Origin of the sequence: Brevundimonas sp. (assembly GCF_027484365.1) — a bacterium.
Classification (GTDB): domain Bacteria; phylum Pseudomonadota; class Alphaproteobacteria; order Caulobacterales; family Caulobacteraceae; genus Brevundimonas.
The window spans coordinates 1-54,224 of sequence record NZ_JAIXTC010000018.1 but is presented as its reverse complement, the minus strand read 5'-3'; the positions used below and the strand labels follow the sequence as shown (position 1 = coordinate 54,224).

Genomic DNA, 54,224 nt, shown 5'->3' with positions numbered 1-54,224 from the left:
GCGATCAGGACATCGACGCCCTTGTTCAGGGCCGCGACCTGGTCGCCCATGGAGACGCCGCCGATCAGTAGAACCCAGGAGAGTTTGGTGCCCTTGGCGTATTTCTCGAAACTCATCGCAACCTGGTCGGCCAGCTCGCGGGTCGGGGCCAGGACCAGGGCACGAGGCATGCGGGCCCGGGCGCGGCCCTTGGACAGGCGTTCAATGAGGGGGAGGGTGAAGGCGGCGGTCTTGCCCGTGCCGGTCTGGGCGATGCCGAGCACGTCGCGGCCGGCGAGGGCGACGGGAATGGCCTGGGCCTGGATCGGGGTGGCGGTCGTATAGCCGGTGTCGATCACGGCTTGCAGGGTCGTGGGCGAGAGGCCCAGCTGGGAGAATTCGGTCATGCGTCCTTAGGACTATGGCCCGGTCGCCAGGGGCGCCGGGTTGGGACTGTTCGACCGATGCGAGACGGATCGATCGAGGAGGGCCGCGCCATCGGTGGCGAGGCGGGGAATACGCGGAACCACCCTGTCTCTTGGGCGAGCGGGTGGCGCGGTAAGCCAGTCCTGTCCCGAACGTTGGCCGGATATAGAAGCCCCTTCACCAGAGTCAAGTATTCGCGGGCCGCGGCGGCGCTTGGCAATCCGTGAACGAACGTTAATATTGACCTCGGGGATTGGGATGCCGCGTGAGGTCAGGGCATGAGAAAATGGATCGGCGCGGTCGCGCTGGCGGCTGCCGTCGCGGCCCCGATGACGGCCTCGGCTGAAATCGACGAAACCTTCGGAAACACGGTTCTGTCCCGCTATCCGGACGGCGGCTGGGTCAAGCACTGGTTCGATCGCGACGGCAGCTATTCTGCTGAATTCTCCGATGGGAGGCGGCTGGCGGCCCGCTGGAGGGTGGAGGGGGAACGGGTCTGCCTGAACGGCATTCGCCCGGCCTTCATGATGATCTCGCGCTTCTGCTCGCCGATGATCCAGGCTGATGTGGGAGAGACCTGGGTGTCGCGCGATCCGCTGGGACGCCGGGTGACGAACGTCCTTCAGCGGGGCCGCTAGTTATCACCCGGGCGATATTGACGCGACAATAACATCCGGGTAAATCCGGGTCGTCGAGGCCGTGCCCGACAAGGTCGGGGACAAGAGACGATGCAACAGGATCTGACGCAGGGGTCGATCACCGGCAAGCTGGTGGGGATGGCGGGGTTCATCGGCATCGGACTGGTCTTCCAGACCCTGTATTTTATCGTCGACCTGTATTTCGTCGCCGGTCTCGGCGCGGCGGCGATCGCCGGCGTGGGACTGGCGGGGAACGCCTTCTTCCTTTCGCTGGCGCTCGCGCAGATGGTCGGGGTGGGCGCCCTGTCGCTGATCGCCCGGTCGATCGGCGCGAAGGATTTCGGGGCCGCCGAGGGCGTCTATCGCCAGGCCATGATCCTGTCGCTCGGGCTGGGCGCGATGACCCTGGTGGTCGGCTATCTGGCCGCCGAACCGGCCCTGTCCCTGATCGCGGCGGACGCGGAAACGACGGCGATGGGCAGGGCTTATCTGTTCGGTTTCCTGCCGGCCCTGGCCCTGAGCTTCCCGACCAACGCCATGGGCTCGGCGCTGCGGGCGGCGGGCGTGGCGCGGCCGACGATGCTGCTGCAGTCGGGCACGGTCGTGCTGAACGCCGTCCTCGCGCCGGTGCTGATCGCGGGCTGGGGCACGGGCCTTCCGCTGGGCGTGTTCGGCGCCGGCCTGGCCAGCTCCATCGCGGCGGGGGTCGGATTCCTCGGCATGCTGTTCGTGTTCGGCCGGTCCCAGACCCTGATCGCCCATCCGCTGAAACTGCCGAAGCCGGACTGGAGTGTCTGCCGCCGGATCGTGGGCATCGGCCTGCCGGCCGCGGGCGAGTTCCTGCTGATGTTCGTGATCACCGCCGTCGTCTATGGCGTCATCCGCCAGTTCGGCAGCGAGGCCCAGGCCGGTTACGGCGTCGGTGCGCGGGTCATGCAGTCGATCTTCCTGCCGGCCATGGCCGTGTCTTTCGCGGTCGCACCGGTGGCGGGCCAGAATTTCGGCGCCGGGCGAGCGGATCGGGTGCGGCGTACTGTAAGAGACGCGGCGATCCTGTCATCGGGGCTGATGCTGGTCCTGACTCTGCTGTGTCAGGTCTGGCCGCATGCGATGATCGCCGTCTTTGCCCGTGATCCGGCGGTGATCGAGGTCGGGGCGATGTTCCTCAGGATCGCCTCGATCAACTTCCTCGCCACCGGCCTGATATTCACGGCCTCCGGGACCTTCCAGGCCCTGGGCGACACACGACCCGCCCTGTGGGGCAGCGTCTCGCGGCTGGTGACCTTCGCGGTTCCGGCGATCTGGCTGTCCGGCCAGCCCTGGGCGCGGCTGGAGCACATCTGGTGGCTGTCCGCGACCTCCGTGGCGATCCACTGTCTAGTGGCGCTATGGTTCCTGCGTCAGCAACTGAGACTCAAACTGGCGGGGATGGTTCCGGCAGCCGCCTAGACGTCGAGGTCCGCCTGGGCGAACTGCGCATTGTCCTGGATGAAGCGGAAGCGGGCGTCGGCCTTCTTGCCCATCAGCCGTTCGACCAGGTCCTCGATGTCGTCCTCTGACCCAGGGACGGTGACACGGGCGAGGGTCCGCTTCTTCGGATCCATCGTGGTCTCCTTGAGCTGGGAGGCCATCATCTCGCCGAGACCCTTGAACCGGCCGATCTCGGTCTTCTTGCCCTTGAACACGGTGGCGATGAGCTCGTCGCGGTGGGCGTCGTCGCGGGCGTACTCCGACAGGGGCCCGGCGCTGATCCGGTACAGCGGGGGCAGGGCCATGAACAGCCGTCCCTGCCGGATCACCTCGGGCATGGAGCGATAGAAGAAGGTGATCAGGAGCGCCGCTATATGGGCGCCGTCGACGTCGGCGTCGGTCATGATCACGATCCGCTCGTAGCGGAGCGTGTCGATGTCGAAACGCGGCCCCGGGGTGACCCCGAGCGCCAGGGTCAGGTCCGAGAGCTCGATATTCTGGCGCAGCTTGTCGGCGGTAGCCGAGGCGACGTTCAGGATCTTGCCGCGCAGGGGCAGGATGGCCTGGGTCTGACGGTCGCGGGCCTGTTTGGCCGAGCCGCCGGCCGAGTCGCCCTCGACGATGAAAAGCTCGGTGCCGTTGGCGGACTGGCGGCTGCAGTCCGAGAGCTTGCCGGGCAGGCGCAGCTTGCGGGTGGCCTGGGCGCGCTGGACCTCCTTGTCCTTGCGGCGACGCAGCCGGTCCTCGGCGCGTTCGATGATGAAGCCGAGCAGGGTGTTGGCCTGACGCGGGTTTTCGGTCAGCCAGTGGTCGATCGGGTCGCGCAGCAGGGCCTCGACCAGCCGCTGGCCCTCGGGCGAGGACAGGCGGTCTTTGGTCTGGCCCTGGAATTCGGGATTACGGATGAAGACGCTGATCAGGGCGCCGGCGTTGGCGGTGACGTCCTCGGCCGTGATCTGGACCGCGCGCTTCTCGCTGGTCAGTTCGCCGTAGGCCTTGAGGCCCTTCACGAGCGCGGCGCGGAAGCCGGCCTCGTGGGTGCCGCCGTCGGGCGTCGAGACGGTGTTGCAATAGGACTGGACGAAGCCGTCAGCCTCTCCGAAGCCGATGGGGGACCATGTCACGGCCCATTCCACCGCCCCGGCCTCACCCTTGCGCTCGACACGGCCGGAGAAGGTCGGGGTCACGGTTTCCAGCTCGCCGATCCGTTCGGACAGGGCGTCGGCCAGGCCGTTGGGGAAGTGGAAGGTCGCCGTCTCCGGCGTGGCGTCGGTGATCCGCTCCGGAGAGCAGGTCCATTTGATTTCCACGCCGCGGAACAGATAGGCCTTGGACCGGGCCATGCGGAACAGGCGGGCGGGCTTGAACGCCGCCCCGACGCCGAAGATCTCCGCATCCGGATGGAAGCGGATCAGGGTGCCCTTCTTCTTCGACGGCTGGAGCTGCTGGATCGGGCCGAGCGGGACGCCGCGGCTGAAGGACTGTTTCCACTCGAAGCCGTCGCGCCAGACGGTGACGTCCAGAACGTCCGACAGGGCGTTGACGACCGAGACGCCGACGCCGTGCAAACCGCCTGACGTTTCATAGGCTTTCCCGGAGAACTTGCCGCCGGAGTGGAGGACGGTCATGACCACCTCCAGCGCCGACTTGCCCGGATGTTTGGGGTGCGGATCGACCGGGATGCCGCGGCCGTCGTCGCGAACCGACAGGATGCCGTCAGCGTCGAGGTCGACGGTGATCAGTTTCGCATGTTTGGCGACGGCCTCGTCCATCGCGTTGTCGAGGACTTCGGCGAACAGGTGGTGCAGGGCGCGCTCGTCGGTGCCGCCGATATACATGCCGGGGCGTTTGCGGACGGGCTCGAGGCCTTCCAGCACCTCGATCGACGAGGCGGAATAGCTGCCGGCAACATTTGGCTGGACCGACTGGGTGGGCGCGGCGGCCCGAGGTTTCAGGGCCGGCTCGGGCGCGGGTGTGGGTTCCGCGGCCGCCGGTTTCGGCGCCTCGGGTATGTCATCGAACAGGGATGGGGCGGTGGACGCGGGCATGGGCGGAGTGTGCGGCGATTCGGGGAGCCGTCTGGTAGGCCCCTGACCTCGGCGTAGCAAGCGGCGCGCGGACCGGATCGGGCTCGAAGGCCAGCGCCCGCGCCAGAATGGCCAGCAGCAGGGTCCAGGGCAGGTTGGCGTGGCTGAGGAGCACGCTCTCCGAGAGGCTCAGCAGGAGGAAGACCAGCAGGTAGCCCACGGCCCAGTAGCCCTCGCGCGCACCGGAGCCCGGGATGCGGAAGACCGTGACGACCGTGGCGAGGGCGACGGTGATCCCGACCGTGATCGCGCCGGGCCAGCCGAGCTGGATCAGAAGGTCGATCCAGCCGTTGTGGGCCGACGGCACAGGCCACTGGGTCTCGGCGCGGATGAAGGCGGCCGGGACCGAATCCTTGCCCCAGAAGGCCTGATAGCCGAAGCCGGTCCAGGGGCGTTCGGCGACCTCGCGCATCAGGGCCTCCCAGATGTCGGTCCGGCCGGTCAGGGACGGGTCCTTGCCGAGGGCCTTCAGCACCATGGCCGGGTCCGTGATGAAGACATAGGCCGCGCCCGCCGTGAGGACGACGCCGAACCACAGGGCGACGATGGAAAAGGCCGCTCCGCCGCGCTTCATGGCCCAGAGCCCCCCGACCGCGCCGACGCCGAGCATCAGGCAGAGGAGGGAGGTCTTGGACTGGGTGGCGAGCACCAGCACCGCGCAGACGGCCAGGGTGAGGGCGGGCAGCCGTCGTCGCCGGTCATCCGAGGCGAGACAGGCAGCGGCGGCCACGGCGCCGGCCGACATGACCAGGCCCATCTGGTTCTTCTCGTACCACAGGCCCCGCCACAGGCCCGCGTTCTCCAGCTGGTGCACGCCGATGGTCGGGTTGACGAAGACCATGACGAGACTGCCCAGCCCCATGATCAGCGAGGCCAGCATCAGCATGCGGGGCAGGTGGCGGCCGGTGAAGGCGACGCCGAGGTAGATCGCGAAGGCGCTGGAGATGGCCATGGCGATGACCCGCCTCTGGGTCACGCCGGGATCGATGGACCACCATTTCGAGGCGAAGGCCTGGAGCACCAGCACTGCGAGGATCAGCCAGGCCGGCCAGGCTCGGATCAGCACCGCCGGACGCAGGGCGATCAGGCCGGCGATGATCGCATAGACCGGCAGCCAGACCAGACGCAGGATCGGCGTCTCTTCCTGGGTCGGGGCGAATACCGGGCCGATGAAGGCCTGGGTCAGCATCATGATCACGACGATGGCCGCCGCCTGTTCCCACAGGGGCGGACCGGGATCGATCAGGTCAGGGGATTCGCCGGACGGTCGCACGACCCGCAGGGTCGGCGATCGCCGCTAACGAACCGTTAGCCTCACCAGCGTGCGAGCAGGGCGTCCAGCCGGGCGACGGCCGCCGGATCGCCGGCCCGCGTCCCGCGCAACTCCCGCGCCTCCGCCAGCAGTTCGTCGCCGCATTTCAGTTCGTCCATGCGGGCGTTGATCGCGCGATCCTGTTCGGAGTTGTCGCCGCCGAACTCGCCACCGAGGAAGTCACAGCGGACCCCGCGCCACAGGACGGCTTCGAGGGGGTCTGAGGGCTGGACGTTCACCGCGAGATACCGGTCCTGTTCGGCCGCCCAGGCCGATTCGGCAGCGGTCTGGACAGCCGGGGCCGGGGCGGCAGGCTCGGCGGGGGGCACCGGTTCGGCGACGGGTTTGCAGGCCGCGAGGGCGAGGGTGATCAGACCGGCGGCAAAAAGACGGGACATGGTTGAGCCCTCCCCAGGGTGTTGAAAATGCACTGTGATCGGAAAAACAGGGCCGCGAAAGGGGCGTGCTGGACGAAATCCGGCGGGCGCGGCAGGCTCGCGCTGAAACGGGAGGGATGCCGGATGACCAGCCTGACGCGCCGACGCGACGGACGCCCTGCCCGGGTCGGGTTCGTCGAGCTGTTTTTCGACCTGGTGTTCGTGTTCGCGGTCACCCAGATCTCCCACACCCTGCTGGCGCATCTGACGCCTCTGGGCGCGCTGCAGGCGGCGATGATGGCGGCGGCTGTGTGGTGGGCGTGGATCTACACCAGCTGGGTGACCAACTGGCTGGACCCGGAGCGCGCGGCGGTGCGGATCGCCCTGTTCGCCGTGATGGGGGCAGGGCTCCTGCTGTCGACGTCCCTGCCCGAAGCGTTCGGCGCCAAGGGGCTGTGGTTCGCCCTGGCCTTCGTCTCGATCCAGGTCGGACGCAGCCTGTTCATGCTATGGGCCGTGCGTAAAGACCCGGTGCTGAGCCGGAACTTCCTGCGCATCCTGTGCTGGTCGTCGCTGTCCGGCCTGTTCTGGATCGCGGGCGGGCTCGTGGAGGGACAGACGCGGCTCTGGCTCTGGCTGGCGGCCCTGGCCATCGAATATGTCTCGCCGGCCCTGTCGTTCCGCGTGCCCGGTCTCGGCAAGGCTGTCACTGCCGACTGGACGGTCGAGGGCGGCCATATCGCGGAACGGGTCGGGCTGTTCGTCATCATCTGTCTGGGCGAATCGATCCTCGTCACCGGTGCGACCTTCGCCGACCTGACCTGGACGTCCGAGGTGGTGGCCGCGGCTGTGGTCGCCTTTGTCGGCACCCTGGCGATGTGGTGGCTGTATTTCAGCGCCTCGCACGAGGCGGCGTCCGAGGTCATTGCGAACGCTGATGATCCCGGCAAGCTCGCCCGCCGCGCCTACACCTATTGCCCGATCCTGATCGTGGCCGGGATCATCGTCACCGCGGTCGGCGACGAGCTGGCCCTGATGCATCCGACCGGGCCTGTCGCGATCGAGACCGCCGCCGTGCTGATCGGCGGGCCGCTGCTGTTCATGATCGGCGGCCTGCTGGCCCAACTGGCGGTGTTCGAGCGCTGGGCCATGCCGAGGGTCATCGGTGTCGTGGCGCTGGCGGGGCTGTGGTTCGTCGTGCCGATGACGACGCCGCTGGGGCTGGCCGCACTGACGACCGCGGTGATGGTGGCGGTGGCAGCGTGGGAAACGCTGGTTGTCAGAACCAGGCCGATCGCTCACCCCTGAGCCTTATTCGTGCCGTGCGCGGTCCTGGGCACCGTGATAGATGCGGGTCACGTAGACGATCGCCTCAAGCCGCTCGTATTCAATCACATAGCCATAAAGGCCGAAGCGCACATATTGCTCTCTACGTTCACCCTCGACGGCTGGGCCAGCCTCCGGAAAAGCCCGCAATACATCGAGGGCCTCGATTATCGCCAGCGTTGCGCTTCGACCGGCGGCAGGGGATCGACGCTTCAACCAATCGATCTGGTCGAGAAAGTCTCGCTGCGCCTGACGCGTCAGCTTAACCCTCATTCGGGACCGAACGTCTTCTCTATAAGAGCCATGAACTCCGGACGGACCTCATCCCAGTCGCGTGCGCCTTCGAAGTCAGCGGGCGTCGTGCGCTCCCTTCTCGGATCACCATTTGTCCAGGTGAAGTCGTCGTGGTCGAAGAACTGCTGATCCAGCAGTGTGGTGGCCAACTCCTGCGGAGAAACGCCCAAGGCTTTGGCTTTCTCCACGATCTTCGCGGAGAGGTATTCATCGAACGTCAGGTTCAGAGCGCCATCAGCCATGCCACAAGATAACGCAGTTTCGCGCTGCTATCCATCGTGGCCAGATCGCCGCCACTGCCTCGGTTCGGGCCACAACGAACTCCGGTAGCGCCGGATCGCGCAGACCTTGTTGGTAACGATCATCATGGAGGCTGACCACCGTCACCGGTCGGTCGCCGAATTGGTCTGCCGTGATGTCCACGATCAGATCCTCGCACTGAACCCAGGCGTGGCTGCGCCAGATCTCTCCGTCGAAGAAGCCGACTGGATCGTCTGGGTGGTCGGGAGATGGAACGCCCGACACCCAGTCGGCGGCAAACCCCGCGTCGATCAGGGCGCGCTGAAGAAACAGGCTGGATCGACCACAGGTGTTCTCGGACGCGATGGACGGCATCTCGCCGCCCCGTACCAGATGCCACTCGCGCCAGACCGGTTCGAGGAAGGCGCGGACATCAGTGGCGATCGCGAGGATGGCCTCGCGGCTCACTCCGCCTTCTCCACGAAGGTGTCGATGACCTTCTTCTCGCCGGCCTTCTCGAACTCGACGGTCAGCTTGTTGCCCTCGATGACGCGGACGGAGCCGTAGCCAAATTTCTGGTGGAAGACGCGCTGGCCCTTCAAGAAGCCGGAGCCGGTCTTCGGGTCGGCGGTGGCGACGAGGCGGCCTTCGCCCTCGATGATCGTGTTGCGGGCAGGCCGGGCCCCGGGCGCTCGGGATGCCGTCACGGCCTGGGCGCGCTGCCAGCCGGGTGAGGTGTAGCCGGCGCCGAAGGTGGGCGCGTCGTCCCAGCGGGACCTGGCCTCCTTCATTCCGGCCGAGGCGCCGTAGTAGCCGGTGTCGCTCTCGGCCTCGACGTGAGCGATGGGCAGTTCGTCGACGAAGCGGCTGGGCAGTTGCGAGGTCCAGCGGCCATAGACCAGCCGGTTGGCGGCGAACGAGATGCGGGCGTCCTGTTTGGCGCGGGTGACGCCGACATAGGCGAGGCGGCGTTCCTCCTCGAGACCCTTCTCGCCCTTCTCGTCGATGCTGCGCTGGGACGGGAAGACGCCTTCCTCCCAGCCGGGCAGGAAGACCAGAGGGAACTCCAGCCCCTTGGCGCCGTGCAGGGTCATGATCTGGACGGCATCGGAGGAGGGGCCGCGATCCAGGTCCATGACCAGCGAGACGTGTTCGAGATAGGCGCCGAGCGTCTCGAACGACTGCATCGCCTGGGTCAGTTCCTTGAGGTTGTCGAGGCGGGTCGGGCCGGTGACGCGGTCGGCCTTCTGCATGTCGGTATAGCCGCTCTCCTCCAGCACGGTTTCGGTCAGCAGCCAGTGGCGGGTGTCGGACGCCAGCGCCCGCCAGCGGTCGAGATCGCGCACGAAGGTCGACAGGGCGGTGCGGGTCCGGGCCTGGAGCTCGTCCGAGCCGATCAGGTCGCGCACGGCGGTCATGGCCGAGACGCCGGTGTGGCGGGCGATCTGGAGGATCTTCTGGACCGAGGTTTCGCCGATTCCCCGCTTGGGCACATTGACGATCCGCTCGAAGGCCAGGTCGTCGTCCTCGGACTGGATCAGGCGCAGATAGGCATGGGCGTCGCGGATCTCGGCGCGCTCGAAGAAGCGCGGCCCGCCGATGACCGTGTAGGGGATGGCGAGGAGGACGAAACGCTCCTCGAAGGCCCGCATCTGAAACGACGCGCGAACAAGGACGGCCATATCCTTGTATTTTATACCACCTCGTTTCGCCGTCTCGATCTCGTCAGCGATCAACCGGCTTTCGGCCTCGCCGTCCCAGACCCCGCGCACGCGGACCTTGTCTCCGGTCTGGTCCTCGGTCCACAGGGTCTTGCCGAGCCGGTCGCGGTTGGCGGCGATCAGGCCCGAAGCCGCTCCGAGGATGTGGCTGGTCGAGCGGTAGTTGCGCTCCAGCTTGACGATCTTGGCGCCCGGAAAATCCTTTTCAAACCGAAGGATATTGTCGACTTCTGCACCGCGCCATCCATAGATGGACTGATCGTCGTCGCCGACGCAGCAGACGTTGCCGGTCGAGGACGTCAGCAGTCGCAGCCACAGGTACTGGGCGACATTCGTGTCCTGGTACTCGTCGACGAGAATGTATCGAAAACGTTTCCGATATTCCTCTGCGATATCAGTGTGTCTGGACAGGATTGTGAGGTTGTGCAGCAGCAGATCGCCGAAGTCGCAGGCGTTCAGCGTGGCCAGCCGCGACTGGTAGGCGGCGTACAGGCTCTGGCCCTTGCCGTTGGCGAAGTCCTCGCCGGGCGGCAGCTTCTCCGGCGTCCAGCCGCGGTTCTTCCAGTGGTCGATCAGACCGGCCAGCGACTTCGGCGTCCAGCGCTTGGTGTCGATGTTGGCGGCCTCGAGTAGCTGCTTCAGCAGCCGCTCCTGATCGTCGGTGTCGAGGATGGTGAAGGTCGACTTCAACCCCACCAGTTCGGCGTGGCGACGCAGGATCTGGGCGGCGACCGAGTGGAAGGTGCCGAGCCAGCGCAGTCCCTCGGCGGACGGGCCGATCAGATGGGTGATCCGCTCGCGCATCTCGCGCGCGGCCTTGTTGGTGAAGGTGACGACCAGCAGTTCCCACGGCCGCGCGCGCCCGGTGGCGAGGATATGGGCCAGCCGGGTGGTCAGGACGCGGGTCTTGCCCGTGCCTGCGCCGGCGAGGACCAGAACCGGGCCCTCAGTCGTTTCGACGGCCTCTCGCTGTTCGGGGTTCAGGCCGCCCAGATAGTCCGGCGTGTCATGCGCCACGCCCCCGGGACCGCGCGAACGGGCGAGATCGGAAATGCGGGGAGCAGGCACAGAGTCGGTCAAACGGGCAGTCTCGAAGGCGGGCGGGATTCGGAGAACATAATGAGCACATGAGGCAAAGTCAGTCCCCCGTCCGCGCCCCTGCCGCCCGTCGAGCCGCCGACCCTGCCGGCGCCGGGCCCGGCCCCTTCGAACTGACCATAGAAAACGCCCGCCGGATGGCTCTGGCGGGCGTTCTTCTTTTCGCGGTGTCCTAGCGCAGCTGGTAGGTCACCGTCGCCACGACGCGGACGCGCTTGTCCAGTGAGGTGGATTCGTTGTCGACATCCTCGCGGGCCAGGATCTCGAACGAGCCCTGGGTCGCCTGTTTGATCGGGCCCAGCGGCGCGCCGGAATCCTTGGCGAACTGTTCGGCGCCCGAGCGGGCCGAGGCGGTGGCCTCCGCGATCATTGCCGGCCGTACGTCGTTCAGCTTGGTGAAGACATAGGTCGGGGCCGTGAAGTCCAGCAGGACGCCCTGGCGAACCAGGTCGTTCAAGGCGCGCTCGGTCTGGGCGACGCGGGCCACGTCCGTGGTGCGGACGGTGACCGTCTGGGCGACAATGTAGCGGGGCGTGCCCGGCGACGGGGCGTAGCTCTGGGACTGGGTGTCGGTGACCTCGAGCCGGCCGATGGTGACGATGTCTTCGCCATAGCCCTGCGAGGTCAGGAAGGCGCGGACCTTTGTCAGGTCAGCGTCGATCTGGCCCTGGACGCCGGGCAGTTCCTCGCCGGCGACGGTGAAGCGCAGCGACAGGATGGCCAGGTCGGCGGTGACGTTGCGCTCCGCGACGCCGCGCACCGTCACCTGACGGTTGCCGGTGTTGGCATTGACCACGCCCCCGCCGACGGCGATCCCTGCCCCGATGAGGCCGATGGCGATGAGGCCGCCGATGATGGCGGGTGGAACGAGATTGCGGTCGATCTGCACGGCGGTTACCCCTTGATGAGGAGCCCACCCTGCGCCTGAATATCAGGGTTCGACAATGATCGTTTCTGACGCTGCGTAAGCCAGCGCCAGAAGGCGGCAGGCCGAGGCGAGCGGGCGGCGACCGCGCGTCTCGTCGACCCAGGTCAGGAAGCCGGCGTGGCTGAGCCCGCGCGAGTCCGCCATCCGGTCCAGCACGGCCCAGAACTCGGGCTCCAGCGCCACGGAGGTCGCGTGGCCTGCGAGGACGACGGAGCGTTTCTTCAGCACAGGATCTCCGGCGGAACGGCTTTAAGAGGATGGTCAGTTGCGATAGGATACCTGACTTCGCGAAGGATGTTTTCGATGACGATGGACGCCGCCGTCTACCCCGACGATTTCCAGATTCTGAAGCCGCAACGGATTCGGCCGCTCACAGCGTTTCGCGCCTTCCGCAAGCTGATCCGGAACAAGGAGGACACCGCCCAGGTGTTCGAGATCATGCGGGCCCTGGCCGGCCGGTCGGGCGCCCGGGGCTACAGCCGGCTGCTGAAGACGGTCGAGGGCGGGCGTCAGGCCTTCCTGCGCGACGAACTGGCGCTGAAACTGGATGATCCGGTCTGGCTGGCGCAGTTCGGGCCGGGCACGGTCGGTGCGGAGTACAGGGCGTTCCGCGAAGCGCGAGGCTTCACCGCCGACGGCCTCGCTGAGACTGCGCGCGAAGTGGCGCCCGAGATCGACGCCCCGCATCCGGTCGTCTGGTACTCGCGCCGTCTGCGCGACGTGCACGACATCTGGCATGTGCTGACGGGCTACGGCACCGACGCCCTGGGCGAAGCCTGCGTGGTCAGTTTCTCCTATGCCCAGACCCATAATCTCGGCTTCGGTTTCATCGGCTATGGCGCGGCGCGCGAGATCCAGCGCGAGAAGCGGTCGGTGCCCGCACGACGGGCTGTGCTGCAGGCCTGGGCGAACGGACGTCGGGCGAAATGGCTGCCGGGGCTGGATTATGAGGCCCTGTTCGCAGAGCCGCTGGAGACGGCGCGGGCGCGGCTGGGCATTCGACCGGCGACAGTCTACGCCGACGTGCCCGAGGCGGATCGGGCGGCGCTGAAGCTCCGCGCCTGATATAAGCGTCACTTGTCAGCAGTCTTCGGGATCGGTGTTGCGCCGGCCCCTAGGCTGGCGCATCCAGCGGCATCCCGACTCCCGCCTTCCGTGAGCCTGCCTTGACCTTTTCCGCGCTGCGCCGGCCCTCTGCCGGCGTTCTGGCCATCGCCGGCGTCGCGCTCTGCGCGATCATCTGGGGCACGACCTGGTACGCCATCACCTGGCAGCTGGGCACGGTCGATCCGGTCGCCTCCCTGACCTGGCGGTTCGGACTGGCGGCCCTGGTCCTGTTCGTGGGCTGCGCCGCGACCCGGCGCTCGCTCAGGCTCGATCGCGGCCAGCATCTGGCGGCCCTGGGGCAGGGGGCCTTCGTGTTCGCGATCAGCTACACCTTCACCTATGCCGCCGAGGGCCATGTGACCTCGGCCATCGTCGCCGTGGTGTTCGCCGGTCTGGCCTTCCTCAACCTTGTGCTGTTCCGCCTAGTGGTGGGTCAGAAGGCGTCGCGCGAGGCGTGGATCGGCGCGACGCTCGGCATCATCGGAGTCGCCGTGCTCTCGGGCGGAGAGGCCATGCGGGCCGGGTTCGATGCGCGCGCCCTGACCGGCATCGGACTGGCGATTCTGGCCGTGACCAGTTCGGCCGTCGGCAATTACTTCTCGTGGAAAGGGCAGGAGCTCGGCTCGGCGATCTTGCCGCAGACGGCCTGGGCCATGGGCTACGGGACGGTCATGCTGGTCCTGCACGGCCTGGTCACCCGTGCCGAGTTCACCATTGACCCGTCTCCCGGCTACCTGATCTCGCTGGTCTATCTCGCGGTCCTTGGATCGGTCGTGGCCTTCGTCGTCTATTTCGCCGTGGCGCGGGCGCGGGGCTATGCCCTGGCCAGCTATATCTCCGCCCTGACGCCGCCGATCGCGATGCTGGTGTCGGTCGTGTTCGAGGATGCGCGCTTCGGCTGGTCGGCCCTGGCGGGACTGCTGCTGGTGCTGGCCGGGCAGGCCCTGCTGATCCGGGCGCCGAAGGTCAGCTAGCGGAACCAGCCGCGCGTCTTCGGCTTCGCTTCGGTCATCGCGATCTTCTTCGTTGCGCGTTCCGCCTTGTCCCGCTCGCGGCGCTCGCGCATGGCCCGGGCCTGCAGGATTGCGATCAGGGCGATGAGACTGTGGCGGGGCCGGGATGATGGCGTCGGGGTGTCGGTCGCGCCCATGGTTCAGTCCTCGCGCTTCGTCTGATCCAGAAGCCGGGAGATCCGCTCCCGTTCCACTTTCGCCGTTTCGCGCTGGGCCTTGGTCAGGCCGTGAGTGATGCGATTGGCCGACGCCTCGGCTTTCGCGGCCGCCTTGTCGCGCGCTTTGCGGATGCGGTTCAGATTGACGATCTCGGCCATCGATTCCTCGCAACCGTCAGAAGCAGGCAGGGTTTCAGGGTCTCACCAATCGACAGGAGACCGCCCATGGTAGACCTCGCCCTCATCAAGGAACACCTCGAAGTCGTCGGCTCGGACGGCGGCCATATCGATGACGACAAGGTCCGCCTGACCCTGACCCAGGATCAGGCCAAGGCCCAGTAGACCGAGAAGAAGGCCCACCAGGCTTCGCCACACGGCTTACGACGAATTCACGAGGGTGCCGCTGATATCGCAGGGCCTTTCGACTATCTATGTCCGGTCGGCGGACCGCCGTCGGGGAGAAACGCCGTGATTCGACTGATCCTGAACATCCTGTGGTTCATCCTCGGCGGCTGGATTTCAGGCCTGTTGTGGCTGTTCGGCGGCGCGGTCCTGGCCCTGACCGTCGTGGGTCTGCCGTGGAGTTTCGCGGCCTGGCGGATCGCCAGCTATTCCTTCTGGCCGTTCGGTCGCGAGGTCGTCTGGGGCGGAGAGGCCGACGGCAAGGGCATCGGCTGTTTCGGCGTCGGCCTGAACATCATCTGGTTCGTGTTCGCGGGCTGGTATATCGCCCTGTCGCACGTGCTGATCGCCTTTGCCGAGGCCATCACCATCATCGGCATACCGTTCGCCCTGAAGGATCTCGAACTGGCCAAGCTGGCGCTCGCTCCTGTCGGTGCGACGATCCGCGACAAGCCCTGATCAGAACCCGGTGAACAGCCGATCGAAGTCACTGCCTGTCAGAAGGCCGGGCCTGACGACAGGCGCGACGACGACCTCGGTCAGCTCCTCGAAGAGATGCGCAGACAGAATGACCAGTTAGGGCACCGCATGGCGCATCTGCGAGGACGGGTTCTCGAAGAAATCAAACTGCTTCACAGCCACCAGTGGCGGAGGTCATCGGACAGCAGTCCGTGCTTCGCCACGAACGCGTTATGCTCGTTGATCGCCTCGGCGTTCTCCTCCGCCCAGCGTTTCGCACGGGCCTGGGCGCCGGCGGAATCGACCTTCTGCAGGTGAAGGCGCAGGGCGCGTTCGTCCATGCCGGCGATCGAGATGCCCAGCCTCTGCGCCTGTTCGATCAGCTCTGGATCGATGCCGATGTTCAGTTCGGCCTTGCCCATGGGGCGAAGGTCACCCCGAACTCGCGGGCAGCCAAACTCAGCCCGGCGAGATCATCTTCTCGGGCCGCACCGCCTCATCGAACTCGGCGTCGGTCAGATAGCCGCCGCCGACGGCCTCCTCGCGCAGGGTGGTGCCGTTCTTGTGGGCCGTCTTGGCGATCCTGGCGCAGGCGTCGTAGCCCAGCTTGCCGTTCAGGGCCGTGACCAGCATCAGCGAGTTGTTGAGGCCGCGCGCGATATTGTCCTCCCGCGCCTCGATGCCGACGACGCAGTTGTCGGTGAAGCTGACGGCGGCGTCGGCGACCAGACGCACCGACTGCAGGAAGTTGTAGGCCATCACCGGGTTGTAGACGTTCAGCTCGAAGTGGCCTTGCGAGCCCGCGAAGGTCAGGGCCGCGTTGTTGCCGAACACCTGGACGCAGACCTGGGTCAGGGCCTCGCACTGGGTCGGGTTGACCTTGCCGGGCATGATCGAGGAGCCGGGCTCGTTCTCCGGCAGGGCCAGTTCGCCGAGGCCCGACCGCGGGCCGGAGCCGAGGAAGCGGATGTCGTTGGCGATCTTGAACAGGGAGGCGGCCACCGTGTTGATGGCGCCGTGCGAGAAGACCATGGCGTCGTGGGCGGCCAGGGCCTCGAACTTGTTCGGGGCGGTCGTGAAGGGCAGGCCCGTGATTCCGGCGATCTGTTCAGCGACCTTCTCGGCGAAGCCGACGGGAGCGTTCAGGCCGGTGCCGACGGCGGTGCCGCCCTGGGCCAGTTCCATCAGGGCCGGCAGTGTCAGTTCAATCCGCCGGATTCCGTTCTCGACCTGCTGGGCATAGCCGCCGAACTCCTGGCCGAGGGTCAGGGGGGTGGCGTCCTGGGTGTGGGTGCGGCCGATCTTGATGATGTGGGCCCAGGCGTCCGACTTGGCCTTCAGCGCCGCATGCAGGTGGTTCAGGGCCGGGAGCAGGTCGTTGACCACCTGTTCGGCGCAGGCGACATGCATGGCCGTGGGATAGGTGTCGTTGGACGACTGGCTCATGTTGACGTGGTCGTTGGGGTGGACCGGCTTCTTGGAGCCCATCTCACCGCCCAGCATCTCGATCGCGCGGTTCGAGATCACCTCGTTGGCGTTCATGTTCGACTGGGTGCCCGATCCGGTCTGCCAGACGACCAGGGGGAAGTGGTCGTTGAGTTTACCCTCGATCACTTCGTTCGCGGCAGCGATGATGGCGTTCCCGATGGTCGGGTCCAGCTTGCCCAGGGCCATATTGGTCTCGGCCGCGGCCCGTTTGACGATCCCCAGGGCGCGGACGACGGGCAGGGGCTGTTTCTCCCAGCCGATCCTGAAGTTGCCGAGGCTGCGCTGCGCCTGGGCGCCCCAGTAGCGGTCGGCGGCGACCTCGATGGGGCCGAAGGTGTCGGTCTCGGTGCGGAAGGCGGTCATCGGCTGCGGCTCTTCAGGGCGTGGCGGGAGAATGCGCGGCGGTGTAGCACGGAGGAACGACCGGGCAAGCGGCCGGGACGACGGAGACTGTGAGCGTGATCAGGAAACCCGCGGCCGCCCTGGCGGCGATGATGCTCGCCACGGCCGGTGCGGCGTCCGCCCAGGCCGACCAGCCTCTGGTCATCCTGCATACGACGCAGGGCGACGTGATCCTTCGCCTCGACGCCGAGCATGCGCCGATCACGACCTGCAACTTCCTGCGCTACGTGCAGCAGGGTCGCTACGCCGGAGGCAGCTTCTTCCGGACCGTGGTGTCCGAAACCAACGACAATCCCAACCCCATCGACGTGATCCAGGCGGCGACGACGGCGGGCAGCGACGATCCAGGCCTCGGACCCATCCCGCTTGAGCGGACGATCGACACGGGCCTGCGTCATTCGGCGGGGGCGATTTCGATGGCGCGCGACGGGCCGGACACGGCGACCTCCAGCTTCTTCATCGTGACCCGGGACACGCCGGCGCTCGACTTCGCCGGCGGGCGCAATCCGGACGGTCAGGGCTTCGCGGCCTTCGGGTCTGTGGTCTCCGGCATGGAGATCATTCAGGCGATCCATTCGGCTCCGGCGAAGGACGAGCAACTGACCAGCCCGGTGCTCATCGGTGCGGCGACCCTCGCGAGCGAACTGCCGACGGTCTGCCGCTCGTGACCAACGACTGGATCGTCTCCGGCAAGGTCCGGGCGCGCGAGGAAGGGGAGGCGGTGGTCGTCATGATCGACGGCCTGACCACCCAGGCGAAGTACTACAAGCCTCTGGTCTACGAGTTCTTCCGCAAGGAATGGCGCGGCGCGCGGCCAGCCTACGGTGACTTCGTCGTCGAGATCACGATGGAACATGTCGGCGACCCGCCGTGGATGGACCTCGACAACCTGGCCAAGGCCCTGCTCGACGCGATCAAGGGCTATCTGTTCCACGACGACGCCCAGGTGGCCCGACTCCTGGTCGAGCGGCGCGAGGGCGAACGCGAGCGGATCACGATCCGGGCCTTTCCCCGCAAGGCCTAACCCGGCGGGCGGTTGAACCTCAGTGTGGGCAACAGCAGTTGCATGTTGGCCCCGATCGAGACCTGGGGCTCCGAGGCCGGTGAAAGGCCCTCGGCTTCCTCGCGGGCCTTCACACAGGCCCGGGTCGCATGGGCGAGGGCGATGAAGTCGCTCGCAGTCGGCAGGGTCGAGATTACACAGGCGTCGAAATAGGGATAGGTCGCATCCTCCGAACAGCCGAACGAGGACCGGTCGCGCCGGGCAGCGGTCATGATCATCCGGTTGGGCGCTGCGAGCGAGTCGACGAAGATGCCGGAATAGCAGGCCGAGATGACCACCACAGTTGGCCGGTCACTGCACCAGTCGCGGACGAGGGTGACGACGCTCGTCGGACTCAGGATTCTGTCGGGACCGAAGACCAGACCCTGGGGCCCGCCGTGGGAGGTGAAATAGAGGAAACAGCCCCGGGTCGCGCGCAAGGTCGCCGAACGCATGCCCTGGACGGCGTCTGCGGCGCTGACGACCGGCGTCACATCGGGCCGCAGGGTGGCGTCATACATGTCGGAGCGCGAGAAGCCGGCCGCGAGGAAGCCTGAGGTCAGGTCGCGGCGGGCGTTGTCAAAGGCCTGGATCGGATCGCCACGGCTGGTGCGCCAGTCGGCCGCGACGATGGCCGAGGCCCAGCCGTCGAAACGACTCGCGGGCGGCGTCTGGGCGCAGGCGACGCCGGCCCCGAGCCATATCAGGATGACGATGACGGCGGATCTCAGCACGCGGCCCCTCCATACGCAGAGGCAGCTTAGCGAGGCGCAGCGCCCTGAAAAGCCTACTTCTTCCGGAACTGGTCCAGCGAAACGACCTTGGGCCCGTCGTCGCCCGACGGCGGCGTCTCGGTCCGGGTCGGGGGAGGCAGTTCCGCGACGGGTTCCGGCACGGGCTCAGGAGCCTCGAACTGCAGCAGGAACTGGACGCTGGGGTCGTAGAAGCGGGTCACGGCCGTATAGGGCACGGTCAGCACCTTGGGCATGCCGCCGAACTTCAGCATGACCGAGAACAGGTCGTGCTCGACGGTCAGGTCCCAGTACTGGTGCTGCAGGACGACCGTCATCTCGTCGGGATATTTGGCGATCACGTCCGGCGGCACGGACACACCGGGGCCGCGCGTCTTGAAGGTGATGTAGAAATGGTGCGCTCCGGGAATGCCCGACGGACTGGCCGCGCGTTCGAGGGCCGAACGGATCACCCCGCGCAGGGCATCCTGCGCGAGCTTCTCGTACTGCATCTCGTCGATCGGCGGCGCTTCTTCAGCCATGGAAACCCTCACTGCGGCGCGACAGATAGCGGGAGCGTGCGCCGGGAGGAAGACAGGAATTCAAAGGAAAGTGCCGGAGGTTCTGTTGGCAGGCCCTCCGGCGGCCCCGCCTAAGGATCTGAACCCCTAGGACTTAAGATTCGAAATCAACCGAACCGCATTACGCGGCGAGGCGGACTTCTCCAGCGAAGTTATCGTTCGCAGTTAGAAAATGGCCCGATACGGTGGGCCAGGACGAGCGAAAGCAGTCTTCTTTACACGTCCGTCGATGCTAGTCGGCCCCATAAGCCTCCGCCGATAACGCGGGGAGAAATGGTGGAGCCGCCGGGAATCGCACCCGGGTCCGGTCCGCTTATTACAAGCGCGTTTATCGCCATATCCGGAGCAAGCCCCGGCAAGTTCAATATAGGGCCTCATGCCCTTGCATCCAAGTTACGAAGTGAAGTCTCTTTGCGGACAGGGGGATTGCTCATGGATGCGGACGGCAGGCTGGAGATCGCGGCGGGCTTCGCCACGGCGCTCGGGCCGCGCAAGGACAACCAGGATTTCGGCGCCGTCCATCTCGGCACGCCGTCGGAACAGGCCCTGCACGGCATGCTGGCGATCGTCGCCGACGGGGTCAGCGGCTCCCGGGCCGGGCGCGTCGCATCGGAGCTGGCGGGCCGGACCTTCATCGACGGCTATCTCGACCAGAGCCCGCTCAAGGGCGTCGCCGCCGCGGGTGTCGCGGCCCTGACCGGCTACAATCGTTGGCTCCACGCCAAGGGGCGGTCGGATCCGGAGATGACCGGAGCGGCGACGACCTTCACGGCCCTGGTCATGCGCGGGCGCGAGGCGACGGTTCTGCACGTGGGCGACAGCCGGGCCTGGCATTTCCGCGACGGCGTCCTCGCGCGGCTGACCGAGGATCACGTCCTGGCCCAGCCCGGATTGAGCCACGTCCTGTACCGCGCCATCGGCATCGAGCCGGATCTGAGGCTCGACGTGCGGGCGGTGACCCTCAAGCCGCATGACCGGTTGCTGCTGACCACCGACGGGGTGCACGGGGCGGTGTCGGAGGAGGACCTGACCCTGCTTCTGGCCCGCCGCGCCTCGCCCGAGGCCGACGCCCAGGCCATCGTCGACAGGGCCGGCGAGGAGGAAACGCGCGACAACGCCACCGCCATCGTCATCGATGTGATCCGCATCGGCGCGGTGGACCAGGACGCGATCGGCGCCGAGGCGGCCGGTCTGGCGATCGAGCCGCCGCCGAACGTCGGGGACAATGTCGACCGCTTCCGGCTCGAGCGGCTGCTGTCGGACGGCAAATACACCCGGGTGTTCGTGGCGAGGGACGAGGAGGGCGGGGGACTTGTGGTGCTGAAATTCCCCAAGCCCGCCCTGGTGTCCGAGAGCGGAGCGCGCGGCGCCTTCCTGAGGGAGAGCTTCATCGGGCGGCGGATCGACAGCCCCTACGTCGGCAAGACCCTGACGCTGGACGCCGGTCGCCAGAGCCGCCTCTATATCGCCCAGCCCCTCTATGTGGGGCGCACACTGCACGCGAGGATCGCGGAGCAACCGTTTGATATCCCCGAAGGCGTCGACCTCTCCATCCGTCTCGCGCGCGGGGTGGCGGCCCTGCATCGCCAGGGGATCACCCACCGGGACATCAAGCCTGACAATGTCATCCTTGAAAGCAACGGCGGCCTGAAGCTGATTGACCTCGGCGTCGCGCGCCTGCCCCGGATCGAGGAGTTCGCCGAGGCGGAAGCTCCCGGCACCACAGGCTACAAGGCGCCCGAGATGTTCGCCGGCAACAAGGGCGACGCCCTGACCGACCAGTATGCCCTCGGCGTGACCCTCTATCGGATCTTCACCAGCGACTATCCGAGCGGCCAGGAAGAGGACTTCAACCGCATGCGGTTCGAGAAGCCGACCCGCCCCTCGAAACACCGGCCCGACATGCCCGCCTGGCTGGAGGCCGCCATCCTGCGGGCCCTTGCGGTCGAGCCCGGCGACCGGTTCGCCGATGTCGAGGAACTGATCCACGTCCTCGAAAGCGGCAGCGCCGCCGCCGTCCCGCCGCGCCGTGACCTCTCCCTGATGGAGCGCGAGCCGGTGCGCTTCTGGCAGGCCGTCAGCGCGGTGTTGCTGGTGCTGTTGCTGGCGTCGTGGATGGTGAAATAGGGGCGCCGGGGCTTCGGTTGCGGGCCGAGGGCCGCGTCACATCACGCCACTGCCGTTCGCAGCACCCGACTTGGTCGCCAGACGGTCCAGGAACCGGTCGGGGTCAACAACGAACCGGGCGTGACGCCCCTCGGCAATCACTTCGACGCCATCGCGAACCTTGGCGGAAAACGTCAGCCTGCGGCCCTCGACGGCAATCAGCTCGACTTCGGCAGTGACGGCCATGCCGACGGGCGTTGCCGCGCTGTGGCTCAGATCGATATGGACCCCTACGGTTTTGAGCGGCGCATCCAGAACCGGACGCAGCGCCTCGACACAGGTCCACTCCACAAAGCCGACCAGCATGGCCGTTGCGAGCACCGGCGGCATGTCGGCAAACCCGGGGAATACGGGTGACAACGACGGGACCGTCAGCCCCTCGGTGACCACCAGGGACTGTGTGTGCTTCAAGCCGGGGCTGAGGGTTTCCATCGGCGTTGTGGGCCTCACGGGTCGGTGGGAGGGTTTAGGGCCAGGGACCATGTTTCCCCAACCAGGTCGTGGCCGAAACTGTGGTGCGGCTCGGTCCGGACAAGCACGAATCCGGCCCCCTGATAGATGTGTCGGGCAGCGGTCAGCACACTGTTGGTCCATAGCTCAAGGCGTTGGTAGCCCACGGCCCGCGCCCGCTGGATGCAGGCGTCGACCAGTGTGCGCCCCACGCCCTGACCCCGGGTATGCGGCTCCACATAGAGCAGCCTCAGCTTGCCAACCGCCGGGTCGTCGCCCTTCATCAGGAAGACCGAACCGACCACGTCGCCGTCCAGTTCCGCGATCCACGCGGCCTCGGATCGAGGATCGGCCCCTTCGGCATAGTCACCCAGAATGCGCGCCACGAGGCCCTCGTACTCCGCGGTCCAGCCGTACTCCTGCGCATAGAGGACCGCCTGCCGATGGACGATCCAACCCAGATCGCCCTCGCGTGGCTGGCGCAGGACAAGTCCGGATGAGGGCAGGTCATCGAACGCGGTGATGAACGTTCGCGCGGCCGAGAGCAATCGTTGCCTCCGCGACGGCGACAGGGCCGCAGCCAGACGTGTGATCGCGGCGTTGGTCCCGGCGTCCAGGGCGGCGAAGGCGGCCTTGCCCGCTTCCGTCAGGAAAAGCGACCGGTTGCGTCCGTGATCCGGACGGGCTTCCGCCGTCACCAGACCCCGGCTGACAAATCGCTTGAGAGTCCGGCTCGTCTGCGCCCTGTCGATGCCCAACGCCCGGCCCAGATCGGCCGCCGTCGGTCCGTCCCGGTTGGCGATCTCGTAGATCATCCGGGCTTCCGAGAGGGTGAAAGGACTGCCATCCAGATGCACGGCCAGCAGACCCAGCCGGGCGGTGTAGGCGCGGTTGAACGCGCGGATAGCGGCGACATCGGCGGCAGGAACGGGGGTCATGGCAGCGGTCTATCAGATGTTGATAGAATCAACAACATCGAGCGTCGCACTCTGGTTCCCGCGTGCCCGTCTCGACAAGGTTCACCTCGAAATTCCGCCGACGCCTGCAGGAAACCATCACCAACCCCGACTGTCGCCTCGGACGGTCGAGGGGGTGGCGACCGGCGGACCCTTGCGGTCGAGCCCGGCGACCGGTTCGCCGACGTCGAGGAACTGATCCACGTCCTCGAAAGCGGCAGCGCCGCCGCCGTCCCGCCGCGCCGTGACCTCTCCCTGATGGAACGGGAGCCGGTGCGCTTCTGGCAGGGGGTCAGCGCCCTGCTGCTGGTGCTTCTGCTGGCGTCCTTGATGGTGGGGTGAAGCCGCCGGCGTCCGACCAGCCAGCCAATCCCCTCTGAACTCCGCCCGAACCTACTGAGGATTGTTCAAGGTGTCCTCGGGCGACAGCAGATAGGTCGCGCCGTCGCTTGAGGGCAGGGCCTGGAAGATTCTTCCGGCAGGCGAAAACTCCGCGATGGATTCACCCTGGGCTCCGAGCAGGCGAACGCCTTCGTCCTCGGTCGCCTGCCATCCGGTCAGGGTCGATAGAATCGGATAGGCCTCGACACAGGAAACGGTGCGGGATTCGCCGGCCGTGATCAGGGCTTCACCCAGGGTCACGCGGAAGATGCCGGTGGAACCCTCGACATTGTCCGGCTCGAGCACGAGGCTACAGGCTGCGGCCGTAAGGTTGTCACTCGCAAAGACGTAGCTGCCCGCAAAACCCGGAGATGCGGCCGCGTCCGGCGCGGCGACGGCCGGAGTTTCCGTCGCCGGGGCTTGCGCTTCCGGGGAGCAGGCGGCGACGGCGACAAGCACGCTCAGCATCAAAATCCGCATCTCTTGCTTTCCCTGTTTGAACCTGGCCCTAGGCGGCCGGTGTGATCGAAACCAGCTCGATGTTCACGTCGTCAACATACTGGAGGGTGACGGTCCGGCCGTTGGCGCTGGCCATTCCGGGCTCAATGAAGGCCTCGAATGTCACTGCAGTTCCGTCGCTCGCGGTCACGGTCAGGGACGAGGGCAGGTCGCCGCTCTCACCCTCGGCACCGCTCAGAACGCCCTCGATCGTCCGGGTCCCGGCCACCGGGGCCGGGCCGCCCTCGACGGGCAGGAGCACTGAGGCCCCATTGACCTGGATGTCGGTCATCTGCGTCGAGGCCGTGACCGAATAGCGGACCGTTACGGCCTGGCCGACCAGCGGCCGGATCGTGGCCGGATCCACCGGTCCACCTGCGTTCGGGTCGAGGGTCAGAAGTTGCAGATTGCCCTCGTCGCCGGCCGCCCCTCCCGCCGCACCGACCTCCAGGGCGAACGTCGGATAGCCGGCGTCCTCAAAGCCAAGCAGCACGCCGGTCACCGTATGGGTTCCCACCGTCCGGGGTGCAGAGAATCCAGCTGTCGCCGGGGCCGAAGCAGGCTCCGTCGTCTGCGTCTCCCCGGTCGGCGCTTGACAGGCCGCCAGAACAATGGCCGCCAGCCCGATGATGAAATGCCTGTCGCGCATGCCCGGTCCGTCCCTGCTGACTCTCTTGCAGTGACGCTAGTCGAGCAAGATCAGGGCCGCAATCGTCTGCCGTGCCCCGATCCGACGCACCGGACGGATCCCGCCGGACGGCGTCACTCCGACTCCGGGAAGAGACTACAGGTCCTGCCGTCCTCGGCGATCACGCCGCTACAGGCCCCGTCCACCAGGCGGAAATCGCGGAACACGGAGCCATCGGCGCCGATCCGCCGGATGCCCGCCGCCGTCCAGGTCTTCCCAGCCCGTCAGGGCGGCGGGGAAGGGATCGTCCATCTCGCAGGGCGCCTCGCCGGCCACATCGGCGGTCACGATGGCCGTGCCGAGATCACGCCGAAGAAGCCCGCTGCTCCCTCGATGGCCCGGCCGTCGAGCACGTGGCTGCAGCACGCCGCCGTCAGATTGTTGTCGAAAAACGTATAGGATCCGGCCAGGGTCCGGGGGCCTGTCGCCGGGGCGGCAGCCTATGCCCGCGCCCAGTCCCGGCACTGGTTCCTGAACCAGGTCAGCTGGCGTTTGGCGTAGTTGCGGGTGGCCTGCTGCAGGGCGGCCACCGCATCGGCGCGGGTCGTCCCGCCGGCCAGCCAGGCGGCGATCTCACGCACCCCTACGGCCTTCATGGCGGGCAGGTTCGGATCGAGGTCGCGGGCGATTAGCGCCTCGACCTCCTCGACGGCGCCCTCCTGCATCATCGTCAGGACCCGGTCGTCGCAGCTTGCGTAGAGGGTCTCGCGGTCCGGCTCGAGCACCAGCCGGTCATAGGTTCCGGGCTTCAGCAGGGGCGTGGTTCCGGCCTGCCAGTCCGACAACGACCGGCCGGTCGCGCGGGCCACGGCGAAGGCGCGGGTCAGACGCTGGCGGTCTCCGCTCTCAATGGCGGCCTCGGCCGGAGGATCGAAGGTCGTCAGCCGGAGGCGAAAGGCGGCCTCGCCCTCGGTGTCGTACAGGGCCATCGCCTCGTCGCGCGCTTCCGTCGGTACATCGGGAATGTCAGCCAACCCCTTTGTCAAGGCGGAGAAATACAGGCCCGTCCCGCCGACGATCAGGACGGGGCGACCCTGGCTGGCCAGTTCGTCGATCAGGGGGGCGACGGCCCGGGTCCAGCGCCCGACGGACCAAGCCTCGGCGGCATCGACGGTACCGTAGAGATGGTGCGGCGTCTGCCGTTCCTCGTCGCGCGAGGGGCGAGCGGTCAGGACACGCAGGTCGGCATACAGTTGCTGGCTGTCGGCATTGACGATGGCCGCGCCGCTCGCCGCCGCCCGTTCGAGCGCGAGACGCGACTTGCCCGAGGCGGTCGGACCGGCGAGCAGTGTAATGGAGGGACGGGACACGGGACGCTCGCGCGGGACAGGGGATGGCGATAGAACGCGCCTCCGCCCGCTGCAACCGGACACAAGACCTTGATCGACCGCGCCTCCGTCGAAGCCGTGCTGAACGCCATCCTTGATCCGGAGACGGGGCAGGGGCTGATCGACGCAGGCGTGCCCAGGGGGCTGACGGTGGCCGAGGATCGCGCCGGCTTCGTCATAGAGGTCCCGGCCAACCGGACCGCCGCATACGCCCCCGTCCGGGACGCGGCCGAGGCGGCGCTGAAATCCATGCCGGGAATGGCGCGGGTGTCCGTGGTGATGACGGCCGAGACCGCGCCGGCCGGCCGGAAGGCCTCCCTGTCGCCCGCCGCTGTTGAACAGACGCGGGCCAGGGCGCCGGTCCCGACCGATCGCCCCGCCCACGTCCGCCGCGTCCTGGCCGTGGCCAGCGGCAAGGGCGGGGTCGGCAAGTCCACGGTCGCCGTGAACCTGGCGGCGGCCCTGGCGCGGCGTGGCCTGAGCGTCGGGATCCTCGACGCCGACGTCTATGGCCCCTCGCTGCCGACGATGCTGGGGCTGTCGGGCCAGCCCGCCTATGAGGACGGCGCGATCGTGCCCCACGTCGCGCACGGGCTGAAGGCCATGTCGGTCGGTCTTCTCACCAAGAGCGACGACGCCATGATCTGGCGCGGCCCCATGGCGTCCCAGGCCATCACCCAGATGCTGACTCAGACGCGCTGGGGCACGGCGGACGCGCCGCTCGACATTCTGGTCGTCGACCTGCCGCCCGGCACGGGCGACGTGCAGCTGACCCTGATCCAGAAGACGCCGCTCGACGGGGCCGTCATCGTCTCGACCCCGCAGGAGGTCGCCCTGGCCGACGCCCGCCGGGCCCACACCCTGTTTCAGCGGGTCAAGGTCCCGACCCTGGGCCTGATCGAGAACATGTCGGGCGACGTTTTCGGTCGCGGCGGAGGCGAGGCAGAGGCCGGACGCCTGTCCATACCCTACCTCGGCGACCTGCCGCTGGATGCGGCCCTGCGCGAGGGCGGCGACGCTGGTGTGCCGCTGGTGATCAGCGATCCTGAAGGGGAGATCGCCGGCCGCTTCGGCCGGTTTGCCGGACAGATCACGGCCAAGTTCTTTCCCTGATCCGGCAAGCCGAAGGGTCGGACCCAGGGACTGTGTTGGCGCCCGCCCCCGACCTTGGCGAACGTTCGTCAGCCGACCCGCATGATTCTGGGTGCTGACCGCAGGCTTTCAGGCGAATCGACGGTGTTTTCGAGGTCTTAACCTGTGCCCGATAACGAGGATTTACGAGAGGGCCATGCCTGAACACTCCGGAAAAACACGCGTCCGCCTTCAGCGCATCCTGTCCGTCGGGCTGTTGGCCCTGGCGGTGGTGGTGCTCGCCGTGGGAGGGCTGGTGGCCTATTCCGTTCAGGCCATTGATCGGGTGCAGGTCGAGACCGAGACAAGGCTGGTCGAACACAAGGTGGCCCGTGTGTTGGGACGCATCCGGGAGAACATGATCTCCGTTACGGTCTGGAACGAGGCCTACACACAAACCCTCGCCCGCGACCAGGCATGGATGCAGTTCAACTACGGCGACTATTTCGCCGACTTCATGGAACACGATGCTTCCGTCGCCTATGCGCCGGACGGGACGCCCATTCAGGCATCCCGGGACAGCGAAGCGGTCCCGATTGAAAGCGAGCGCGCCTTCATAAGTGCGGTGGCCCCCCTGGTCGCCCGGGTCAGGGAAGAGGCGAAGCTCAAGCGGGCGGGGCAATCCACGCCGCTGCTCGGCCTTGATGCCGTTGTGACGCGCGAGGCGACGATCGATGTCGGGGGGGTGCCTTATTTTGTTTCGGTGTCGACCGTCGTTGCGGAGGATATCGAATTCGCCACCAGCGGCCCCGACCCCATCGTCGCATCGGGGATGGCGGTGTCGAGTTTCATGCCGATCCTGACCGAAGACCTCGGCCTGGTCGGGCCTGAACTCCGGGTCGACGCCCCTGCCGTGGGGCCCTCTGTCCGCCTGACCGATGCCGACGGCAAGGCTTTGGGCTACATCAGCTGGCGTCCCGCCACACCGGGTGCCAGCCGTTTGATGGGCACTATCCCGGTGCTCCTCGCCTTGCTGGCCTTGATGGTGGCCGTGCTTTCCGTCGGAGTGAGGCGTGTCTCCAGCCTGATCAACCAGCTCGCGGATAACGAACGGGCGCTGGACCGCAGTCTGGCGCAGGCTGAAGCCTCCAACGCCGCCAAATCGCAATTTCTCGCGAACATGAGCCACGAGCTTCGAACGCCCCTGAACGGCATCATTGCCCTCACCGAGCTGCTCGAACGCCGGCAGAGCGACCCGACTTCAGCCAGTATGGCCAGGACGATCGTCGCATCCGGTCGAACGCTGGAACATGTCGTCAACGATATCCTCGATGTCGCCAAGATCGAAGCCGGCCAGCTCAAGTTCGAGATTCAGCCTTTCAATCTCGTTGAGGTCCTGAGCGACACGATCGATCTTCACCGGGCTACCGCTGAAGCCAAAGGCATCCGCCTGGAGCTCCTGATTCCGCCGGCGGCTACGGGGCTTTACAACGGAGATCGCACCCGGATCGGCCAGTTGGTGTCGAACCTGGTGAGCAACGCTGTAAAATTCACGCAAACTGGTTCCGTCAGGGTGACGGTGCGCCGCAGAAGTCGTGGCCTTTGCATCTATGTGGCGGACACAGGGATCGGATTTGATCGCGCGACCGCCGATCGCCTTTTCCAGCGCTTTGAACAGGCCGATCTCTCCACCAACCGAAGATACGGCGGGACAGGTCTGGGGCTCTCAATCTGCCGCTCTTTGGCGGAAATGATGGGCGGCCGAATCGGCGTTCGCTCCACGTCAGGCGCGGGATCGGTCTTTGCCGTTCAGCTCCCGCTTCAACGCCTGTGCGAAACAGTCCCCGACCCAGCCTGCACCGATGCCGTCGGTCAGTTGGCTGGTGCAGCGAATGCGTCCGATAGACCGCTCCGTATCCTCTTTGCTGACGACCACCCGGTCAACCGCCGGGTCGTAGCGCTGATCCTCGAACCGCTCGGGATGGATCTGACGCAAGTCGAGGACGGGGCGCTGGCCGTGGAGGCCTATACCCACGGGACGTTCGACCTGGTCTTGATGGATGTTCAGATGCCGGTCATGGACGGCCTTGCAGCGACCCGGGCCATTCGGGAGATCGAAAGATCGACCGGTCGTGCGCGAACCCCGGTAATCTCGCTTACAGCGAACGCGATGCCCGAGGACGTCCGACGCAGTCTCGATGCCGGCTGCGACGCCCATCTCGCCAAACCCATCCGGCCGGACAAACTGGTCGATGCCGTCAGCAAGACCCTCGAAGCCGAGCCGGCCGGTCCGGTGCGAGCCTTGGCCAAAGGGTAGCTGCACCACCTTTTTTTGCGGTCAGGGTTTTCAAACGCAACCCTGACCGCCACTCTGTCGGTTCCAGTCCTTCCCCTGCGAGACTTCCGATGCGCGTCGACACCCTGTTCCGCCCCTTCACGATCAAGGGCCTGACCCTGCCGAACCGCATTGTCATGGCCCCCATGACGCGGTCCTTCTCTCCGAACGGGATCCCGACCTCCGACGTCGCCGCCTACTATCGCCGTCGGGCCGAGGGTCAGGTCGGACTGATCATCACCGAGGGCACGGTCGTCGAGCGGCCGGCCGCGCGCAATGACGCCAGGGTGCCGGTCTTCCACGGCCAGGCCCTGCCGGAATGGAAGAAGATCGTGGACGAGGTCCACGCCGCTGGCGGTCTGATCGCGCCCCAGATCTGGCACGTGGGCGCCGCACGTGGACAGGGGGCCGACTGGCAACCCCTGGGCCAGGTCGACAGCCCGTCGGGCCTCGTCGCGCCCGGCAAGCAGAAATACGAGCCGATGACCGAAGAGGACATCGCCGACACCATCGCCGCCTTCGGCCGGTCGGCAAAGGCCTCGCGCGAACTGGGATTCGACGCCGCCGAGATCCATTCGGCCCACGGCTATCTGATCGACCAGTTCTACTGGGCCGGGCTCAACGCGCGCGGCGACCGCTGGGGCGGACCGTCGATCGCTGAACGCGCCCGCTTCGGGGTCGAGGTGGTCAAGGCCGTGCGCGAAGGCCTGGGGCCGGACATCCCCCTGATCATCCGCCTGTCGCAGTGGAAACAGCAGGACTACGACGCTAAGATCGCCAACACTCCGGACGAGATGGCCGAGTGGCTTCTGCCGCTGTCGGACGCGGGCGTGGACGTCTTCCACTGTTCGCAGCGCCGCTTCTGGGAACCCGAGTTCGAGGGGTCGGACCTCAACTTCGCCGGCTGGGCCAAGGTCATCACGAAGAAGCCGACCATCAGCGTCGGCTCCGTCGGTCTGGACGGCGAGTTCATGGCGGCCTTCCGCGGCGAGGGCTCACAGCCCGCCTCGCTGGACGGTCTGATCGCGCGGATGGAGCGGGACGAGTTCGACCTCATCGCTGTCGGCCGCGCCCTGCTGGCCGACCCGAACTGGGTGCTGAAGGTTCGCGACGGCCGCGAGGACGAACTCAAGGCCTTCGCGCGAGAGGACATGGGCGTTCTCTTCTAGCCCGGGACAGGCGCGGGACCCTGATCTCCGCTTTTGACAGACCGGCTTCGAGGTCCTGTCAAAAGCAGGGATGCAGGCGCCAGATAACCTGCGGTCTTCAAGGTATCGGCGCGGTGTTCTGCCGGCCTGTCTGGCACGTCCTGTTACCGCGGCCGCTGTGGTTGTGAGTTGCCGTTCTCTCCAATGACATCCTGTCGGCTGACCGCGTATGGTGATGGGGGCCTGAGAAGCGAAGGGTGCACGGTGATGTTGGGATTCCAGGAGAACCCTCTCCAGGAGGGATCCGGATCATGGCCCATGTTGCCCCAGCATGTATTCAGAACAACGACGCGCATGCTGCTGCCATTACGCCTCTCCTCCATCCGGAACGATCCGAGGGTCGGTTGGCCGTTGACATAGTTGAACCTCGCGCTTGCGAACGTTCCGTCCTGCCTGCTGACATTGAAGGCTTCCTGGGAGCGGAACTGACGGTCGTCGACCAGGACGATGGTTTCCGCGCCATAGTTTCCGGGGGCCGGACCACTGACCCGAAACGTCATGTCGTTGCCGCCCCGCCTCATCAACCTCACGTCGATGGTGGCGGTGGTGCCGTTCGAATTCCAGGTCGCGGTCGCCTGGTTGCCGGCCGGTCTGATGCCATCATAGCTGAACGAGACGCCGTTGTTCTGATTGTAGCTCCCCCGGCATTTGAGCGTGAAATTCTGCATGGCCACCAACCTTGGCCCGTTCGAAGACCGACTCTGCGGGGGTTCGGCCAGGGTGCTGGTCGCAATGACGCTGCTTGCCACCGATGCCGAGATCAGAACGCGGCCCAGTAGTCTTTGAAGTGTGGACATTTGTGAATCCTGCGGCTTCGATCAGGTTCGGTTCCGGTTAATCCAGGGCGGCCGGACTGCCGAAAACCTGATCTGAGAAAAGGGTTTGATTTAGGAGGGTTCTTCTTCGGCCCCGATGTCGCCGTCGTCGTCGACATCGAGTTCCTCGAAGGTCTGCATCGGTGCGTTGATGAACTCGTCGAACGTGACGGCCCCGTCACCGTCTGAGTCGGCGCGCTCGAGCCAGGCGCTGCTGCCGTCAAGATCTTCAGGGTCGGCCAGCGGATACCCTTCGATCACCGAGGCATAGACCTCGGCCAGATCTTCGGCTTCCTCGACAAGGATGATCCCGTCGGCGTCGAAATCCAGGTTGAGGAAGATGACGGCACGGGATGTGTGGGCCTCCTCGGTCTCGACGCTGCCGTCGCCATCGAAATCAAGCCCGCCGATCCCGCCTTCCGGTTCGACCTCAGCCCAGTCCGCGTTCGGCTCCTCGAAGGTGGTGCCTTCGGCAATCCAGTCTTCCGGGAGGTCACCCTGGTCTTCGCCGGACTCCTCGGCCTGCTGATCGGCACCTTCCTCGCTCTGCTCGTCCTCGTAGTCCTCGTCCTGAGCCTGGCCCGGCGCGATGAAACGTGCCTCGGGTCCGGCTGCTGCGGCCATGACCGGTGTGGAAAGCGCGCACAGCAGCGCGGCCCCACTGATCAGGGAAAGGGAAATCTTCTGTCGCACGTCTCTACCTCTCAGCCCCGCCAGTCACCAATCTGAAACACTATGCTCAGTCGATCGTGGACTTGTGAATGCGAGCTACTGCAAGACGAACTTCGTCGCAACGCCCAGACCGCGACGTTGCGATAAAACAATCCGGGTATTCAACAACGTACGCGCGACAGTGTCAGATATAGTCAGACGTCGCTGATCTCCGGGACCCGATCATCTCTCAGAATTGGCGAACAGGCGCAGCGCTGTCGGCCCTCGCCCCGTGCCCCTCCAGCCTCTAGAAATGAAGCATGACCTTGACGTCCGTCCTGATCACCACCGTCTGGCTGAGTCTGATCATCGGCGCGCGCTACCTGCTCGTCGCGGGCGGGGTCTGGTGGTTGACCTGGGGCAGGGCCAACGGTGTCGGCCGTCGCCTGAACCGCGAGCGGCCGTCGCGGCGGCTGATGTGGCACGAGATCAAATACTCGCTGCTGTCGACCCCCATCTACGCCCTCCCGGCGGCGGTTGCTCTTGAGGCGTGGAAGGCGGGCGGAACCCGTCTGTATCTCGATCCGGCGGCGTATCCCCTGTGGTGGCTGCCGGTCAGTTTCCTGCTGCTGCTGATCGTGCAGGACAGCCACTACTACTGGACCCACCGGCTGCTGCATGACCGGCGGGTGTTCGCCTGGGCCCATGCGGCGCACCACCGGGCGCGCGACCCCAGCCCCTTCGCCAGCTTCGCCTTCGATCCGGCGGAGGCCGCGCTGACGGCCTGGCTGCTGCCGGCCCTGGCCTTCGTGATCCCGTTGAACATCTGGATGCTGGCGGTCATGCTGACGCTGATGACGGCGACGGCGGTGATGAACCACTGCGGCCGCGAACTATGGCCCGACCGCTGGGTGAGGGGACGGATCGGGTCGCAGCTGATCACCGCGACCCACCACAGCCGCCATCACACCCATATGAAGACGAATTTCGGGCTGTATTTCCGGGTCTGGGACCGGTGGTGCGGGACCGATGCGATGCCTGAGAACAGGCAGTAGTCACCAGGAATTAGGCAGTAGAAGAAAGGTCAGACGGGCAACCGACTGCCTCCTGCCTACTGCCTACTGCCTCACTGCGGTTCCACCACCACCGCCGTCCCGTAGGCCAGGACCTCGGTCACGCCCGGCATGATCTCGTTGGACTCGTAACGCAGGGCCAGGATGGCGTTGCCGCCGGCGGCGCGGGCGTGCTCGACCAGGTGATCGAAGGCTTCCTGACGTCCGACCTCGGCCAGTTTCACATAGGCGCCGACCCGACCGCCCAGCATCGACTGGACCCCGCCGATGGCGTCAGAGACGAGGTTGCGCGATCGCACGGTGATGCCGCGCACGACGCCGATGTGGCGCACGACCCTGTGGCCGAAAATCTCGTTGGTGGTGGAGGTCATCATGGCGGCCTGCTCCTGTGTCAGATGCGCTCGAGGATCCGGAAAGCGAAGGCGTGATCGTCCTTCTCGCCCGCATCATGCCGTTCGTTGGCGACTTCGCGGAAGAGGGATTCGTCAAAGGCGGGGAAGAAGACATCACCCTCCGGCTCGGCGTCGATCTCGGTGATGTAGAGACGTTTCGCCTGGGGCAGGGCGGCCTCGAACAGGGCGGCGCCGCCGATGACGCAGACCTCGTCGATGGCGTCGTCCCCGGCCGTCTCGCGGGCGATATCGAGCGCGTCAGCGAAGCTGGAGACGACCACGGCGCCCTTCGCCTTACCGGATTCCTCATAGGACAGGTCCCGCGACAGGATCAGGTTCAGCCGGCCGGGCAGGGGGCGCAGCGGCAGGCTCTCCCAGGTCGCCCGGCCCATGATACAGGGCTTGCCCGTGGTGATGGCCTTGAACCGCTGCAGGTCGCTGCGCAGCTTCCACGGCATGTCGCCGTCCCGGCCGATCACGCCGTTCCGGGCGCGGGCCACCACGATGGCGATATGGGGAATGGGCATGGGCGGCTCCGTCGGGACGTAGCCGCCCTTCACCCGATCAGGCGTCCGGGTCCAGCACTTTCAGGCGGAACAGCAGGGCGCCCAGCACCGCGCCCACGGCCGGGGCGACGATGAACAGCCACAGCTGGCTCAGCGCCGGTCCGCCCGCGAGCACGGCGGGGCCAAAGCTGCGCGCCGGATTGACCGAGACGCCGGTCACCTGGATGCCGACGATGTGGATGACGGCCAGGGTGATGCCGATGGCCACGCCCGCGAACGGCCCATGCCCCTTGTCGCCGGTGACGCCCAGGATGACGACGACGAAGACGGCCGTCATCACGACCTCGAAGATAAGGGCCGCCTGTATGCCGTACTCACCGAGATAGCCGGGCCCCCAGCCGTTCTGGCCCAGGTTGGCGACGCCGGTCTGGGCGATCAGCGACAGCAGGACCGCGCCGATGAGGGCACCGATGAACTGGGCGACCCAGTAGACCAGCATGTCCTTCGCCGACATCCGCCCGGCCACGAAGGCGGCGAGACTCACAGCTGGATTGACGTGACAGCCCGAGACCGGCCCGATGCCATAGGCCATGGCCACGATGGCGAAGCCGAAGGCCAGCGACACCGCCAGCTGATCAAACGGCGCCGGCCCCAGAACCGCCGCCCCACAACCGAACAGAACCAGCACCATCGTGCCGATCAACTCGGCCGAAAAACGCTTCACCATGGCGAACCCTCCCGTTTGCCCCGTCCGCCGATGCGCGGATCGGGTCGGAAGGCTGCGCCGAGTCTTATGGTGACGCTAGGCGGGCTGACCGTCGGTTTTCGGCTCGAGCCAGTGCAGCCATTTGCGCTGCATCGCCTGTTCGATGTCGATCCCGGCCCGGTCGCAATAGATCAGGAGCATGCCGAGGACATCGGCGGCCTCATCGGCCAGAGCCTGTTCGCTCGGCTCGCCGCGCGCTCGTCCGCTGAGACGCAGATGTTCCGCGGTCAGTTCGCCGAGCTCCTCCTGCAGCTTGAGGATGGCCCAGTCGCCGGAGCGGTCAATCCCGTGTTCGGCGGCGTAGATGTCGGAGATTCGGGCGACCTTCTCCGACAGTTCGGAAAGGATCATACGGCCACGGCCGCCTTGATGTGCGGGTGCGCCTCATAGCCCGACAGGACGAAGTCCGACGGCTCGAAGGCGAACAGATCCCGCTTCGGCGCGATGCTCATGGTCGGCGGGGCGAACGGCTGGCGGGTCAGTTGCAGCTCCGCCTGTTCGATGTGGTTCAAATACAGGTGGGCGTCGCCGAAGGTGTGGACGAATTCGCCGGGCTCCAGGCCCACCACCTGGGCGACCATCATCGTCAGCAGCGCATAGGAGGCGATGTTGAATGGCACGCCGAGGAAGACGTCGGCCGAGCGCTGGTACAGCTGGCAGCTCAGTTTTCCATCGGCGACGAAGAACTGGAACAGGCAGTGGCAGGGCGGCAGGGCCATGTCCTCGATATCGGCCGGGTTCCAGGCCGAGACGATGTGGCGGCGGCTGTTCGGGTTGGTCTTCAGTCCCTCGATCAACCGGGCGATCTGGTCGATCGACTCGCCGTTCGGGGCGGCCCAGGAGCGCCATTGTTTCCCATAAACCGGACCCAGTTCGCCGTTCTCGTCGGCCCACTCGTCCCAGATCGAACAGCCGTTTTCCTTCAGCCAGCGGGTGTTGGTCTCGCCGCGCAGGAACCACAGCAGTTCCACGATGATCGAGCGCAGGTGCAGCTTCTTGGTGGTCAGAAGGGGGAAGCCCTTCGACAGGTCGAACCGCATCTGGCGGCCGAAGACGCCCAGGGTGCCGGTGCCGGTGCGGTCGTCGCGACGCACGCCGTTGTCGAGGATGTCGCGCAGCAGGTTCAGGTACTGGAACTCGGGATGGTCCGCAGGCGCGGCCCCGATACGGTCCTGAAGGTCTGTGAGCTGGGCGACGGCGTTCATCCGTACAGTGTGCCGGTGATTCGGTTGCACCACATCGGCCCGATTCGGTTGCTCACAGGAAAGTGGCAAGGCCAGCAGCCGGGTCTGGCGAACGGATATGCCCCGTTCGTGGCATGAGCCGCGAAAGAACCGAGGCAAAGCGTCTTAGGTTCAAAGTCATGAACCGGATATCTGACAGCACGTCTCAGGAAATGGACTCGTTGGACTCGGTGTATCCGAGTCCAGTCCGGCGCTTCAGCCGCTGAACCCGCCCTGATCCAGGAAGGCCTGTTCCTCGGCGGTCGTCTCACGCCCCAGCGCCCGGTTACGGTGCGGGAAGCGGCCGAAGCGGACGATGATGTCGCGGTGGATATGGGCGAATTTCAGCACCTCGGGCATGTCGGCGGACAGGCGCACGGCCTCGTCCTGATCGGCCAGGGCCTCGGAATGCTCGAACGGGGTGACGAAGAACTGGCGCAGGTCCGGCTCGAACGTCCGGGGATAGGCCAGATCCCAGGCCCGTCTTGCGAACATCAGGCCCAGGCTGTCCGTGGCGAACTGATGCGCCGTGCCCCGGAAGCTGTTCCGGGGATACTGATCGAGCAGGATCATCAGGGCCAGGGCCCCCTCCGGCGTGGCCATCCAGTCGTCCAGCTCGCGCCGCGCCGCCGCCTCGTGCAGGGTGCGCCCGGCGTCCCGGAACGCGCGGTCGAACGCCTCGTCCTTGGCGTACCACTTTTTCGGACCCGCCTCTTTCCAGAAGGCGACGACGGAGGAAGGCGTTATGAGGGCGGTCATGAGCCAGACCTTACCCAATCCGCTGCCCGTCTTCCATGACCGCGACTGTGATCTGTCCATCATACGGGGCAGGCGGGTGGCGATCATCGGCTACGGCAGCCAGGGTCGGACACATGCCCTGAACCTGCGCGACTCGGGCGTCACGGACATCGTCATCGGGCTGAAGGCCGGTTCGGCGACGCGTGCGAAGGCGGAGGCCGACGGGTTCCGCGTCACGACGGCGGGCGAGGCGACGACCGGCGCCGACGTCGTCGCCGTCATGGTCTCGGACGAGGCCCACCGCGACCTGTATCGCGACGAGATCGAGCCCAACATCCGCACCGGCGCGGCCCTGATCTTCGCCCACGGCCTGTCGGTGCGGTTCGGCCTGGTCACGCCGCGCGCCGACCTCGACGTCATCCTGGATTCGCCCAAGGGCATCGGCCCGCGCATCCGCGACCTCTACGAGGCCGGGGAGGGGGTCTTCTGTCTCTTCGGCGTGTACCAGGACTTCACCGGCGGCGCTCATGCCCTGGGCCTGTCCTATGCGGCGGCTCTGGGATGCGGCCGCAAGGGCATCCTGGAGACGACCTTCGCGGCCGAATGCGAGAGCGACCTGTTCGGCGAGCAGGTGGTTCTGTGCGGCGGCGTCGGCGAACTGATCGACGCGGCCTTCATGAAGCTGGTCAAGGCCGGCTACCCGCCGGAAGTAGCCTGGTTCGAATGCTTCTACGAGGTCAAGCTGGTCACCGACCTGATGTACGAGCGCGGCATCGCCGGGGCCTTCGCCAAGATCTCGAACACGGCCGAGTACGGCGCCTATCTGACCGGTCCGCGCGTGATCGGGGAGGCATCGCGAAACGCCATGGATGGCGTCCTGGCCGATGTCCGCGACGGGTCGTTCGTGAAGCGGCTGATGGCGGACTACGACGCCGGCTCGCCCGAACTTCTGGCGCGCCGCAAGGCGCTGGGAGAGCGGACGATCGAGGCCGTCGGCGCGCGGCTGGCGGACGTGGCGGCGAAGGCGGGCTGACCGCAACCGCCGCACTTGACCGGCGTTCCTCCTCTCAGAGGTGACGCTGTGGAAATTCTGGTCGGGGTCGTGGTGATGGCGGCGTTGTGCGGTCTCGCGGGCCTGGCGTTCCAGCCTCTGGAAGGGCCGACACGATTCCGCGACGTCAATGTGGACGGCGAACCGGACTGAGAAGCGGAGAGGCGGTCGGGTCCGCCGATAAATCCAAATGGTCGGAGTGAGAGGATTCGAACCTCCGACCCCTGCGTCCCGAACGCAGTGCTCTACCAGACTGAGCCACACTCCGACTTGGAGGCGGGCTTATAGCGACGGCCCTCCGAGGCTGCAAGCGCCCTTCTGAGGCTTTGCAAAATAGTCCGGAAACCGGGTGTTGCATCCCTCGCGACCTTGGCGTATTCGACCGCCTCCCTCGGGCCCAGGCCCGTCGGGCACCGGTCCTGCTGGGGAATGGTGTAATGGTAACACTCCGGTTTTTGGTACCGTCATTCTAGGTTCGAGTCCTAGTTCCCCAGCCACTTCCCCCTGATCCAGAACGGTGCCGACGCACGGCGTGAGCCGCGCGAGGGATTGGCCTGACGCCATCGACCGCGATCGACGACGCCAGGCTCAGGATTCGGCTACGCGATTCTTCGGCGGGGATTCAGCGCCGGGTCTGCGGCACCGCTGCCAGGGCCTCAAACCGCGCGAGTGTCGGCGCATAGGCAGCCCCACCGGTTTGCATGTGGTTGAAGCCAGGAAACTCCTGGATCGACACATTTCCACCGCGCGCCCTGGCCCGCTCATAGAGAATGCGCGTTGCCGCAGGGTCGACATGGTCGTCGGCCGTCCCCAGGATGACGTGAAGCGGTGCCCGCGGGGCCCAGTCATAGGTTTCGTTCTCCCGCACCATCCGATTGAACCAGAAATCCCTGTCCGTTCGAACCGAGGCGAGAAACTCGGGGCGCAGAACCTCTGTGATACTGCCAGGGGCCTCACCCAGGAGCTCAATCATCGACATAGAGCCGCCGAACCAGCGCGGAGCCTGCGCCACATAGGCCGGAGCAAAGACCTCTTCCAGCCGGCGGCCTTCACGCCAGGCGAAGGTGTAGGCGGCCCAGGCTACGTAGCCCATGGCTATCGGGTTACTCGCCAGCGGCTCTTCGATCCGCGCCGCGAAAGTCCTCACGAGTTCGTGCGGGCCAGCCACGGCCACCGTTTCGCGCAGGTCGTATCCATGCAGCGGCCTTGCGTCGAGATCGCGATGGAGCGCTGCACTGAGCTGGCCGCCCTGGGAGAAGCCCGTGATGAACAGCGGCGTGTGTGTGCCCAGCGCCAGCTCTTCTTGCGCGGCCGTCAGGGCGGCGCGGAAGTCGGCGACGTTCTCATCGGTCAGCAGAAACGCCTGGGGAGAGGGCGAGGCCCCAAAGCCGATATAGTCCGGCACGATGGTCACGAAGCCATTGCCGCCAAAGACGGCCGCCTCATTGGTCCAGATCCCGTTGGGTGTGCTCGGGGCGGCGTTGCGGGGAATGTCGGAGCCGCGCAGATAAAGAACCACGCCACGCGGCGGGCCTTGCGTGTCCGGAACGGCCACCAGCGCCGAGGCGTCGATGGCCTGCCCGCGCACGGATGAGCGATAGACAAGACGATAGAGCCGCACGCCGTTGTTGACCGCGATCGCGCCCGGCAGTTCGGACGCCGTCTGTTGCAGCGTCGCCAGATCAAGCTGATCGATCGGTTCGAAACGAACCAACTGGCCGGATTGGCTTGCAGCCGCAGCGATCCGGGTTTCGGGTGCCGCAGTCGACGGGGAAGATGCGCAGGCGGTTATGAGACCGGCGGCGATGACAGCGACGGAAAGAACTTGAGAACGCATGGTGGCCTCCTGTTGTGGATGGCCGGATGGATGCGTCGGGATGGACGTCACCGTCTCCTCAGAGGCAAAAACTCCCTCTCACTTCATGAATCGGGCGGAGAAATCTGGTTCTGAGCAGCCTCGCGCAGGCGCTTTTCGCGGTAACCGGTCGGGGTGTCGCCTTCGACCTCCTTGAAGACTCGGTTGAAGGTCTGGAGGGCGGCAAAGCCGGATTCATAGGCGATGGCCAAAACCGTCTCGCGCCCGCGCGCCGGGTCTGCGAGTGCGGTCCTGGCATGGGCCAGGCGGTGGCCGTTCAGATAGGCCGCAAAGTTGCGGTGTCCGAGACCCTGGTTGATGACGGCCCGCAGGCGGTGGGTTGGTGTCTTCAGCACCTCGGCCAACCGTTCCAGCGTCAGGCCGGGCTGCCGATAGAGGCCTGCCTCCATGGCGCTGACCAACCCGGCCAGCAGGGCCTGATCGCGCGGATCGACGCCGTGAGGCGTTGCCGGGAGATTCGCTGCGCTCACTGTATCGAAGCGCAGTCGTCCCGGCTCGATGGCCGTCAACCAGACGCTCACGACGGCCAAGCCTGGCAGGCTGGCCAGGACCAGCCGCACCAGCGCCGCAGTATCGGGATCGGCAAGGCTTTCAGACGCCACCGAAGCCAGGGCAGCGGCCGACAGAATGACTACCACCCAGATGCGCGCCGATTGGCGCCCCTGCACAAGGTCGCCGCCCCGCTCCGATGCGGCCACCCACATGACATGGGCGATCGCGAGGAACGGAGCCACGCTGATCAGGGTCTCAAGGATGCCAGCACCCCCCGTTGAGTCCCAATCGAACGTCCTGGCCAGGGGACCGATGCTGAAGAGAACGAAACCGGCCTGCTCGAGGCGGCGAACACTGAAGCCGTCGCGCAGAATCGCAAGGAAGAACAACCACAGCAGTGCGACATTGAAGCCGCCCATCAGGCGCAACGGCGTCCGCACCAGGGCCGGCAAGGCATCGCCCACAGGGCCCGTTGTCAGCTCCAGGGCTGCCAGCGAAAGACAGAGCCCCGCCATCAGGCGTCCGGCCAGATCCTTGCGGACATCGCGCCAGGCCAGCAGGCCAAGCAGCGTCGCCAGCGCAATGAACCCTCCAGAAAGCCCTGCAGTCAGGGTAGATGTCATGCCTGCGCCTTTCTGTGGGTCGAGGATCGGGCGATGCTGGCCTTGCCTGTCGCGGCCCACCGTGAACAGGCGGCAAAGGTTGGCTCAAAATGGCCCGCCCGCGGTCATGTGGACCCCAGAGCAAGCTACAACCGCCTGCCTTTCGAAGTCCATCGGGCTGAGATATCCGTCACTGGTGCCTGTCCGACACGCCCGCGATCCGGTGGCGGGGAGGCGGATCTGTCTCGGCCCTCACATCCGGGGCTGCGGGGAGCCGCGCGACGCCTGGCGCGCCGGGCCGAGCAGCGTAAACCATGTGCCATTGGTCGCCACGCCCCTGAAATGCCGGGAGCTACGGCCCCGTCGGCTCAGGCCAGACCGCCCGTCAGGTCGATCCCCGGGGCGGTCGGCGGGGCGCCGGTCGGGTCGAGGTCGAGCTGCATCAGGTGGACGTCGATCCAGCGATCGAATTTCCACCCGACCTGATGGTAGGTCCCGGCGCGGCTGAACCCGAGGCGTTCATGCAAGGCGATTGAGGCCCGGCTCGTGTCGCTGTCGCTGATCGCGCCGATGATGTGCCGCAGGCCGAGGTCGCGGATTCGGTCGATCAGGTCCGACAGAAGGGCGCGGCCGACCCCGCGACCGCGCGCAGCCTCCTCGACATAGATCGAACCCTCGACGCCATAGCGGTAGGCCGGACGCGGGCGGAACGGCGAGGCGTAGGCATAGCCGGCGAAGGCGCCGTCGACCTCCGCGACAAGCCACGGCAGGCCCCTGGCGCGCACCGTCTCGAAGCGCCCGGTCATTTCGCCCAGAGACGGCGGGTCGAGCTCGAAGGTCGCGGTGCCGTTCTGGACCTCCCGGCCATAGAGGGCCGTGATGGCGGGCAGGTCGGCGAGGGCGGCTTCGCGGATCACGCGGCTTCCCAGCCCCGCTCGATCGCCCAGACCGCGAAGGCGTAGTCGTGGGCGACCTCCTTCAGATAATCGAACCGTCCGGAGGCGCCGCCGTGGCCTGCCTCCATGTTGATCTTCAGCAGCACCGGCTTGCCCGAGGTGGTCGCGGGACGGAGCTTCGCCACCCACTTCTCCGGCTCCCAGTAGGTCACGCGCGGGTCGGAAAGACCGCCGGTGGCCAGGATGGCCGGATAGGCCCTGGCCTCGACGTTGTCATAGGGGCTGTAGCTGGCGATGTAGTCGTAGGCCTCGACGTCCTCGATCGGATTGCCCCACTCGGGCCATTCGGGCGGGGTCAGCGGCAGGGAGACATCCGACATGGTGTTGATCACGTCGACGAACGGCACCTGGCCGATCACGCCGGCCCAAAGCTCGGGCCGCATGTTGGCGACCGCGCCCATCAGCAGGCCGCCGGCGGAGCCGCCCTGGGCCACGATGTTCCCGGCCCGGGCGTAGTCGCGCGCGATCAGGTGATCGGCGGCCGCGGTGAAGTCGGTGAAGGTGTTCTTTTTCTTGAACTTGCGCCCGTCGAGGAACCAGCCCCAGCCCTTGTCGGAGCCGCCGCGGATGTGGGCGATGGCGTAGATCCAGCCGCGATCGACCAGCGACAAACGGCCGGTCGAGAAGCTGGCCGACATCGGGATCCCATAGGAGCCGTAGCCGTAGAGCAGCAGGGGCGCAGACCCGTCGACGGGGGTGGTGCGACGGCGCAGGACGGTGACCGGGACGAGCTGGCCGTCGGACGCCGGGGCGTTCAGCCGCTCGACCACATAGTCGGCCGGGTCGTGGCCGGACGGGACCTCCTGCACCTTGCGCAGGATCCGCTCCTGCGTGAGGAGGTCGTAGTCATAGGTCGAGGTGGGCGTGGATGGCGAGTTGTAGCCGTAACGCATCGTCGTCGTTTCGAACTCCGACGCCCCGGCCAGCGACAGGGCATAGGCGGGTTCGTCGACGGCGATCTCATGCTCGTCGCCCGCGCGGCTACGGATGACGATCCTCGTATTGGCGTCGGCCCGTTCCTGACGGGCGAGGAAGCTCTTCACCAGGGCGACGCCCTCGATGAAACGTCCCGGCGTGTGGGGGACCAGATCCTCCCAGCCGGCGCGGCCGGGCGACTCTGTCGGGGTCTGGACGATCTTGAAGTCGATGGCGTCGTCGGCGTTGGTGCGGATGACCCATCGATCCAGCCAGTGATCGACATCGTAGCGGACGCCGACCTCGCGCGCGGCCATGACCTGGGGAAGGTTCGTCGGTCGCATGCCGGGGATGTAGCGAGCCTCGGAGGTCTCCTGGTTCTGGATCGAGATGACGATGAAGGCGTCGTCGGAGGTGCGCTCGACGCCCATGAACATGCCGTCGTCGGCCTCCTCATAGACCAGGGTCGTTTCGCCGCCGCGCGCGGGGCGGCGGAAGATTTTGTCGGGCCGGCCGTTGTCGTCGCGGTTGGTCCATAAGATCCAGCAGGAGCAGGCCGAGAAGGTGAAGTTGCCGGTCGCCGACTGGATCGGGTCGGGCAGGATCTCGCCGGTCACGAGATCGCGGGTGTAGATCTGATGCACCTCGGACCCTTGGGCGTCCTCGGCCCAGGCGAACAGGGTGTGGTCGGGGCTGTGCTCGACCGCCGAGACCTCCGAATAGGCCTTGCCCTCGGCGAGCAGGTTGCAGTCCAGCAGCAATTCGGGCGTCGGAGCGACGATGAAATTCTTCGTGACCTGACGGCCGTCCTCGATCCAGCTCCCCTGGCGCTCGACGCGCATGTAGCGGGGATGCTGCTCGCCCGAGCGGAACTCGGTGAAATACTCCCAGGGTCCGTCGGGCGAGGGGACGGAGCTGTCGTCCTCCTTGATGCGGCCCTTCATCTCCTCGAACATCCGGGTCTGCAGCGGCAGGGTCGAGGCCAGCATGGCCTCCCGATAGACGTTCTCGGCCTCCAGATGTTCCTTGACGTCGGCCTTGATCAGGGTCGGGTCGCGCAGGACGGCCTGCCAGTTGTCGTCCTTCATCCACTGATAGTCGTCGGTCCGGGTCCGCCCGAGCTGCTCGATGACGACCGGGATTTTCTTTGCGACGGGAGGCGTGGGCGACATCTGGGTATCCGTAACAGGGCGGGCGAGGGCGGGCGAGGCCGCGGCTGCGAGGGCCGAGGCGGCGGTCGTGGCGACGAATTGGCGGCGGTTCATCGTCTCGCTTCCCTGTAAGTCACCAACGCAGCTTGTGCGACCGGCACAGGCCCCGTCAAATGGCGCGATCGTCCACAAAGGTCCGCCCATGATCGAGGTCCCGCCCTCCCAGGACGCCGCGCCGCCGCCGGTCGTTGCCCCGGCCTGGGATCTGACGGTCGGTCTGATCGAGGCGACGGTGCAGCTGGACCAGCCATCGGGACCGAACACCCGGACGGTCGGTACGGGTTTCCTGATTCAGGCCCCCAGGCCGGACGGGACGCCCCGGACTGTTCTGGTGACGGCGGCCCACGTGCTGGAGCGGATGCCGGATCCCGACGCGAGGATCGGCTGGCGCACGGCCCTTGGTGACGGGACCTGGCGATTCGATCCCGAACCCCTGACCATCCGCGACGGCGACGGTGAACCCCTGTGGACCCAGCATCCGGATCGCGATGTCGCGGTGATGGAGGTGCAGGCGCCCGAGGCCTTCGCCCGGGCGGCCATCCCTCTCGGCTGGCTGGCGGACGAGAACGCGTTCGAGGCCTGGCAGGTCGGGCCGGGGGACGAGCTCCTGTCGCTGGGCTTTCCACGCGGCCTTTCGGCGAACCGGGCCGGGTTTCCGATCCTGAGGGTCGGGCGGATCGCATCCTACCCCTTGTCCCCGGTGACGGCCTTCCCGACATTCCTGCTCGATTTCACGGTCTTCCCGGGGAACTCGGGCGGGCCGGTGTTCTGGACAGCGAGTGCGCGCAAGCGGCCCGGCACGACCGAACCGGAGACGGCCTTCATCGCGGGCCTGCTGAGCCAGGAAGTGCGGGTCAACGACGAACAGCTGGAAATCGGCGTGGTCACCCACGCCGTCTTCGTTCGGGAAGCGATCCAGCTTCTCGATAACCCTCGCCCATAGGGTTAGGGAAGACTAAGCCCCCAGCGCTTCCCGGGTCATCCGCGACAGCAGGTCGCCGCCCTGGCCGACGGCCGCAAGGCGGCTGGAAGCGTGGCCGAGAATGTTGGCGGCGTAGACCTCGTAGAGGTCGAGCTTGCCCTGCAGCCAGACCGGATCCCCGTCGCTGGCGTCGAGGCGGGCTTTGGCGGCCAGAGCCCCCCTGGCCAACATCCAGCCGCCGATCACGTCGCCCATGAGCTTGAGATAAGCGTCTGCGGCGGCCAGCACGTCGGCCCCGCGCGTCGCGTCAGCCTTGGCGTCGAGCAGCCAAAGGGTGGCGTCTTCAACGGCGCCGACCGCAGCGGCGAAGCGTTCGACGGGCTTGCCCGTATAGACCGCACCGAGATCTTTGAGGGTCGCCTTCATCTCGGCGATGACGGCCTTGGCCGAGGCGCCGCCGTCCTGCGACAGCTTGCGGCCGACCAGATCCATGGCCTGGATGCCGTTGGTGCCCTCGTAGATCGGGGTGATGCGGGCGTCGCGATAGTACTGGGCCGCGCCGGTCTCCTCGATGAAGCCCATGCCGCCGTGGATCTGGATCCCGTCTGAAGCCAGGTCGCAGCCGACATCGGTGCTCCAGGCCTTGGCGATCGGGACGAACAGGTCCTCACGACCCTTCCACTTGCGGCGTTCATCCTCGGTCGCGGCGTGCCGGGCGAGGTCAGCGGCCACGCCGGTGGCGAAACAGATGGCGCGGGCGGCCTCGATCTTCGCCTTCATGACCGCGAGGGTGCGCCGGATATCGGGATGGTCGATGATCGGGGCGTTGGCCTCTCCGGTCCAGATCGAGCGGCCCTGACGGCGGTCGAGCGCATAGGCGAGGGCATGCTGATAGGCGCCCTCGGCCACGCCGACGCCCTGGACGCCGACCGCGAGGCGGGCGTTGTTCATCATGACGAACATATGGGCCAGACCCTGGTTCGGCTGACCGACCAGCTCCGCCCGGGCGCCTTCATAGCTCATCACGCAGGTGGGCGAGGCGTGGATACCCAGCTTGTGCTCGATCCCCACGGGGCGGAAGTCGTTGCGGGCGCCCAACGAACCGTCGTCCTTGACCACGAACTTGGTAGCCAGGAACAGGCTGATGCCCTTGGGTCCCGGAGGGGCGTCGGGCAGGCGGGCGAGAACCAGGTGGACGATGTTGTCCGTCGCGTCGTGGTCGCCCCACGTGATGTAGATCTTCTGGCCGTTCAGCGCATAGGTCCCGTCGCCGTTCGGCGTCGCGGTCGAAGTCAGGGCGCCGAGGTCCGAGCCGGCCCCCGGCTCTGTCAGGACCATGGCCCCTGTCCATTCGCCCGAGACGAGCTTCGGCAGGTAGGTCGTCTTCTGATGTTCCGTGCCGACCTGTTCCAGCGCCTCGATCGCGGCCAGCGACAGCATGGGGCACAGGGCGAAGGCCATGTTGGCGGACTGGATCGTCTCATAGGCCGCCAGCTCGAGCGCCTTGGGCAAGGCCTGGCCGCCGGCCTCGGCCGGAGCGGTAAGCCCGGTCCAGCCGCCCTCGGCGAACTGGCGGTAGGCCTCCGCGAAGCCGGGGGCGGCGGTGACGGAGCCGTTGGCATATTTCGCCCCGGCCAGATCGCCCGGGCGGTTCAGCGGAGCCAGCACGCCTTCGGAGAACTGGCCCGCCGCTTCCAGCACGGCGCCCAGGACGTCGACGTCATAGTCAGGGAAGGCCCCGGTGGCGGCGACCTGATCGATGCCGGCGACGGCGGTCAGGCTGAAGGCGATATCCCGAACGGGGGCGCGATAGGTCATGGCGGAGGCCTCTTCGATCGTCTCGCGCATCACAGGCGCGTGGCTCCTTCTTGCGACCATGCCGCCGCGTCAGGCAAGGGATGGCTTGGCCTGCATCGTTCGCGGCGCCATTCTGTCGCGAGTCCGCGATGTGGGAATCTTCATGGCCGAGCCTAGAAACCGATATTCGATCGTGTCGCTGGCCTTCCACTGGGGCCTGGCGATGCTTGTCCTGGCCCAGGTGCTGCTGATCACGGCGCATGAGGCGACCGACGGGCCGATCTCGCGGGAGTTCGTTCAGATTCACAAGGCGCTGGGCCTTGGCGTCCTGGTCCTGACCCTGGCGCGAATCGGCTGGCGGATCGCGAACCCCGCTCTGCCGATGCCCGCCGGGACGCCGGACTGGCAGAAGGTCGCGGCCAGGGCGACCCACGTGCTGTTCTATGTTCTGCTGATCGGGATTCCGGTGTTCGGCTGGGCGGCCTCGAGCGCGGGCGGACGGGACATCGACTGGTTCGGCCTGTTCAACTGGCCGCTCCTCCCCATCGAACAGAGCCGCGATCTGGCGAAAACCCTGATGGGTCTTCATGAGGCAGGGGTGAAACTGCTCTACGTCCTGCTGGCCCTGCACGTGCTGGCGGCGCTGAAGCATCAGTTCGTCGATCGAGACAATGTCCTGCACCGCATGATCCCGATGATTCCCCGGCGCCCCTGAGATGCGTCTGGTCCTGCTCGGACTGCTGATCGGCGTCGTCTGTCTGGCGACCGGCGCGAGCCGGGCGGAGGTTGAACACTGGGCCGTCGTGCCGGCGGAGTCCCTGATCACCATGCGGGTCGGAACCCCGGTCGGCGCGCGAACCGGTCGGTTCCTGCGCTGGACGGGCGATATCCGTTTCGATCCAGACGCACCCGAGACGGCCCATGTGGCCATCGACGTCGAGGCGGCGTCGCTGCGAATGGACGACGCCGGCCTGACCTCCACGGCGGCCGGCTCAGGGTTTCTCGACACCAGCCGCTATCCCCGCATCGCCTTCCGTCTGACCCGGCTGGAACCGGCAGGCGGCGACCGGTTCACCGCCCATGCCGACATCACGATGAAGGGCGTCACCCGGCCCGTGATCTTCCCCGCCACCTTGCGCAGCGCCGGGCGTACGGCGCAGATGACCGGCGGCTTCTCGCTGGATCGGGCGGCCTTCGGCATTGGAACGCGTGGACCGTGGAACGGACTGATCGGACGGCAGGTGAGGGTGGACGTGTCCCTGGCGACGCGAACGGTCGGCTGACCGGCGTCGAGGACGCCGTCGCGGCGCTGCGGGCCGGTGAGCTGCTGATCCTGCCGACCGAGACCGTCTATGGTCTGGCGGCGGACGCCGGGAACGCCGGGGCGGTCGCGAAGATCTTCGAGGCCAAGGGACGGCCGCGCTTCAATCCCCTGATCTCCCACGTCGCGGATGCCGTCGCGGCCGAGCGGATCGCCGTCTTCGACGATGCGGCGCGGCGTCTGGCGGCGGCCTTCTGGCCCGGGCCACTGACCATCGTGGCGCCCTGTCGGGACACCGGCGCGGTCAGCGATCTGGCGCGCGCGGGCCTGGACAGTATCGCCGTGCGGGTGCCCGGACACGCCAAGGCGCGAGCGGTGCTGGACGCGTTCGGCGGTCCCGTGGTGGCACCCTCGGCCAATCGCTCGGGGCGGCCCAGCCCCACGACCTTCGCCGACGCCATGGAAGAGACCGGCGGCTTCGCGAGCGCGGCCCTGGACGGCGGGCCGTGCGCGGTCGGGGTCGAGAGCACCGTCGTGTCCGTGCTCGACGGTCGGGTCTCCCTGCTGCGGCCGGGGTCGGTGACGCGGGAGGAGATCGAGGCCCTGGTCGGGCCGCTGGACGCGTCCGGCGAGGGGCATCGGTCGCCGGGGCGGCTGACGAGGCACTATGCGCCTGTGTCGCCGGTGCGGCTGGAGGCGGACGGCGGGAGGGAGGGCGAAATCTATCTGGGGTTCGGCCCCGGCGCGGGGGCGGAGCGATGGAGCCTCAGCGTCTCCGGCGATCTGCGGGAAGCCGCCGCCAATCTATTCCGACTGCTGAGAGAGGCGGATCGCGAGCATCCCGTCGGTATCGCGGTCGCCCTCGTGCCATTGAAGGGTCTGGGCGAGGCGATCAACGACAGGCTCAGGCGGGCGGCGGGGTTCGTGGGGTGATGGGCTGGTTCGGTAGAGCAGCCTTTGTGACTGGCGGCGCGCTGGCACTTGCCTCGGCGGCGTTCTGCCTTTGGTGGAGCTTCGTGCTCAGTCCCTATCGAGAGAGCTTTTGGTTCGGCTTCCTATTGCTGGCGCTCGGTCTTGGCTCTCTTTCGGGTGTCTTCTTCGCCTATCGGATGGTTCAAGCGCGTCGTTGGCTCGCCACAGCCTTGGTTCTGGTTGCAAGCATCGCACCGGCTCCGACCGTGATCGGACTTTTGATCGCGGCGGTCCCGCCAATGTATGACAATCAGGGCCGGCCGATGCAGACGGGAAATCCACTCGAATAGTCGGTCTACCTCATCCGAACCGCGCCTGCAGATCGACACTCGACCGGACCCCGACCTCGCCGGCGCAGCTGGACAGCCACTCATCCGCCGCCGCACGCCCCCGGGCCTTCAGGTCGTTGAGGAAGGTCCATTCGGTGTTGAATTTGGAGCCCAGAGACAGGTCGCCCAGCCAGCCATCGGCCTCGATGGCGTGCATCAGGATGTGGCGATACTGGGCGCGCGCGGAGGGCGTGAGGCGGCCGTCCTCGATCAGTTCCTGGACGAAGGCGACCGCGCGGAGTTCGGCGACGAGGGGGGCGTTGAAGACGACCTCGTTGAGCCGGTCCATGATGTCGCCGGCCGCCTTGGGCGTGTCCGCGCGCTCGAAGGCGTTGAGCGTGATCAGGAGGACATCGTCCGGCGTGTCCTGGTAGAACAACGGCCACAGGGGCGGATTGGCGAGGTAGCCGCCGTCCCAGTAGGGCTCGCCGTCGATCTCCACCGCCTGGAACAGATGCGGCAGACAGGCGGAGGCGAGCAGGACCTGATCTGTGATCTCGGGGGAGGTGAAGACGCGGGACTTCGCATGGCGGACCGCCGTGGCGGCCACGAAGAACTTCACGTCCGACGTGCGGACGGCCTCGAAATCGATCGTCGCCTGGAGGACCCGCTTGAGCGGATTGTGATTGAACGGATTGAATTCATAGGGCGACATCGACATCGCCAGGGTCTCTGACGCGCGCCACAGGGGCGAATCCTTCAGCCAGTTCGGCTGCAGGGCGTTGGACCAGATGGAGGTGTCGCCGAAGACGTTCTTGCCGCCCGACTGGTTGGTCTCTCGCCACAGCTTGTCGAGCGACTGGCGGGCACCGTCGGGGCCGCCCGTGGCCAGGCCGGACACGAGGGCCGCGCCGTTCATGGCTCCGGCTGAAGAGGCCGTGACCGCCCGGATATCGACGACATCGGCCTCAAGGAGCCGGTCGAGCACGCCCCACTGGAAGGCGCCGTGCGCCCCCCCGCCCTGGAGCGCCAGACAGATGGGGCGACGACCGCTCGCGGGCGGTTCAGGCGCGGCGGGCACCGGGGTCGACCTGCGTTTGAAAAGCGCCATCGTCCCCCGGCATTCGTCCTATTGGGCGGTCCAGCCGCCGTCGATCGAGAAGCTGGCCCCGTTGGCCGAGGCCCCGAGGTCCGACACCAGATAGAGGAAGAGACCGGCCAGTTCGTCGGTCGTGACGAACCGTTTGGTCGGCTGGGCCGCCAGGATCACGTCCTTCAGTACCTGATCCTTCGAGATGCCGCGCGTGCGGGCCTGATCGGCGATCTGCTTCTCGACGATCGGCGTCTCGACGAAGCCGGGGCAGATGGCGTTGCAGGTGATGTTGTCCTGGGCGACTTCCAGAGCCACGGTCTTGGTGAAACCGAGGACGCCGTGCTTGGCGGCGACATAGGCCGACTTGAACGGGCTGGCGACCAGACCGTGGGCCGAGGCGATGTTGACGATCCGGCCGCGGCCCTGGGCCTTCATGATCGGGATGGCGGCGCGGGTGGCGTAGAAGGTCGACGACAGGTTGATGGCGATGATCTGTTCCCACTTGTCGGAGGGGAATTTCTCGACCGCCTCGACATGCTGGATGCCGGCGTTGTTGACCAGGATGTCGACCCGGCCGAGCTGGTGCCTCGCGAAGGCGACCATGTCGGCGACCTCGTCGCCCTTCAGCATGTTGGCGGCGTGATAGCGGACGCGGACGCCGCAGCTGGCCTCCATCTCCGAGCGGGTGCGCTCGATCTCGGACGGATCGCCCAGACCGTTCAGAACGACGTCGCCGCCGCGCGAGGCGACCGCCCGGGCCAGGGCGAGGCCGATCCCGGACGTCGAGCCTGAAATGACGGCCACCTGGCCCTTGAGATCGTTGGGATCGCGATAGACGGGGCGCTCGGTCTCCGAGCCGTCCTTCTTGCCGGGCCACTGAAACATGGGGTCGTTCACTCTCGCTTCTTGCCCCTGTCCGCGCCGATCAGGCGCGTCCGGGGTCTCTGGTTTGCCGGAACCCTAGCCTTTCGCGACTGCGAAGGCGACCCGGTCTCAGGAATTTCCTTGCCTGGTGAATATCCAGTCGGTCTCGGTCGAGGCTGATTTCTGGAAGCGGTAGCCGTCGCGATCGAACGCCTTCAGGTCGCCGGCGGTTTCAATCCGTTCGTCGATGGCGAACCGGGCCATCGTGCCGCGCGCCTTCTTGGCGAAGAAGGAGATGATCCGGCTCTCGCCGTCCTTCTCCTCGCGGAAATGCGGCGTGACGACCGGCAGCTTCAGCGCCCGGGCGTCGACGGCGCCGAAATACTCCTGGCTGGCGAGGTTCACGAGCACGGGGTCGGTGTGCCCCTCCGCGTCGGCATTCAGCTGTTTCGAGATCCGGTCGCCCCAGAAGTCGTAGAGACTGGATCCGCGCCGGGTCTTCAATCGGGTGCCCATCTCCAGCCGGTAGGGCTGGATCCGGTCCAGGGGCCGCAGCAGACCGTAGAGACCCGACAGGATCCGCAGGTGATCCTGGGCGAAGGCGAGGCCCTTCGCGTCCAGTGTCCGCGCCTCCAGGCCCTGATAGACGTCGCCGTCGAAGGCGAAGGCGGCCTGGATGCCCGCGTCCAGTGACTCGGGCTCGAAGGCCTTGAAGCGCGCCTGGTTCAGTTTGGCGAGGTCGGCCGAAATACCCATCAGCCGGCGCAGGTCGGCCTGGGTCTGGTTGCGGGCCGTCTTCGACAGGGACGCGGTGTCGTCGACGAAGCGTCGATGCGATGCCGGGATCTCCGGCGACGGCTCGGTGAAGTCCAGCCGCTTTGCGGGCGAGAGTACGATCAACATGCCGCGCGTTTAGGCGGGTTCGACGACGGTTTGAAGGGCGCGGACTAGAACAACACCGCCGGGTTCATGATCCTCTGGGGATCGATGGCTTTCCGGATCGCCTGCATGGTCGAAATCTCCAGCGGCGTCTTGTAGCGGCGGGCCTCGTCCGTCTTGAGGCGGCCGAGGCCATGCTCGGCCGAGATCGAACCCTCATAGCGGGCGACGACGTCATGGACGACCCGCGAGCCGGCCTCCCAACGATCGAGGAAGGCGGCCAGATCGCCGCCGGGCGGGCACAGGATGTCATAGTGCATGTTGCCGTCGCCGACGTGGCCGAAGGCGGAGACGCGGGCGCCCGGCTCGAAGGCCTCAACGGCCGCCGTGGCTTCCTCCAGGAAGTCGGCGATCCGGCTGACGGGGACAGAGACGTCGTGCTTCCAACCGCCGCCTTCGGGCCGCTGTGAGGCCGACTGCTCCTCGCGCAGTTTCCAGAAGTCGCGGACCTGGGTCTCGTTCTGGGCGATGGCGGCGTCGGTGATGAGGTCTTCCTCGAAGGCCGCGGTCAGAATCCGCTCCATCCCGGCCTCGGCCGCCCCGGGCTCGCCCGAGGTCAATTCGATAAGGACATACCAGGGCTGGACGCTGTCCAGCGGCTCCCGGACGCCGGGAATATGTTTCAGGGCGAACTCGACGCCGATTCGTTTCATCAGCTCGAAGGCCTCGACCCCGCCGCCGGTCTCGGCCTTAGCGCGGGCGAGGAGCTGGATGGCGGAATGAGCGCTGGCCAGACCCACGACGGCGGTGGCGCGGCTGCGCATCACCGGGAACAGCTTGAGGGTGGCGGCCGTGACGATGCCGAGCGTGCCCTCGGCGCCGATCAGCAGCTGTTTCAGGTCGTAGCCGGTATTGTCCTTGCGGAGCCGCTTCAGGCCGTTGAAGACTTGGCCGTCGGGCATCACCGCCTCGATGCCCAGCACCAGATCGCGCATCATGCCGTAGCGAAGGACGGCCGTGCCGCCGGCGTTGGTCGAGATGACCCCTCCGATCGTCGCCGTACCCTCGGCTGCGAGGCTCAGCGGAAAGAAGCGGTCGGCTTTCGCCGCCAGCTGCTGGGCCTCGAGCAGGGTGATGCCGGCCTCGACCGTCATGGCGTCGTCCAGCGGGGTCACGTCGCGCACCGCCCGCAGGCGGCGCGTCGTCAGGAGAACCTCGCCGAAGGGCACCTGACCGCCCACCAGCCCGGTGCCGCCGCCCTGGGGCGTGATGGCGACGCCGTGGCGGGCGCAGATGTCCACCACGCGAGCGACCTCGGCTGTCGACACCGGTTTCAGCATCAGGGGCGTGTTCCCCTTCCACTTGTTGCGCCACTCGGTGATCCAGGGGGCGATTTCAGCCGGGTCTTCGGTCCAGCCGGAAGGGCCGAGCGCGGCTTTCAACTCATCTAGGGCGGCGGGGCAGGGGGAGGCCATGGCGTCTTGTCTCAAAGCCTCGCCGTCCTTGCCAGTCATAAAGCGGGGGATCCGGCAAAACTGGGTCTAGGATTGCCCGGTGACCGATTCCTCCATGATCCCCGTGCCCGCCGTCGGGATCGTCTGCCTGCGAGGCGACGAGGTCCTGCTGATTCGTCGGGGCACCCCGCCCCGCCTGGGCGAATGGAGCCTGCCGGGCGGCCGGATCGAGCCCGGCGAGCGGGCGGTCGATGCCGCGCTTCGGGAACTGCGCGAGGAGACGGGCGTCCACGCGCGAATTCTCGGCCTGATCGACGTCGTCGACGGCATCTTTCCCGAGGCCGGACGCCATTATGTGCTGATCGACTATGCCGCCGAATGGACGGGCGGCGAACCTGTCGCGGGGGACGATGCGGCCGAGGCCGTCTTCCTGTCCATCGAGGCTGCGCTGGCCGCTGTGGGCTGGGCGGAAACGCGTCGCGTGATCGCCCGGGCTGTAGCGGCGCGGCAAGCTTGACGGCGATGTCAGGTCCCGTCACTTACCTCGGATGGCTGCAAAGCCGACATATCCGGGCGACGGCTCCGGACGATTCCGTCCTAGGTCGCTCTCTTTTAACTTCGGCCGGCATTCCGCCGGCCCTGGGGGGACTGCAAAGATGAAGACCAAATTGTTCATGGCGGCTTCGGCCGTCGCCATTCTGTTCGCGACCGGCGCTGTCGCTCAGGACGTGGCGTTCTCGCTGACCAACAACAGCGACGCGACCATGGTCTCGCTGAAGGTCGGTGAATCCTCGAACGAGAACTGGGATGAAGACATCCTGGACGGCGAAGAGATCGGCCCGGGCGAAACGGCAAACATCTCGGTCGAAGACGACCTGGAAGACTGCGAATACGACCTGCAAGCCACGTATGATGACGGCGACACCGAAGAGGTGTTCAATGTTGACCTCTGCGAACTGAACGACCTCGACGTCGAAGACGACAATGAGGACGAAGAAGAAGACGAAGAAGACGAAGAAGACGAAGAAGACGAAGAAGACGAAGAAGACGAAGAAGACGAAGAAGACGAAGAAGACGAAGAAGACG

Annotated in this window: 59 protein-coding genes, 2 tRNA genes, 1 other RNA gene and 1 pseudogene (1 of these 63 running past the window's edge); 23 read left to right on the top strand and 40 right to left on the bottom strand. The window is 66.8% G+C overall.

Annotated elements, in window-relative coordinates; translation table 11 throughout:
- Positions 1-386: the 5' portion of a DEAD/DEAH box helicase gene (locus Q0044_RS08325; RefSeq protein ID WP_298161427.1), read on the bottom strand. The gene continues 1,189 nt to the left of window position 1, outside the view; 386 of the gene's 1,575 nt are visible here — the first part of the coding sequence; the start codon lies at positions 384-386; its stop codon lies beyond the left edge, outside the window.
- Between the two features lie 297 nt (positions 387-683).
- Between Q0044_RS08325 and Q0044_RS08320 the strand changes: the two genes are divergently transcribed.
- On the top strand, positions 684-1,043 hold the full coding sequence (locus Q0044_RS08320) for a hypothetical protein (RefSeq protein ID WP_298161426.1): 360 nt from the start codon (positions 684-686) through the stop codon (positions 1,041-1,043).
- 90 nt (positions 1,044-1,133) lie between these two features.
- Positions 1,134-2,492, top strand: a complete 1,359-nt coding sequence (locus Q0044_RS08315) for an MATE family efflux transporter (RefSeq protein ID WP_298161425.1) — start codon at positions 1,134-1,136, stop codon at positions 2,490-2,492.
- On the opposite strand, the gene Q0044_RS08310 is transcribed toward Q0044_RS08315, so the two are convergent.
- The 3 genes from Q0044_RS08310 to Q0044_RS08300 are packed head-to-tail and all read right to left on the bottom strand — an operon-like array spanning position 2,489 to position 6,310.
- The gene (locus Q0044_RS08310; RefSeq protein WP_298161424.1) at positions 2,489-4,561 is read right to left on the bottom strand and encodes a DNA topoisomerase IV subunit B; all 2,073 of its coding nucleotides are present in this window, start codon (positions 4,559-4,561) and stop codon (positions 2,489-2,491) included. The two genes, Q0044_RS08315 and Q0044_RS08310, sit on opposite strands and share 4 nt — an antisense overlap.
- On the bottom strand, positions 4,527-5,873 hold the full coding sequence (locus Q0044_RS08305; RefSeq protein ID WP_298161423.1) for an O-antigen ligase family protein: 1,347 nt from the start codon (positions 5,871-5,873) through the stop codon (positions 4,527-4,529). The genes Q0044_RS08310 and Q0044_RS08305 overlap by 35 nt, the downstream gene beginning before the upstream one ends.
- A gap of 41 nt (positions 5,874-5,914) precedes the next feature.
- Positions 5,915-6,310 carry a hypothetical protein gene (locus Q0044_RS08300; RefSeq protein WP_298161421.1) on the bottom strand — a complete coding sequence of 132 codons (396 nt, stop codon included), beginning with the start codon at positions 6,308-6,310 and terminating at the stop codon, positions 5,915-5,917.
- Positions 6,311-6,433: 123 nt separating this feature from the next.
- Between Q0044_RS08300 and Q0044_RS08295 the strand changes: the two genes are divergently transcribed.
- Complete coding sequence (locus Q0044_RS08295) at positions 6,434-7,597, top strand: low temperature requirement protein A (RefSeq protein ID WP_298161420.1); 1,164 nt, start codon at positions 6,434-6,436, stop codon at positions 7,595-7,597.
- Between the two features lie 3 nt (positions 7,598-7,600).
- On the opposite strand, the gene Q0044_RS08290 is transcribed toward Q0044_RS08295, so the two are convergent.
- The 6 genes from Q0044_RS08290 to Q0044_RS08265 form a co-directional block, all read right to left on the bottom strand.
- Positions 7,601-7,888: a type II toxin-antitoxin system RelE/ParE family toxin gene (locus tag Q0044_RS08290; protein WP_298161419.1), complete on the bottom strand. Its 288-nt coding sequence runs from the start codon at positions 7,886-7,888 to the stop codon at positions 7,601-7,603.
- On the bottom strand, positions 7,885-8,151 hold the full coding sequence (locus Q0044_RS08285) for a hypothetical protein (RefSeq protein WP_298161418.1): 267 nt from the start codon (positions 8,149-8,151) through the stop codon (positions 7,885-7,887). Before Q0044_RS08285 ends, Q0044_RS08290 begins: the two co-directional genes overlap by 4 nt.
- Entirely contained in the window at positions 8,144-8,617 is a 474-nt protein-coding gene (locus Q0044_RS08280; protein ID WP_298161417.1) for a lasso peptide biosynthesis protein, read from the bottom strand. The genes Q0044_RS08285 and Q0044_RS08280 overlap by 8 nt, the downstream gene beginning before the upstream one ends.
- Entirely contained in the window at positions 8,614-10,977 is a 2,364-nt protein-coding gene (locus Q0044_RS08275) for a UvrD-helicase domain-containing protein (RefSeq protein WP_298161697.1), read from the bottom strand. Before Q0044_RS08275 ends, Q0044_RS08280 begins: the two co-directional genes overlap by 4 nt.
- A 163-nt stretch (positions 10,978-11,140) precedes the next feature.
- The gene (locus tag Q0044_RS08270; protein ID WP_298161416.1) at positions 11,141-11,857 is read right to left on the bottom strand and encodes an SIMPL domain-containing protein; all 717 of its coding nucleotides are present in this window, start codon (positions 11,855-11,857) and stop codon (positions 11,141-11,143) included.
- Between the two features lie 42 nt (positions 11,858-11,899).
- Positions 11,900-12,124, bottom strand: a complete 225-nt coding sequence (locus Q0044_RS08265; protein ID WP_298161415.1) for a ribbon-helix-helix domain-containing protein — start codon at positions 12,122-12,124, stop codon at positions 11,900-11,902.
- Between the two features lie 75 nt (positions 12,125-12,199).
- Between Q0044_RS08265 and Q0044_RS08260 the strand changes: the two genes are divergently transcribed.
- Both Q0044_RS08260 and Q0044_RS08255 read left to right on the top strand, forming a co-directional pair.
- Positions 12,200-12,961, top strand: a complete 762-nt coding sequence (locus Q0044_RS08260; RefSeq protein WP_298161414.1) for a Coq4 family protein — start codon at positions 12,200-12,202, stop codon at positions 12,959-12,961.
- 101 nt (positions 12,962-13,062) lie between these two features.
- Complete coding sequence (locus Q0044_RS08255; protein ID WP_298161412.1) at positions 13,063-13,977, top strand: DMT family transporter; 915 nt, start codon at positions 13,063-13,065, stop codon at positions 13,975-13,977.
- Here the strand turns inward: Q0044_RS08255 and Q0044_RS08250 are convergent.
- Together Q0044_RS08250 and Q0044_RS08245 are read right to left on the bottom strand one after the other, a co-directional pair.
- Positions 13,974-14,153, bottom strand: coding sequence for a hypothetical protein (locus Q0044_RS08250; protein ID WP_298161411.1), 180 nt, complete (start codon positions 14,151-14,153; stop codon positions 13,974-13,976). The two genes, Q0044_RS08255 and Q0044_RS08250, sit on opposite strands and share 4 nt — an antisense overlap.
- 3 nt (positions 14,154-14,156) lie before the next feature.
- Positions 14,157-14,333 (bottom strand): DUF4169 family protein, encoded by a 177-nt coding sequence (locus tag Q0044_RS08245; protein ID WP_298161410.1) that lies wholly within the window; start codon positions 14,331-14,333, stop codon positions 14,157-14,159.
- A gap of 309 nt (positions 14,334-14,642) precedes the next feature.
- Here Q0044_RS08245 and Q0044_RS08240 point away from each other — a divergent pair, with 309 nt between their 5' ends.
- Positions 14,643-15,035, top strand: a complete 393-nt coding sequence (locus Q0044_RS08240) for a YccF domain-containing protein (protein WP_298161409.1) — start codon at positions 14,643-14,645, stop codon at positions 15,033-15,035.
- Between the two features lie 173 nt (positions 15,036-15,208).
- Here the strand turns inward: Q0044_RS08240 and Q0044_RS08235 are convergent, their stop codons facing one another.
- Both Q0044_RS08235 and fumC read right to left on the bottom strand, forming a co-directional pair.
- The gene (locus Q0044_RS08235) at positions 15,209-15,457 is read right to left on the bottom strand and encodes a type II toxin-antitoxin system CcdA family antitoxin (protein WP_298161408.1); all 249 of its coding nucleotides are present in this window, start codon (positions 15,455-15,457) and stop codon (positions 15,209-15,211) included.
- Between the two features lie 37 nt (positions 15,458-15,494).
- A complete protein-coding gene (fumC, locus tag Q0044_RS08230) occupies positions 15,495-16,886 on the bottom strand; it encodes a class II fumarate hydratase (RefSeq protein WP_298161407.1) in 1,392 nt (463 codons plus the stop codon).
- A gap of 95 nt (positions 16,887-16,981) precedes the next feature.
- Here fumC and Q0044_RS08225 point away from each other — a divergent pair, with 95 nt between their 5' ends.
- Both Q0044_RS08225 and Q0044_RS08220 read left to right on the top strand, forming a co-directional pair.
- Entirely contained in the window at positions 16,982-17,593 is a 612-nt protein-coding gene (locus Q0044_RS08225; RefSeq protein ID WP_298161406.1) for a peptidylprolyl isomerase, read from the top strand.
- 62 nt (positions 17,594-17,655) lie between these two features.
- On the top strand, positions 17,656-17,949 hold the full coding sequence (locus tag Q0044_RS08220) for a RusA family crossover junction endodeoxyribonuclease (RefSeq protein WP_298161695.1): 294 nt from the start codon (positions 17,656-17,658) through the stop codon (positions 17,947-17,949).
- Here the strand turns inward: Q0044_RS08220 and Q0044_RS08215 are convergent.
- The 3 genes from Q0044_RS08215 to ssrA all read right to left on the bottom strand — a co-directional run bounded on the left by Q0044_RS08215 (position 17,946) and on the right by ssrA (position 19,675).
- Positions 17,946-18,701, bottom strand: a complete 756-nt coding sequence (locus Q0044_RS08215) for a C13 family peptidase (RefSeq protein WP_298161405.1) — start codon at positions 18,699-18,701, stop codon at positions 17,946-17,948. The genes Q0044_RS08220 and Q0044_RS08215 overlap by 4 nt on opposite strands.
- A 53-nt stretch (positions 18,702-18,754) precedes the next feature.
- Positions 18,755-19,240: an SspB family protein gene (locus tag Q0044_RS08210; RefSeq protein WP_298161404.1), complete on the bottom strand. Its 486-nt coding sequence runs from the start codon at positions 19,238-19,240 to the stop codon at positions 18,755-18,757.
- A 69-nt stretch (positions 19,241-19,309) separates the two neighbouring features.
- Positions 19,310-19,675, bottom strand: a transfer-messenger RNA (tmRNA) gene (gene ssrA, locus Q0044_RS08205).
- Between the two features lie 36 nt (positions 19,676-19,711).
- Here ssrA and Q0044_RS08200 point away from each other — a divergent pair.
- Positions 19,712-21,406, top strand: a complete 1,695-nt coding sequence (locus tag Q0044_RS08200; RefSeq protein WP_298161403.1) for a bifunctional protein-serine/threonine kinase/phosphatase — start codon at positions 19,712-19,714, stop codon at positions 21,404-21,406.
- Between the two features lie 36 nt (positions 21,407-21,442).
- Here the strand turns inward: Q0044_RS08200 and Q0044_RS08195 are convergent, their stop codons facing one another.
- The 5 genes from Q0044_RS08195 to miaA all read right to left on the bottom strand — a co-directional run bounded on the left by Q0044_RS08195 (position 21,443) and on the right by miaA (position 25,728).
- Positions 21,443-21,877, bottom strand: coding sequence for a thioesterase family protein (locus Q0044_RS08195; RefSeq protein WP_298161402.1), 435 nt, complete (start codon positions 21,875-21,877; stop codon positions 21,443-21,445).
- A 14-nt stretch (positions 21,878-21,891) separates the two neighbouring features.
- The gene (locus tag Q0044_RS08190; protein ID WP_298161401.1) at positions 21,892-22,833 is read right to left on the bottom strand and encodes a bifunctional helix-turn-helix transcriptional regulator/GNAT family N-acetyltransferase; all 942 of its coding nucleotides are present in this window, start codon (positions 22,831-22,833) and stop codon (positions 21,892-21,894) included.
- A 411-nt stretch (positions 22,834-23,244) separates the two neighbouring features.
- Positions 23,245-23,700, bottom strand: a complete 456-nt coding sequence (locus Q0044_RS08185) for a hypothetical protein (protein ID WP_298161400.1) — start codon at positions 23,698-23,700, stop codon at positions 23,245-23,247.
- Positions 23,701-23,740: 40 nt separating this feature from the next.
- Positions 23,741-24,379 (bottom strand): hypothetical protein, encoded by a 639-nt coding sequence (locus Q0044_RS08180; RefSeq protein WP_298161399.1) that lies wholly within the window; start codon positions 24,377-24,379, stop codon positions 23,741-23,743.
- Positions 24,380-24,858: 479 nt separating this feature from the next.
- On the bottom strand, positions 24,859-25,728 hold the full coding sequence (miaA, locus tag Q0044_RS08175; RefSeq protein ID WP_298161398.1) for a tRNA (adenosine(37)-N6)-dimethylallyltransferase MiaA: 870 nt from the start codon (positions 25,726-25,728) through the stop codon (positions 24,859-24,861).
- Between the two features lie 69 nt (positions 25,729-25,797).
- Between miaA and Q0044_RS08170 the strand changes: the two genes are divergently transcribed.
- The 3 genes from Q0044_RS08170 to Q0044_RS08160 all read left to right on the top strand — a co-directional run bounded on the left by Q0044_RS08170 (position 25,798) and on the right by Q0044_RS08160 (position 30,321).
- A complete protein-coding gene (locus Q0044_RS08170) occupies positions 25,798-26,859 on the top strand; it encodes an Mrp/NBP35 family ATP-binding protein (protein ID WP_298161397.1) in 1,062 nt (353 codons plus the stop codon).
- A 175-nt stretch (positions 26,860-27,034) separates the two neighbouring features.
- On the top strand, positions 27,035-29,134 hold the full coding sequence (locus Q0044_RS08165) for a hybrid sensor histidine kinase/response regulator (protein WP_298161395.1): 2,100 nt from the start codon (positions 27,035-27,037) through the stop codon (positions 29,132-29,134).
- 89 nt (positions 29,135-29,223) lie between these two features.
- A complete protein-coding gene (locus Q0044_RS08160) occupies positions 29,224-30,321 on the top strand; it encodes an NADH:flavin oxidoreductase (protein ID WP_298161394.1) in 1,098 nt (365 codons plus the stop codon).
- A 143-nt stretch (positions 30,322-30,464) separates the two neighbouring features.
- Here the strand turns inward: Q0044_RS08160 and Q0044_RS08155 are convergent, their stop codons facing one another.
- Both Q0044_RS08155 and Q0044_RS08150 read right to left on the bottom strand, forming a co-directional pair.
- Positions 30,465-31,157 carry a hypothetical protein gene (locus Q0044_RS08155; protein WP_298161393.1) on the bottom strand — a complete coding sequence of 231 codons (693 nt, stop codon included), beginning with the start codon at positions 31,155-31,157 and terminating at the stop codon, positions 30,465-30,467.
- A gap of 90 nt (positions 31,158-31,247) precedes the next feature.
- Positions 31,248-31,868 carry an EF-hand domain-containing protein gene (locus Q0044_RS08150; protein WP_298161392.1) on the bottom strand — a complete coding sequence of 207 codons (621 nt, stop codon included), beginning with the start codon at positions 31,866-31,868 and terminating at the stop codon, positions 31,248-31,250.
- A 278-nt stretch (positions 31,869-32,146) separates the two neighbouring features.
- On the opposite strand from Q0044_RS08150, the gene Q0044_RS08145 reads away from it, so the two are divergent.
- Positions 32,147-32,881, top strand: coding sequence for a sterol desaturase family protein (locus Q0044_RS08145; RefSeq protein ID WP_298161391.1), 735 nt, complete (start codon positions 32,147-32,149; stop codon positions 32,879-32,881).
- 71 nt (positions 32,882-32,952) lie between these two features.
- Here Q0044_RS08145 and Q0044_RS08140 read toward each other — a convergent pair whose 3' ends face one another.
- The 6 genes from Q0044_RS08140 to Q0044_RS08115 form a co-directional block, all read right to left on the bottom strand.
- Positions 32,953-33,273 (bottom strand): YbjQ family protein, encoded by a 321-nt coding sequence (locus Q0044_RS08140; RefSeq protein WP_298161390.1) that lies wholly within the window; start codon positions 33,271-33,273, stop codon positions 32,953-32,955.
- A gap of 17 nt (positions 33,274-33,290) precedes the next feature.
- Entirely contained in the window at positions 33,291-33,818 is a 528-nt protein-coding gene (locus Q0044_RS08135) for a dihydrofolate reductase (RefSeq protein ID WP_298161388.1), read from the bottom strand.
- Between the two features lie 37 nt (positions 33,819-33,855).
- Positions 33,856-34,524, bottom strand: a complete 669-nt coding sequence (locus Q0044_RS08130) for an aquaporin (RefSeq protein WP_298161386.1) — start codon at positions 34,522-34,524, stop codon at positions 33,856-33,858.
- A 75-nt stretch (positions 34,525-34,599) separates the two neighbouring features.
- Positions 34,600-34,914, bottom strand: coding sequence for a nucleoside triphosphate pyrophosphohydrolase family protein (locus Q0044_RS08125; RefSeq protein WP_298161384.1), 315 nt, complete (start codon positions 34,912-34,914; stop codon positions 34,600-34,602).
- Entirely contained in the window at positions 34,911-35,768 is an 858-nt protein-coding gene (locus Q0044_RS08120) for a thymidylate synthase (RefSeq protein ID WP_298161694.1), read from the bottom strand. The genes Q0044_RS08125 and Q0044_RS08120 overlap by 4 nt, the downstream gene beginning before the upstream one ends.
- A 234-nt stretch (positions 35,769-36,002) precedes the next feature.
- Positions 36,003-36,545 carry a DUF924 family protein gene (locus Q0044_RS08115; protein ID WP_298161383.1) on the bottom strand — a complete coding sequence of 181 codons (543 nt, stop codon included), beginning with the start codon at positions 36,543-36,545 and terminating at the stop codon, positions 36,003-36,005.
- Between Q0044_RS08115 and ilvC the strand changes: the two genes are divergently transcribed.
- Both ilvC and Q0044_RS08105 read left to right on the top strand, forming a co-directional pair.
- A complete protein-coding gene (gene ilvC / locus Q0044_RS08110) occupies positions 36,544-37,557 on the top strand; it encodes a ketol-acid reductoisomerase (protein WP_298161381.1) in 1,014 nt (337 codons plus the stop codon). The genes Q0044_RS08115 and ilvC overlap by 2 nt on opposite strands.
- 48 nt (positions 37,558-37,605) lie before the next feature.
- Positions 37,606-37,728 carry a hypothetical protein gene (locus tag Q0044_RS08105; RefSeq protein ID WP_298161380.1) on the top strand — a complete coding sequence of 41 codons (123 nt, stop codon included), beginning with the start codon at positions 37,606-37,608 and terminating at the stop codon, positions 37,726-37,728.
- 38 nt (positions 37,729-37,766) lie between these two features.
- Here Q0044_RS08105 and Q0044_RS08100 read toward each other — a convergent pair.
- Positions 37,767-37,843: transfer RNA gene (locus Q0044_RS08100), tRNA-Pro, on the bottom strand.
- Positions 37,844-37,998: 155 nt separating this feature from the next.
- Between Q0044_RS08100 and Q0044_RS08095 the strand changes: the two genes are divergently transcribed.
- Positions 37,999-38,072 (top strand) — tRNA-Gln (locus tag Q0044_RS08095).
- 125 nt (positions 38,073-38,197) lie between these two features.
- On the opposite strand, the gene Q0044_RS08090 is transcribed toward Q0044_RS08095, so the two are convergent.
- From Q0044_RS08090 to Q0044_RS08075, 4 genes are all read right to left on the bottom strand, one after another.
- Positions 38,198-39,412 (bottom strand): alpha/beta fold hydrolase, encoded by a 1,215-nt coding sequence (locus tag Q0044_RS08090; protein ID WP_298161378.1) that lies wholly within the window; start codon positions 39,410-39,412, stop codon positions 38,198-38,200.
- 83 nt (positions 39,413-39,495) lie between these two features.
- The gene (locus tag Q0044_RS08085) at positions 39,496-40,566 is read right to left on the bottom strand and encodes an AraC family transcriptional regulator (RefSeq protein WP_298161377.1); all 1,071 of its coding nucleotides are present in this window, start codon (positions 40,564-40,566) and stop codon (positions 39,496-39,498) included.
- Between the two features lie 347 nt (positions 40,567-40,913).
- Positions 40,914-41,462 (bottom strand): GNAT family N-acetyltransferase, encoded by a 549-nt coding sequence (locus Q0044_RS08080; RefSeq protein WP_298161376.1) that lies wholly within the window; start codon positions 41,460-41,462, stop codon positions 40,914-40,916.
- Positions 41,459-43,681: a S9 family peptidase gene (locus Q0044_RS08075; RefSeq protein ID WP_298161375.1), complete on the bottom strand. Its 2,223-nt coding sequence runs from the start codon at positions 43,679-43,681 to the stop codon at positions 41,459-41,461. The genes Q0044_RS08080 and Q0044_RS08075 overlap by 4 nt, the downstream gene beginning before the upstream one ends.
- Before the next feature lie 88 nt (positions 43,682-43,769).
- Between Q0044_RS08075 and Q0044_RS08070 the strand changes: the two genes are divergently transcribed.
- Positions 43,770-44,570 carry a trypsin-like serine peptidase gene (locus Q0044_RS08070; RefSeq protein WP_298161373.1) on the top strand — a complete coding sequence of 267 codons (801 nt, stop codon included), beginning with the start codon at positions 43,770-43,772 and terminating at the stop codon, positions 44,568-44,570.
- Between the two features lie 12 nt (positions 44,571-44,582).
- Here the strand turns inward: Q0044_RS08070 and Q0044_RS08065 are convergent, their stop codons facing one another.
- Positions 44,583-46,367, bottom strand: coding sequence for an acyl-CoA dehydrogenase (locus tag Q0044_RS08065; RefSeq protein WP_298161692.1), 1,785 nt, complete (start codon positions 46,365-46,367; stop codon positions 44,583-44,585).
- Between the two features lie 142 nt (positions 46,368-46,509).
- Between Q0044_RS08065 and Q0044_RS08060 the strand changes: the two genes are divergently transcribed.
- Genes Q0044_RS08060 through Q0044_RS08045 form a run of 4 tightly spaced genes read left to right on the top strand, consistent with a single transcriptional unit; the run spans position 46,510 to position 48,869 of the window.
- A complete protein-coding gene (locus Q0044_RS08060) occupies positions 46,510-47,061 on the top strand; it encodes a cytochrome b (RefSeq protein WP_298161372.1) in 552 nt (183 codons plus the stop codon).
- Position 47,062: 1 nt separating this feature from the next.
- The gene (locus tag Q0044_RS08055; protein ID WP_298161371.1) at positions 47,063-47,629 is read left to right on the top strand and encodes a YceI family protein; all 567 of its coding nucleotides are present in this window, start codon (positions 47,063-47,065) and stop codon (positions 47,627-47,629) included.
- The gene (locus Q0044_RS08050; protein ID WP_298161690.1) at positions 47,626-48,540 is read left to right on the top strand and encodes an L-threonylcarbamoyladenylate synthase; all 915 of its coding nucleotides are present in this window, start codon (positions 47,626-47,628) and stop codon (positions 48,538-48,540) included. Before Q0044_RS08055 ends, Q0044_RS08050 begins: the two co-directional genes overlap by 4 nt.
- Positions 48,540-48,869, top strand: coding sequence for a hypothetical protein (locus tag Q0044_RS08045; protein ID WP_298161369.1), 330 nt, complete (start codon positions 48,540-48,542; stop codon positions 48,867-48,869). The genes Q0044_RS08050 and Q0044_RS08045 overlap by 1 nt, the downstream gene beginning before the upstream one ends.
- 10 nt (positions 48,870-48,879) lie before the next feature.
- Here the strand turns inward: Q0044_RS08045 and Q0044_RS08040 are convergent, their stop codons facing one another.
- From Q0044_RS08040 to Q0044_RS08025, 4 genes are all read right to left on the bottom strand, one after another.
- Positions 48,880-49,959, bottom strand: a complete 1,080-nt coding sequence (locus Q0044_RS08040) for a patatin-like phospholipase family protein (protein WP_298161368.1) — start codon at positions 49,957-49,959, stop codon at positions 48,880-48,882.
- A gap of 18 nt (positions 49,960-49,977) precedes the next feature.
- Positions 49,978-50,826, bottom strand: coding sequence for a 3-hydroxybutyrate dehydrogenase (locus tag Q0044_RS08035; RefSeq protein WP_298161367.1), 849 nt, complete (start codon positions 50,824-50,826; stop codon positions 49,978-49,980).
- A 108-nt stretch (positions 50,827-50,934) separates the two neighbouring features.
- Entirely contained in the window at positions 50,935-51,708 is a 774-nt protein-coding gene (gene yaaA, locus Q0044_RS08030) for a peroxide stress protein YaaA (RefSeq protein ID WP_298161366.1), read from the bottom strand.
- A 44-nt stretch (positions 51,709-51,752) separates the two neighbouring features.
- The gene (locus Q0044_RS08025; RefSeq protein WP_298161365.1) at positions 51,753-53,159 is read right to left on the bottom strand and encodes an FAD-binding oxidoreductase; all 1,407 of its coding nucleotides are present in this window, start codon (positions 53,157-53,159) and stop codon (positions 51,753-51,755) included.
- A 94-nt stretch (positions 53,160-53,253) separates the two neighbouring features.
- Here Q0044_RS08025 and Q0044_RS08020 point away from each other — a divergent pair, with 94 nt between their 5' ends.
- Together Q0044_RS08020 and Q0044_RS08015 are read left to right on the top strand one after the other, a co-directional pair.
- Positions 53,254-53,655: an NUDIX hydrolase gene (locus Q0044_RS08020; protein ID WP_298161688.1), complete on the top strand. Its 402-nt coding sequence runs from the start codon at positions 53,254-53,256 to the stop codon at positions 53,653-53,655.
- A gap of 139 nt (positions 53,656-53,794) precedes the next feature.
- Positions 53,795-54,224: pseudogene (locus Q0044_RS08015) on the top strand (hypothetical protein); the annotation flags it as partial.

Bases quoted from the DNA above. Each gene is read 5' to 3' on its own strand.
- Q0044_RS08245 (WP_298161410.1), bottom strand. From the start codon at position 14,333: ATGGCCGAGATCGTCAATCTGAACCGCATCCGCAAAGCGCGCGACAAG.
- Q0044_RS08320 (WP_298161426.1), top strand. From the start codon at position 684: ATGAGAAAATGGATCGGCGCGGTCGCGCTGGCGGCTGCCGTCGCGGCC.
- Q0044_RS08185 (WP_298161400.1), bottom strand. From the start codon at position 23,700: ATGCTGAGCGTGCTTGTCGCCGTCGCCGCCTGCTCCCCGGAAGCGCAA.
- Q0044_RS08135 (WP_298161388.1), bottom strand. From the start codon at position 33,818: ATGCCCATTCCCCATATCGCCATCGTGGTGGCCCGCGCCCGGAACGGC.
- yaaA (WP_298161366.1), bottom strand. From the start codon at position 51,708: ATGTTGATCGTACTCTCGCCCGCAAAGCGGCTGGACTTCACCGAGCCG.
- Q0044_RS08290 (WP_298161419.1), bottom strand. From the start codon at position 7,888: ATGAGGGTTAAGCTGACGCGTCAGGCGCAGCGAGACTTTCTCGACCAG.
- ilvC (WP_298161381.1), top strand. From the start codon at position 36,544: ATGAGCCAGACCTTACCCAATCCGCTGCCCGTCTTCCATGACCGCGAC.
- Q0044_RS08145 (WP_298161391.1), top strand. From the start codon at position 32,147: ATGACCTTGACGTCCGTCCTGATCACCACCGTCTGGCTGAGTCTGATC.
- Q0044_RS08055 (WP_298161371.1), top strand. From the start codon at position 47,063: ATGCGTCTGGTCCTGCTCGGACTGCTGATCGGCGTCGTCTGTCTGGCG.
- Q0044_RS08020 (WP_298161688.1), top strand. From the start codon at position 53,254: ATGATCCCCGTGCCCGCCGTCGGGATCGTCTGCCTGCGAGGCGACGAG.
- Q0044_RS08120 (WP_298161694.1), bottom strand. From the start codon at position 35,768: ATGAACGCCGTCGCCCAGCTCACAGACCTTCAGGACCGTATCGGGGCC.
- Q0044_RS08045 (WP_298161369.1), top strand. From the start codon at position 48,540: ATGGGCTGGTTCGGTAGAGCAGCCTTTGTGACTGGCGGCGCGCTGGCA.
- Q0044_RS08285 (WP_298161418.1), bottom strand. From the start codon at position 8,151: ATGGCTGATGGCGCTCTGAACCTGACGTTCGATGAATACCTCTCCGCG.
- Q0044_RS08115 (WP_298161383.1), bottom strand. From the start codon at position 36,545: ATGACCGCCCTCATAACGCCTTCCTCCGTCGTCGCCTTCTGGAAAGAG.
- Q0044_RS08040 (WP_298161368.1), bottom strand. From the start codon at position 49,959: ATGGCGCTTTTCAAACGCAGGTCGACCCCGGTGCCCGCCGCGCCTGAA.
- Q0044_RS08160 (WP_298161394.1), top strand. From the start codon at position 29,224: ATGCGCGTCGACACCCTGTTCCGCCCCTTCACGATCAAGGGCCTGACC.
- Q0044_RS08065 (WP_298161692.1), bottom strand. From the start codon at position 46,367: ATGACCTATCGCGCCCCCGTTCGGGATATCGCCTTCAGCCTGACCGCC.
- Q0044_RS08295 (WP_298161420.1), top strand. From the start codon at position 6,434: ATGACCAGCCTGACGCGCCGACGCGACGGACGCCCTGCCCGGGTCGGG.
- Q0044_RS08090 (WP_298161378.1), bottom strand. From the start codon at position 39,412: ATGCGTTCTCAAGTTCTTTCCGTCGCTGTCATCGCCGCCGGTCTCATA.
- Q0044_RS08310 (WP_298161424.1), bottom strand. From the start codon at position 4,561: ATGCCCGCGTCCACCGCCCCATCCCTGTTCGATGACATACCCGAGGCG.
- Q0044_RS08165 (WP_298161395.1), top strand. From the start codon at position 27,035: ATGCCTGAACACTCCGGAAAAACACGCGTCCGCCTTCAGCGCATCCTG.
- Q0044_RS08200 (WP_298161403.1), top strand. From the start codon at position 19,712: ATGGATGCGGACGGCAGGCTGGAGATCGCGGCGGGCTTCGCCACGGCG.
- Q0044_RS08235 (WP_298161408.1), bottom strand. From the start codon at position 15,457: ATGGGCAAGGCCGAACTGAACATCGGCATCGATCCAGAGCTGATCGAA.
- Q0044_RS08125 (WP_298161384.1), bottom strand. From the start codon at position 34,914: ATGATCCTTTCCGAACTGTCGGAGAAGGTCGCCCGAATCTCCGACATC.
- Q0044_RS08035 (WP_298161367.1), bottom strand. From the start codon at position 50,826: ATGTTTCAGTGGCCCGGCAAGAAGGACGGCTCGGAGACCGAGCGCCCC.
- Q0044_RS08315 (WP_298161425.1), top strand. From the start codon at position 1,134: ATGCAACAGGATCTGACGCAGGGGTCGATCACCGGCAAGCTGGTGGGG.
- Q0044_RS08180 (WP_298161399.1), bottom strand. From the start codon at position 24,379: ATGCGCGACAGGCATTTCATCATCGGGCTGGCGGCCATTGTTCTGGCG.
- Q0044_RS08060 (WP_298161372.1), top strand. From the start codon at position 46,510: ATGGCCGAGCCTAGAAACCGATATTCGATCGTGTCGCTGGCCTTCCAC.
- Q0044_RS08210 (WP_298161404.1), bottom strand. From the start codon at position 19,240: ATGGCTGAAGAAGCGCCGCCGATCGACGAGATGCAGTACGAGAAGCTC.
- Q0044_RS08220 (WP_298161695.1), top strand. From the start codon at position 17,656: ATGATCGACGGCCTGACCACCCAGGCGAAGTACTACAAGCCTCTGGTC.
- Q0044_RS08085 (WP_298161377.1), bottom strand. From the start codon at position 40,566: ATGACATCTACCCTGACTGCAGGGCTTTCTGGAGGGTTCATTGCGCTG.
- Q0044_RS08300 (WP_298161421.1), bottom strand. From the start codon at position 6,310: ATGTCCCGTCTTTTTGCCGCCGGTCTGATCACCCTCGCCCTCGCGGCC.
- Q0044_RS08025 (WP_298161365.1), bottom strand. From the start codon at position 53,159: ATGGCCTCCCCCTGCCCCGCCGCCCTAGATGAGTTGAAAGCCGCGCTC.
- Q0044_RS08250 (WP_298161411.1), bottom strand. From the start codon at position 14,153: ATGGGCGCGACCGACACCCCGACGCCATCATCCCGGCCCCGCCACAGT.
- Q0044_RS08130 (WP_298161386.1), bottom strand. From the start codon at position 34,524: ATGGTGAAGCGTTTTTCGGCCGAGTTGATCGGCACGATGGTGCTGGTT.
- Q0044_RS08260 (WP_298161414.1), top strand. From the start codon at position 12,200: ATGACGATGGACGCCGCCGTCTACCCCGACGATTTCCAGATTCTGAAG.
- Q0044_RS08195 (WP_298161402.1), bottom strand. From the start codon at position 21,877: ATGGAAACCCTCAGCCCCGGCTTGAAGCACACACAGTCCCTGGTGGTC.
- fumC (WP_298161407.1), bottom strand. From the start codon at position 16,886: ATGACCGCCTTCCGCACCGAGACCGACACCTTCGGCCCCATCGAGGTC.
- Q0044_RS08155 (WP_298161393.1), bottom strand. From the start codon at position 31,157: ATGTCCACACTTCAAAGACTACTGGGCCGCGTTCTGATCTCGGCATCG.
- Q0044_RS08070 (WP_298161373.1), top strand. From the start codon at position 43,770: ATGATCGAGGTCCCGCCCTCCCAGGACGCCGCGCCGCCGCCGGTCGTT.
- Q0044_RS08190 (WP_298161401.1), bottom strand. From the start codon at position 22,833: ATGACCCCCGTTCCTGCCGCCGATGTCGCCGCTATCCGCGCGTTCAAC.
- Q0044_RS08075 (WP_298161375.1), bottom strand. From the start codon at position 43,681: ATGAACCGCCGCCAATTCGTCGCCACGACCGCCGCCTCGGCCCTCGCA.
- Q0044_RS08140 (WP_298161390.1), bottom strand. From the start codon at position 33,273: ATGATGACCTCCACCACCAACGAGATTTTCGGCCACAGGGTCGTGCGC.